This is a genomic window from Oerskovia turbata (assembly GCF_000718325.1).
Lineage (GTDB): Bacteria > Actinomycetota > Actinomycetes > Actinomycetales > Cellulomonadaceae > Oerskovia > Oerskovia turbata.
Window position 1 is genome coordinate 115,343 of sequence record NZ_JOFV01000013.1, and the last position, 57,671, is coordinate 173,013.

The window sequence follows — 57,671 nt, forward strand, 5'->3', positions numbered from 1 at the left end:
CTCGGGGCCGACGTGGGTGTCGACGTCGAGGTCATCGAGGACTTCTCGACCGGGTACCACGCACGCAACGGCGGCGGTGACGCGATCCGCACCGACGGTGACCTCCCGGTCGCGGACGTCCGGGGCGTCGCGGCGCCCGGGCCCCCTGCTGCGTCGGCGAGCCTCGCGGCCGGACCCGACGGCGCGGGCGGGGCCACGAAGCGCGCCGCGCAACGTCCGGCGGCCACCACGGTCGGTGCGCTGCTCGTCGTGCTGGGGGTCGTGGCCGACCTGATCTGGCTCGCGAACCTCGCCCTGCACTGGGAGCAGACGCTGCGCTCGCTCTTCCTGGGCGGCGACGTGACCCAGGCCGACATCGACCAGGCGTCCGGACCGCTCCTGGTGCTCGTCGTGGTGCTGCTCTCGCTCGTCGCCCTGTTCCAGCTCTTCCTGGCCTGGCGCGTCTACCTGGGCCGCAACTGGGCGCGGGACCTCGTCATGGTGCTCGCCGCGATCAGCACGACGTCGTCGTTCGTCGGGTGGGCCGTGTCCGGGAACCAGATCACGTTCCGCACGACGCTGCTCACCGTGGCGCTCGACATCCTGGTGCTGCTCACGCTCTCGAGCCGGGACGCGGCGGCGTACGCGAAGAGCCGTCGCGAGCTGCGACTCGAGAGACGGGCCGCGCGCCGAGGGTGACGCACCTGACCGCCGAGGGTGACGCACAGACGCGTCGAGGGCGACGCTGTGAGCAGGCCGAGGCCGCAGACGGCTCACGACCATGCATAGGAGTCCAGCGAGCGGCGCGCCGGAAGGTCACGGCACCGTGCCCTCGACGCCGCACGGAGGAAGGAAGAGGCCCAGATGGACGCCATCACGTCGATCGCGCAGCGGGTGGCTGACATCGAAGCGACGTTCCGCACCGCGGAAGCCGCCAGGACGCCGGTCGTCGCCGACTCCGGTGTGCGCTTCGACCAGGTCCTCAGCGGCGTGGTCGACGACTCGACCGCCGTCGGTTCTGCTCTCACGGTCGACGGCGTCCCCAGCGAGCTCGCGGTCTACGGCAACGGCAAGGTCCCGCGCGCTGCCCTGCAGGAGGTCGGGACGACCGGCCATCGGCTCTGGGCGCCGGCCGGGCAGGCGCTCGAGTCCCTCCTGGCCGCCGCGGCCCGCGACGGTGTCCAGATCGGTATCACGGACTCGTACCGGTCCTACGAGGCGCAGGTCGACGTCGCGCAGCGCAAGGGCCTGTACACCCAGGGAGGCCTTGCCGCCGAGCCGGGAACCAGCGCCCACGGGTGGGGCCTCGCGGTCGACCTGGACCTGGACGCCAAGGCGCAGGCCTGGATGCGGACGAACGGCGAGCGCTTCGGCTTCGTCGAGGACACGCCCCGCGAACCGTGGCACTGGGTGTACCGCGCCTGAGCGCACGAGTGCCTCGACGGCGGACACGCCACCTGCAGAAACGACGAAGCGGACCTGGTTTCCCTGGTCCGCTTCGCCGTTCGCTGTCTCAACGAGTGTCCGGAGGGGGACTTGAACCCCCACGCCCGATAAAGGGCACTAGCACCTCAAGCTAGCGCGTCTGCCATTCCGCCACCGAGTGTCCGGAGGGGGACTTGAACCCCCACGCCCGATAAAGGGCACTAGCACCTCAAGCTAGCGCGTCTGCCATTCCGCCACCACTGGGGAGCGTCCCCGGACCCGTCGCACCGGTCGGTGCAGGTCAGGGGTGGTTTCGCCGGCGGACCGACAGCGGATGAGGTGCTCGTGGCTGAGGACAAGGACGCAGGACCCGACGACGTCTCGGCGCCCGGCCCGGGGGGCGGGGCCGACCGTCCGGCAGCGTCCGTCAAGCATCTGGCCGGGCTGAGTCCCGCGGCCAAGAAGGTCGCGGGCGCACGCCGTAACCCGTCGGTCGTGGGGGTCGACGACTCCGTGCCGGCCTGGCTGCGCACGAGCGCGGGCTGGTCGTGGCGGATCCTGCTGCTGGTCGCGGCGGTCGGCCTGATCTTCTACGCGACCGCGCAGGTGCAGATCGTCTTCATCGCGGTCTTCCTGGCTCTCGTCATCACCTCGGTCCTCAACCCCGTGACCGACTGGTACGCCAAGATCATGCCGCGTGGTCTCGCGACGGGGCTCGCGCTCCTCTCTGCCTTCCTGGTGCTCGGCGGTCTGCTGACGTACGTCGTCACCTCGGTCGCGGGCCAGTGGGAGAGCCTCGCCGGGCAGTTCAACAGCGGTATCGAGAAGATCTTCGACTTCCTGGAGAACGGGCCGCTGCCCGTGACGATCACCTCTGAGGACATCGAGACCTGGATCGACAACGCCCGCACCTGGATCACCGAGCACGGGGGAGACATCGCGAGCCAGGCTGCCGCGAGCGCAGGCTCGGTCTTCGAGGCGTTCGCGGTCCTCGCGCTCGCGATCTTCTGCACGATCTTCTTCCTCGCGCGTGGCAAGGACATGTGGACGTGGTTCCTCAACCAGCTCCCGACCCGCTCGCGCGAGACCTGGACGCTGGCCGGGGGAGCCGGGTGGTACACGTTCTCCGGCTACGCCAGGGGCACGGTCATCATCGCCCTCGTCGACGGGATCCTCGCGGCGATCGTCCTGGTGGTCCTCGGGGTGCCGCTCGCGGCACCGCTCGCGGTCCTCGTGTTCATCGGTGCGTTCATCCCGCTGATCGGCGCCCCGGCGGCGATGGTCGTCGCGATGGTCGTCGCGCTGGCGGCGAACGGCATCGTCAACGCGGCGCTCGTCGGCATTTTCATCGCCCTCATCGGCCAGTTCGAGGGGCACATCCTGCAGCCCCTGGTCATGGGCAAGCAGGTCTCGTTGCACCCGGTCGTGGTCGCGCTCGCGGTGACGTCCGGGACGTTCATCGCGGGGATCCTCGGCGCGGTCGTGTCGGTGCCGCTCGTCGCGGTCGCGTGGGCGGTGTTCAGCAAGCTGCGTCGCAAGGACCCGCCCATGGAGAAGGAGATCCCCACGGCCAAGGAGATCGCGTTGTCGGGCCGTGAGCGCTCGTCGAGCAGCAAGGGGAACGACACCGAGGTGACGGCCGACGCCTGAGGCGAGCTACGTCGTCGGGCAGGACGACGGCCCGACGGCGCCGCGCACCCCTCGCACGTGGCCTCGCCTGCCGGGGGGCGCGAGCGACGCAAATCGCTCGCTGCCGCACCTCGCCGCCTGCCACAGTTCTCGCCATGACCACGAACATCCGGGCGACCCCGAACACCCGGGCGACCACGACGACCGCGGCGACCCGCCTGACCAAGACCCTCTGGAGCTGGGCCTCGATCCTCGACGACGGAGCGCGCGAGCAGGCCGAGCGCACGGCGACCATGCCGTTCGTCCACCCGCACCTGGCCCTCATGCCCGACGCGCACCTGGGCCTCGGCGCGACCGTGGGCTCCGTGATCCCGACGCTGCGCTCGATCATCCCCGCCGCGGTCGGTGTCGACATCGGCTGCGGCATGGTCGCCGTCCGCACCCGGTACACGGCGACCGACATCGCAGGGCCCGCGCTGCGCGACCTGCGGCTCGCGATCGAGCAGGCCGTGCCCACGAGCGCCGGCTCCTACAACCAGCGCCTGACCGACACGGCGACGGCCCGCGTCGCCGAGCTCGAGGCGCTCGCGGACACCGCCGGGTTCGACCCTGCGCGGTACGCCGGGAACTGGCGCCTGCAGCTCGGGTCGCTGGGGTCCGGGAACCACTTCATCGAGGTCAGCCTCGACGAGGAGGACCGGGTCTGGTTCTTCCTGCACTCGGGGTCCCGCGGGGTCGGGAACAAGATCGCGCAGCACCACATCGCGGTCGCGCGCGAGCTCATGACCCGGTACTGGATCGACCTGCCGGACAAGGACCTCGCGTACCTCGTCGAGGGCACCGACGAGTTCTGGGCGTACGTCCGCGAGCTGCGGTGGGCCCAGCACTTCGCCCTGCTCAACCGTGAGGAGATGATGGACCGCGTCGTGGCCGCGTTCGACGCCTGGTCGGGGCTCGCCCCCGTCGAGGAGGCCGAGCGCATCAACTGCCACCACAACTTCACCGAGCGCGAGCACCACTTCAGCAAGGAGGTGTGGGTCTCGCGCAAGGGCGCGATCCGTGCCCGCGAGGGGGATCCGGGGCTCATCCCGGGGTCCATGGGCACCGCGTCGTACGTCGTCGTGGGCAAGGGGAACCCGCTCGCGCTCGACTCCGCGCCGCACGGTGCGGGACGCGAGTACTCGCGGAGCAAGGCGCGCAGGACCTTCACGCACGAGCAGCTGCGCGAGGCCATGGCGGGCATCGAGTACCGCGACACCGACGCGTTCGTCGACGAGATCCCGGCCGCCTACAAGTCGATCGACCGGGTCATGCAGGACGCGGCGGACCTCGTCGAGGTCCGCCACACCCTGCGCCAGATCGTCAACGTCAAGGGCGACTGACCGGCCGGGTGCCGAGAACGGGGTTGAGGTCGTCTTCCGGTCGGAGGCGACCTCAACCCCGTTCTCGGCACCAGGACGGGGGCCGACGGCGGAGCGTACCCCTCGACGAGGGTGCGCTCCCGGGGCCCTCGGCGCGCGCGATCGGCGTGCACGCGACACGCTGGCGGCATGAGGATCGGGATTCCCACCGAGGTCAAGAACAACGAGTACCGCGTCGCGCTGACCCCGGCGGGTGCCCATCATCTGGTCGCGGCGGGGCACGAGGTCCTCGTCCAGGCCGGTGCGGGGACCGGATCGGCCATCTCCGACGAAGACTTCGCGTTCGCGGGCGCGCACGTCCTGGACACGGCCGAGGAGGTCTGGGGCCGGGCCGAGATCGTGTGCAAGGTCAAGGAGCCCGTGCCGAGCGAGTACCCGTTGCTGCGCGACGACCTGCTGCTGTTCGCCTACCTCCACCTGGCCGCCGACCCCCTCGGCACGGCCGCGCTGCTCGATGCCGGGACCACCGCGGTCGCCTACGAGACCGCCCAGGCCCCCGACGGCTCCCTGCCGCTCCTGGCCCCCATGAGCGAGGTCGCCGGGCGCATGGCGACCCAGGTGGGTGCCTACCACCTCATGCGGCCCGCGGGCGGCTCGGGCGTGCTGCTCGGCGGCGTCCCCGGCAGCAGGCCGGGCCGTGTCGTGATCCTCGGGGGCGGGACCGCCGGGCGGCACGCGGCCGAGATCGCGGTCGGCATGCGCGCCGAGGTCACGATCCTCGACCTCTCGTTGCCCGCGCTGCGTGCGCTCGACCAGGAGTTCGCCGGCCACGTGCGGACCGTCGCGTCGAGCGCGTACGCGATCGAGCAGGAGGTGCTGGCCGCCGACCTCGTGATCGGCGCGGTCCTCGTCGCGGGGGCCAGAGCCCCGCGTCTGGTGACGAACGACCTCGTGTCCCGCATGAAGCACGGCTCGGTGCTCGTGGACATCGCGGTCGATCAGGGCGGATGCTTCGAGGGCACCCGGCCCACCACGCACGACGACCCCACCTTCCGGGTGCACGGCTCCACGTTCTACTGCGTCGCGAACATGCCGGGCGCGGTCCCTGTGACCAGCACGCACGCCCTGACGAGCGCGACCCTGCCATACCTCGCGCTCCTCGCGGACGGCGGGACGGGCGCGCTGCGCAGCGTCCCGCTGCTGCGCAACGGGTTGACGACCGTGGCCGGGACGCTCGTCAACGAGCAGGTCGGTGCCGCGCTCGACCTGGCCTGGGCACGGGTCGGGGACGTGCTCGGGGAGTAGCGCCGGTCGCTCCCGAAAAGCGCTGTCGACGCCCACCATGCAGTGGCATGCTGTCCGGATGGAACCTTTCGTCCTCGCCAACGAACGTGTCCACCTCGCGATGCCCACCGCGGCGGACGTCGACCGCATCACCGCGCTCTGCCAGGGAGCGGAGATCGCCGCGTGGACCACGGTGCCCAGCCCCTACACGCGTGCGGACGCGGCGACCTTCATCGAGGACATCGTTCCGGAGGCGTGGCGCACGGGCCGCGGGCACACGTGGGCGATCCGCCGTCCGGACGCCCCGGACGGACCGGTCCTCGGCATGGTCGGGATCACGCTCGACTCCTCGCCCACGAGCGACACGTCGGCCGAGATCGGGTACTGGCTCGCGCCCGAGGCGCGCGGCGAGGGGCTCATGACGGAGGCCGCCCGCCTCGTGGTCGACTGGGCGTTGGACCCCGAGGGGCTGGGGCTGTCGCGCGTGGTCTGGACCGCGTTCACGGGCAACTGGGCCTCGCGCCGCGTCGCGTGGCGCCTCGGGTTCCGGCTCGAGGGCACCGTGCGGGGTCACGGCATCCAGCGAGGCGCACGCCGGGACGCGTGGATCGGCACGCTGCTCGCCGACGACCCGCGCGAACCGGTCGAGCCGTGGCCTTCCGCCGAGGCAGGGGACCACGCAGGGCAGACGTGGGCCCGCTGACGCGGCCGACAATGATGTCGTGAGCCGGGCGCGCGCCGGGTGAAGATAGGACGCATGACGAGCACCCTCGACCCGGCCAACCCGTTCGCCGCGGCGTCCACCCTCCCGTACCAGCTCCCCGACTTCACGACCATCCGCGAGGAGCACTACCTCCCCGCCCTCCGCGCCGGCATGGAGGCCGAGCGTGCGGAGGTCGAGCAGATCGTCACCAACCCCGAGGCGCCCACGGTCGCCAACACGCTCGAGGCCCTCGAGTCCGCAGGACAGCTCCTGACCCGTGCGGTCACCGTCTTCTACAACGTCGCGAGCGCCGACTCGACTCCGGGGCTCGAGGACATCGAGGAGACCGTCGCTCCCGAGCTCTCGGCGCACCACGACGCCATCTACATGGACGCGCGCCTGTACGCGCGCGTCCGTGCGCTCCAGGACCAGGTCGACGCCGGCGAGCTCACGCTCGATGCGGACACGGCCTGGCTCCTGCACACGCTGCTGGTCGACTTCCGCCGCTCGGGCATCGAGCTCGACGCCGCGGACCAGGAGCGCCTGCGCGACCTCAACGGGAAGCTGACCTCGCTCGAGGCCGCGTTCGGTCGCAAGCTCCTCGCGGGCGCCAACGCCGCGAGCGTCCTGGTCGACGACGCCGCCGAGCTCGAGGGCCTGCCCGAGGACGCGATCGCCGCAGCGGCGGCAGCCGCCGCGACGCGCGGGCACCAGGGCAAGTACCTCCTCGAGATGCAGCTCCCGACGCAGCAGGGCGTCATCGCGTCCCTCGCGCGCCGCGAGACCCGTGAGCGCGTCCAGCAGGCGTCCGTGACGCGCGGCGCGACGGGCGACGACAACGACACGCGCCAGATCGTGCTCGACCTCGCGCGCCTGCGCGCCGAGCACGCCCGGCTCCTCGGGTACGACCACCACGCGGCGTACATCGCCGAGGACGCGACGGCCAAGACGACCGACGCCGTCAACGCGATGCTCTCGCGCCTGGCCCCTGCGGCCGTCGCGAACGCGCGCCGTGAGGCCGGCGACCTCGAGGTCGCGCTCGCCCGCGAGGCGGGCGACGGTGCCGAGCTTCGCGCGTCCGACTGGGCGTACCTCGCCGAGCAGGTCCGCAAGGAGCGCTACTCGCTCGACGACGCCGCGCTGCGCCCCTACCTCGAGCTCGACCGCGTCGTGACCGACGGCGTGTTCAAGGCCGCGAACCTGCTCTACGGGATCTCGTTCGCCGAGCGCACCGACCTCGTGGGATACCACCCCGACGTCCGCGTGTTCGAGGTCTTCGACGGCCCGGTCGGTGAGCCCGACCACGGCCTCGGGCTGTTCCTCGCGGACTTCTACACGCGCGAGTCCAAGCGGGGTGGCGCGTGGATGAACAACCTGGTCGACCAGAACCACCTGCTCGGCCAGCCCCCCGTCGTCGTGAACAACCTGAACATCGTCAAGCCCCCGGCGGGTGAGCCGACGCTGCTCGTGTGGGACGAGGTCATCACGCTCTTCCACGAGTTCGGCCACGCGCTGCACGGCCTGTTCTCGGACGTGCGCTACCCGTCGCAGTCGGGCACCGAGGTGCCGCGCGACTTCGTGGAGTATCCCTCGCAGGTCAACGAGATGTGGGCCTGGGAGCCCGCGATCCTCACGTCCTACGCGGTCCACCACGTCACGGGCGAACCCATGCCGGCCGCGTGGGCCCGGACCATGCTGGCCTCGCGCCAGTTCAACGAGGGCTTCGGGACGACCGAGTACCTCGCGGCTGCTCTGCTCGACCAGGCCTGGCACCAGCTCGCCCCCGAGCAGGTCCCCACGGGCGTCGACGAGGTCCTGCCCTTCGAGGCCGCGGCCCTCGACGCGGCCGGGGTCGCCTTCGCGCCCGTGCCGCCGCGCTACCGCACGACGTACTTCAACCACGTGTTCGGCGGCGGCTACTCGGCCGGCTACTACTCCTACATCTGGTCCGAGGTCCTCGACGCGGACACCGTGACCTGGTTCGAGGAGAACGGTGGCCTGAACCGGGCCAACGGCGACGCGTTCCGCAAGAAGCTGCTCGCGCGCGGCGGATCGGTCGACCCCATGGTCGCGTTCGCGGACCTGCGTGGCCGCGACCCGGAGATCGCGCCGCTGCTGACGCGTCGCGGGCTCGACGCGTAGTCGTCCCGCCCGGTGCGCCGGGGTGGACCTCCCGGAGGTCCACCCCGGCGTCTGTCGTCTGCCGTCTGCCGTCTGGCGTCGGCGCTGACGCAGCGTCGTGACGTGATGCCGGTGCCCCGGAGCGTGCCACGACAGCGGGTACCGTGTGGCCATGACGAGCAACGCCCACCCCGCGAACCCGCCGCAGACCCAACCGACCGCCGAGCAGGAGGTCGCGCGCATCTGCCAGGACCTGCTGCGCATCGACTCCTCGAACTTCGGGGACGGGTCGGGGCCTGGGGAGCGTGCCGCGGCCGAGTACGTCATGGCCTCGCTCCACGAGGTCGGGCTGAGCCCCGAGCTGTTCGAGTCCGCGCCGGGGCGTGCGAGCGTCGTCGTACGCCTGCCGGGGCAGGACCCCACGCGGCCCGCGCTCGTCCTGCACGGTCACCTGGACGTCGTGCCCGCCCAGGCGGCCGACTGGTCGGTCGACCCGTTCGCGGGCGAGGAGAAGGACGGCCTCCTGTGGGGGCGCGGCGCGGTCGACATGAAGGACATGGACGCGATGATCCTCGCGGTCGTGCGTCAGATGGTCCGCGAGGGGCGCAAGCCCGCCCGTGACGTCGTCGTCGCGTTCTTCGCCGACGAGGAGGCCGGCGGCACGTACGGGGCGAGCTGGGCCGTCGAGCACCGCCCCGAGATCTTCGAGGGCGCGACCGAGGCCATCAGCGAGGTCGGCGGCTTCTCGGTCGACATCGACGGCAAGCGCGCCTACCTGCTCCAGACCGCCGAGAAGGGCATCGCCTGGCTCAAGCTCGTCGCCGACGGGCGCGCAGGGCACGGCTCGCAGGTCAACACGGACAACGCCGTGACGCACCTCGCGGCCGCGGTCGCGCGCATCGGGGCCTACCAGTGGCCCTACACGGTCACCCCGACCGTCGACGCGCTGCTGCGAGGGGTCGCCGACCTCACCGGTCTGCCCTACGACCCGCGCGACGAGGCGAGCATCGACGCGCTCGTCGCAGCCCTCGGCCCGGCCGCGAAGTTCGTCGGCGCGACCGTGCGCCACACGTCCAACCCGACCCAGCTCGGCGCGGGCTACAAGGCCAACGTGATTCCCGGCCGCGCCGAGGCAGCGGTCGACGTCCGCCTGTTGCCGGGGCACGAGGACGAGGGCCTCTCGGTCATCGAGGGCCTCGTGGGCGAGCACGTGCGCATCGAGCCCATCCACCGTGACATCTCGCTCGAGGTGCCCTTCGGGGGCGACCTGGTCGACGCCATGGTCGCGTCGCTGCACGCCGAGGACCCCGGCGCGACGGTCCTGCCGTACACGCTCTCGGGCGGTACCGACAACAAGTCGCTCGCTCGCCTGGGCATCACGGGCTACGGGTTCGCCCCGCTCCAGCTCCCCGCGGACCTGGACTTCTCCGGGATGTTCCACGGCGTCGACGAGCGCGTTCCGGTCGAGTCCCTGAAGTTCGGCGTGCGCGTCCTGGACCGGCTGCTGCGGACCTGCTGACCTGCGGGCGCTCGACGCCTCAGAGCGTCGAGCGCACCCGCATGATCTTGCGGCGCAACCACACGCGCCGCTCACCGCCCACGTACAGGCGGGTGCGTTCGAGCTCCCACCTCCCGTACTCGGCCTCGTCCGTCAGGAGACGGACGGCGTCGTGGCGGCTCACGGACCGGTCGATCGTGAGCACGCGGTACTCGTACTGGCTCCCGGTCTCGGCGCGGGCCACGCGCTGCGGGGGAGGAGTGCTCGCCATCTGTCACCGTCCTCGGGTCGGTCGTGAGCGGGGGAGCCGTGAGCCGTACCTCACTCTCCCGCGCCGGGATTCCGAGTGCCATTGTGCCTCTCGCAGGGCTACCGTCAGGGTATGACCGCTGACCCGCGCGCCGCCCTCGACCGATTCATCGCGGCCCTGGAGGCCCACTACAACGCCGTCGCCGCCCGTCGTGGCGAGGACGACCCCGCGGTCGACGACGCCTATTACGTGCTCGCGGACGCCTACGAGGTGTACGACGAGGCGCTCGCGCAGGTCCACGGCGAGGCCACGCCGTTCTACCTCGCGGAGGACGACGACGAGGACGAGGACTCTGACGAGGACGACGACGAGCGGGACGGCGACTCTGACGACGAGGACGACGACGAGCGGGACGGCGACTCGGACGACGACCGGCTCGACGAGGAGTTCGACGAGGTCGACCTCCACGACGGTGTCAGCCGCTGACCTCCCGCGCGGGTCGTACTACCAGCGTTCGGGGTAGCCGAGCGAGAGGGCGCTGACGTCGTCGAGCGCGTGGTGGACGGCGTCGGGCAGCTCGAGGTCGCTCGCCGCGAGCGAGGCGCGCAGCTGCGACGGGGTCCGGGCCCCGACGATCGCGCTCGACACCCCGGGGCGTTCGAGGAGCCACGCCAGCGCCACGTCGAGCGGTGCGCGCCCCAGGCCGTTCGCGGCCGTCACGACAGCCTCGACGATGCCCGACGACGGGCCGTCCAGGTAGGGCTGGACGAACCCCGCCAGGTGTGAGGAGGCTCCGCGCGAGTCCGCTGGCAGGGAGCTGCGGTACTTGCCTGTGAGCACGCCCCGACCCAGAGGTGACCACGCGAGGACCCCGAAGCCCATCTCGGTCGCGGCGGGCACCACGTCGCGCTCGATCCCGCGCTGCAGCAGCGAGTACTCGAGCTCGACCGCACTGAGCCCGACGTCGCCGCGCGCGTCGAGCGTCGCGGCGGCCCGCGCGGCGGCCCACCCGGGGTGGTTGGACAGCCCGACGTAGCGTGCGCGCCCGGTCGTCACGGCCAGGCGCAGGGCCGAGAGCGTCTCGTCGAAGGGGGTCCGGGGGTCCGGGGTGTGCACGAGGAAGAGGTCGACGTGGTCGGTCCCGAGGCGTGCGAGCGAGGCGTCGAGCGAGTCGAGGAGCGCGCCGCGGGACGCGTCGACGGTGTTGCCGTCCGCGGTCGTGCGGATCCCGGCCTTGGTGCACAGCAGCACGTCGTGGCGGTCGACCTTGCCCGCTGCGAGGAGCGAGCCGATCATCGACTCGCTCGCGCCGCCGCCGTAGGAGGCTGCGGTGTCCACCAGGTTGCCGCCGGCGTCGACGAAGTCCCGGAGCTGCTCCGCCGCGTCGATCTCGTCGGTGTCCCGACCCCACGCCATGGTCCCGAGACCCAGCGGTGAGACGCGAAGGCCGGTGCGGCCGAGCTGACGAAGTTCCATGCGCGGCAGGTTACCGGCGAAGCGGGCACGATGCCCGGAGACGTGGCACGGTCGGGAGGGTGAGGTCCGTCGCTCCGGCCGCGCGAGCGGGTCCCCAGGTGCCCGGCCGGTGCCCGGTGTGGCTGCGCGGTGGCCGCACGGTGTCCGCCGGGCGACGCCCAGGTGACGCTTTCCCCGGTCCGGCCTGTCCGGCCGGGCCCGGGCTCGCGGCGCCGGTATCGTGCCCTTCGTGAATGCGTGGGAAGCCGTCCTCCTCGGCCTCGTCCAGGGCCTGACCGAGTTCTTGCCCGTCTCCTCGAGCGCGCACCTGCGCATCGTGGGTGAGCTGATCGGCTCGTCGGACCCGGGGGCGGCCTTCACGGCGATCACCCAGATCGGCACCGAGACTGCGGTCCTGCTGTACTTCCGGCGGGACATCGCGACGATCTGTCGCGCCTGGTGGCGTGCGGTGCGCGGGGGGAACGGCACCGACTGGCGCGCCCGGCTGGGCAAGGGCGACCACCATGCCGCCATGGCCTGGTTCATCGTCCTGGGCTCGATCCCGATCGTGGTCCTCGGTCTGCTGTTCCAGGACGCGATCGAGGCCTCTCTGCGCAACCTGTACATCACGGCGTTCATGCTCGCCGCGTTCGCGCTGCTGCTCGGGATCGCGGACCGGGTCGGGGCCAAGACGAGGACGCTCGACGAGCTGACCCCGCGCCAGGCCGTCGGGTTCGGGCTGGCGCAGGCGCTCGCCCTGGTCCCCGGAGTCTCCCGGTCAGGGGGGACCATCACCGCGGGCCTGCTCATGGGCTTCACACGGGAGGCTGCCGCACGCTACTCGTTCCTGCTCGCGATCCCCGCGGTCCTCGGCTCGGGGTTCTACCAGCTCGCGAAGTCGGTCGCGGCGGACCCCGTGCCCGGCTCGCCGGGCTTCGGGGCGACGCTGATCGCGACGCTCGTGGCGTTCGTCGTCGGGTACCTCGTGATCATCGCGTTCCTGAAGATCGTCTCGACGTTCAGCTACACGCCGTTCGTGATCTACCGGCTCGTGCTCGCCGGTGTCGTGGTCCTGCTGCTCACGTTCGGTGTCCTGCAGCCGCTCGCCTGACCAGCGTCCCGCCCCGGTGGGCCGGGTCGGCTACATCCAGCCGACCTTCTTGAACGCCGCGTACAGCCCCAGGCAGCCGGCCACCATGATCACGAGTGCCATCGGGTAGCCGAGCGACCAGTGCAGCTCGGGGATGACGTCGAAGTTCATGCCGTAGATGCCGCCGACGATCGTGGGGAACACGAGGATCGCGGCCCAGGCGCTGATCGTGCGCATGTCCTCGTTCTGGCGCACCGAGACCTGCGACAGGTGCACCGAGAGCATGTCGGACAGCAGGTCGTCGTGCGCGTCGAGGTGGCGGTCGATGCGCTCGACCGTCGAGACCAGGCGGTCCATGAGCCGCTTGTCGAACGTGATGCGGGACCGGGCGCTGCCGGACGCGAGCTCGGGCAGCTCGGCCGTGATGGGCAGCAGCGCCCGCCGGGCCTCGGTGATCTCGCGCTTGAGACCGTAGATGGGCAGGACGGGGTCGGCGTGCCGTCGGGGCTCGAACACGATCTTCTCGACCTCGGCGACCGCGTCGCCCAGAGCCAGCTCGACGTCGGAGGCGGTCGCCACGAGAGCGAACAACGCTTCGCCCGCGAGGCGCTGGACGCCCTTGCCGCGCCCGTGCGACGGGCCCGTCAGGTGCTCGCGCATCCGGTCGTGGACGCCTCCGGCGCCCTTCTCGACCGTCACGACGACGTCCGGTCCGACGAGGATGCAGAAGCTGCCCGTGCTGACCTGCCGGTCCTCCTCGGAGAAGGCCAGGGTCGGGGTCACGACGAGCAGCCAGTCCATGCCGATGTGCTCGACGTGCGCCAGCGGGTGCTTGACGTGCTTCACGTGCACGGGCAGGTGCCCGCGCCCCCACTGCGTGCTCAGACCCACGCCGAGCGCCTCTGCGGCCTCCACGAAGTCGTCGAGCGTGCGGACCTCGTACCAGTGCGCCCCCTTCTCCTGGCCGGCCGTACCCGGAGCGCCGGAGTCCGCGCGGTCGGTCGGCCCCGTGCGGCCGTCGACCGGTCGCACGCGTCCGTCTGCACCCTCGACCCACAGCTCCTTGTAGCGCGTCGGCGCCGTGCGCGACGTCTCGGGGGTGTCCGGTGCGGAGGATCGGGGGTCCGGGGGACGTGTGGGTTCGGTCACCCCTGCATTCTTGCCCGACGTCGCAGGCGCGCCACCCAGGGCGGGCTCGCGGCGCCGTCGGGCGGGCTGGGGCGCCCACGCACGGCGACCGTCGAGGAGGCCGGGACCGTTCGCGGCTAAGGTTGTCGCGTGCACAGCTGGCCCATGCCTCAGATCCCGTCCCTGCCCGGTCGAGGACTCCCGATCCGGGTGCACGACAGCACCACCGGGGAGCTCGTCGTCGCCGCGCAGGGGGACACCGCGACCATGTACGTCTGCGGGATCACCCCGTACGACGCGACCCACATCGGGCACGCCGCGACCTACGTCGCGTTCGACCTCCTGAACCGCGCCTGGCGCGACGCCGGGCACGACGTCACGTACGCGTCCAACGTGACCGACGTCGACGACCCGCTGCTCGAGCGCGCGACCGCGACCGGCGTCGACTGGTGGGACCTCGCCGTCGAGCAGACCGCCCTGCTCGCCGAGGACATGACCGCGCTAGGCGTCGTGCCCCCCGACGTGTACCGGGGCGCGGTCGAGGCCATCCCGGAGGTCGTGCAGGCCGTCGAGGCCCTCATCGAGGACGGGTTCGCGTACCGCGTGCCCGTCGAACCCGGAGCAGGCGGCGACACCCCGGAGCTCGGCGACGTGTACGCCGACCTCAGCGCCGACGCGCGCTTCGGCGCCGTGTCGCGGCTCAGCCGCGAGGACATGCTGCGCCTGTTCGGCGAGCGCGGTGGAGACCCCGAGCGCGACGGCAAGAAGGACCCGCTCGACCCGCTGCTGTGGCGACGCGAGCGCACGGGCGAACCCACCTGGGACGGCGCGAGCCTCGGTACCGGGCGCCCCGGCTGGCACATCGAGTGCGCCGTCATCGCACGCGACGGCCTCGGACTGCCGTTCGACATCCAGGGCGGGGGAGCGGACCTGCTCTTCCCGCACCACGAGATGTCGACCTCGCACGACCGCCTGCTCGACCACGGGTTCGGTGCACGCAACCACGTCCACGCGGGCCTCGTCGCCTACCAGGGCGAGAAGATGAGCAAGTCGCGCGGGAACCTCGTGTTTGTCTCGCGGCTGCGCGCCACGGGCGTCGATCCCATGGCCATCCGCCTGGCCCTGCTCGCCCACCACTACCGCTCCGAGTGGGAGTGGACCGACACCGACCTCCCCACCGCTGTCGAGCGCCTCGAACGGTGGCGCTCGGCAGTGTCCGGCAACGGCGGTCCCGACGCCGACGCGACCCTCGCGGCGGTGCGTGCGGCGCTCGCGGACGACCTCGACGCGCCGACCGCGCTCGCCGCGGTCGACGCGTGGGCCGACGTCTCGCTCGCCGACGGGCGCGACACCTCGGCCGACACCGAGGGCGCGCCCGGCGTGATCTCGCGCGCGGTCAACGCGCTGCTCGGCGTGCGGCTCTAGTCACGGCCGGCGGCCCGCTGCTCAGGCCAGCGGGCCGCCCGTGCCGTCGTCCCGGCGCTTGAGGTAGCGCTCGAACTCGCGCGCGATGGCCTCGCCGCTCGCCTCGGGCAGCTCGGCCGTGTCCTTGGCCTCTTCGAGCTGGTGGACGTACTCCGCGATCTCCTCGTCCTCCGCCGCGAGCTCGTCGACGCCGGCCTGCCACGCCTCGGCCTCCTCCGGGAGGTCGCCCAAGGGGATCGGGTCGGACAGCAGCTCCTCGACCCGGGACAGGATCGCGATCGTGGCCTTGGGCGACGGCGGGTTCGCGACGTAGTGCGGCACCGCGGCCCACAACGACACGGACTGCATGCCCCGCTCTGCGGCGGCGTGCTGGAGGACGCCCACGATCCCCGTCGGCCCCTCGTACGAGTTGGGCTCGACGTCGAGGACCGCGCGCAGCCCCGCGCTCTCGGACGTCGCGGTCATGGGGATGGGGCGGGTGTGGGGCACGTCGGCGAGCAGCGCCCCCAACGTCACGACCGTGGTCACGCCCTCACGCTCCGCGAGGTCCAGCAGCTCGCGGCAGTACCGGCGCCAACGCATCGAGGGCTCGATGCCGTGGACCAGCAGGACGCGGCGCCCGCTGCCGGGGACGGTCGCGGACACGATCGTCGTCGCGGGCCACGTGATCTCGCGGCGGCCGTTCGCGTCCGTGCCGACGACCGGGCGGATGACCTGGAAGTCGTGGTACTCCTCGGGGTCCAGCTCCGCGAGGTCCTGGGCGTCCCAGAGGTCGTGCAGGTGCAGGAGCGCCGCGGTCGCGGCACTTCCGGCATCGTTCCATCCCTCGAAAGCGGCGAGCATGACCGTCTGGCGGTGCTCGGCCGGCTCGGCCGGGAGTGTCGGCTCGGGCAGGTCGGCCGGGTCGAGCGGTTCCCTGGTCTCTTTCATCGTCCCAGCCTAGGACGCGGAAGGTCCGGTGGCCGACGCGGCAACCCGGTGCGCGCGCCGCCGGCCGCAGCAGGGAGGCGTGGGGGAGCCGTGGGAGGACCGCCAGCTAGGGTGGCAGGACGGCCACGAGCCGTTCCCCGAAACATGGAGTACTCGTTGAACCCCCTGGAATCACCCGATCTCGCACGCCCCGACACCGCCTCCCGTGAGGCGCTGGTCCTGCCACAGGCCGTCCTGTGGGACATGGACGGCACGCTCGTCGACACCGAGCCCTACTGGATCGCCGCCGAGCACGAGCTCGTCGAGGCGCACGGCGGGACCTGGTCGCACGAGCAGGCGATGCAGATGGTCGGCAACCCTCTGACCGAGTCGGCCAGGATCCTCCAGGCCGAGGGCGTCGACCTGCCGTCCGAGCAGATCATCGACTTCCTCATCTCACGCGTGATCGCGCAGGTCGAGGTCGAGGTCCCGTGGCAGCCCGGTGCGCGTGAGCTCCTCGCCGAGCTGCGCGAGCGCGGGGTGCCGTGTGCGCTCGTGACCATGTCGTACCGGTCGCTCGCCGAGCCCGTCGTGGGGATGGTCCCGCCCGGGTCGTTCGCGACGCTCGTGTGCGGGGACGAGGTCACGCACGGCAAGCCCCATCCCGAGCCGTACCTCGTGGCCGCAGAGCGCCTGGGCGTCGACGTCACGCGTTGCGTCGCGATCGAGGACTCGCCCACGGGCATCGGGTCCGCCCGCGCGGCGGGGGCCGCGACGCTGGGCGTCGAGGCGGTCGTGCCCGTGCCGGTCCTGCCCGGGCTGAGCCGGACGCCGTCGCTCGCGCTCGTGGACGTCGACACGCTCGCGCGCATCCTTGCGGGCGACGTGATCGACCTGATCGAGGACTGAGGCCAGGTCGGCGTCGAGCCGGGCGCACACCGCACGGTCCGGACGTGTGGCACCAGTACGACGGGGGCCACTCCGGTCCGGATGTGTGTTCTGCGGAGCACCAACAATTGTTGGTGCTCCGCAGAACACAGACCCTGGGGTCCCGAGGCCCAGGGCTTCGTCCGCGCCGTGGCCGGGGTGCCAGTTCGGCCCGACCGCGCGACGCGCCTACGACGCCACGGCATCCGGCGCGATGCCGAGCGCGAGCTCGACCGCGCCGTCGGGGATCTCCGGAGGCGTCCCGCCGAACTGCGGGCACACGGCCTGATGCGCGCACCACCCGCACAGCGGGGTCCGGCGCGGCGCCCACTGGCCCGTGCGCGCCGCGGTCGCGATGGTCGACCAGAGCGTGCGCACCTGCTCCTCGACCGCGAGCAGGTCCGCCTCCTGCGGCTCGGCGCGCAGCACCTGGCCGTCACCCAGGTAGACGAGCTGGAGCATCTTGGGGATCTCGCCCCGCTCGCGCCACAGCACGAGGCCGTAGAAGCGCATCTGGAACAGGGCCGAGCCCTGGTACTGCGGGCGGGGCGACTTGCCCGTCTTGTAGTCGACGACCCGCATCGCCCCTGTCGGGGCGACGTCGAGCCGGTCCACGATGCCGCGCAGCAGCGGGCCGTCCTCGAGCTGGGTCTCGACGAACATCTCGCGCTCGGCGGGCTCGAGACGGTTGGGGTCCTCGAGCGTGAAGTACGTCCCCAGGAGGTTCCCCGCGCCGTCGAGCCAGGCCTCCACCCCGGCGTCGGCCGAGCCCGCAGACCCAGCAGCGCCTCCGGCGAACAGCTCCGCGTACCGCGGCTCGGCCTCCTGCAGCCGCTCCCACTCGCCCGGCAGCATGGCCTGGGCGGCCGCGAGGGTGCGCTCGCCCAGCGGGGCGTCGTACAGACGCTCGAGCACCGAGTGGACCAGGGTGCCGCGCGCGGCCGCAGCGCTGGGCGGCTCGGGGAGCCGGTCCACGACACGGAACCGGAACAGCAGCGGGCACTGCATGAAGTCGTTCGCGCGCGACGGCGACAGCGCCGGGCGCCGACGCTCACGGGGGGAGTCGCCGACGTGCTCGACCGTCACGTCGGGGGAGTCGGTGCCGGCGAGGTCGGGGGCGAGGGACGTCATGCGTCGAGCCTACGTGTCGACTCCCACACGCCTGCGACGCTCCACAGCCCGGGTCCGGCCCAGGTGCCCGACATAGGGTGTCGACGTGGAGACCACCCCGGCACCGGCACGTCGCGCCCCCCGAGACCCGCAGCTCACGAAGGGCTGGATCATCGGTCGGGTGTCGGGCGCCCCCGTCATCCTGACCCCGTCCTGGTTCCTGGCCGCAGCCGTGCTGACGTTCCTGTTCGTCCCCACGGTGCGCAGCTTCGCGCCGCACCTCGGCAGCAGCGCGGTCTACCTGGTCTCGTTCGTCTTCGTGCTGCTGCTGTTCGTCTCGGTGTTCCTGCACGAGGTCGCGCACGCCGTGGTCGCGAAGGCTCGGGGGCACCAGGTCACGGAGCTCGCCGTGACGCTGTGGGGCGGGCACACCGCGTACTCGGGTGCGTCGAGGCGTCCGCTCGACGGGATCCTGGTCTCGGTCGTCGGCCCGCTCACGAACCTTCTCCTCGCAGCGGTGTGCTGGCTCGTCTTCCAGGTGCAGCCGACCATGACGATCCCCGCCCTGCTGCTCTACGCGGCGGCGTTCTCGAACGCGTTCGTGGGCATCTTCAACCTCCTGCCCGGCCTGCCGCTCGACGGCGGTCAGATCCTCGAGTCCGCGGTCTGGGCCGCGACGGGTTCCCGCACCACGGGCACGATCGTCGCGGGCTGGGTCGGGCGCGTCGTGGCCGTCGGCGTCGTGCTCTGGGCGCTCGCGTGGCCGCCGCTCAACGGCTATCAGGTGTCCTTGTTCACGGTCGCGTGGGCCGCGCTGATCGGCGCCTTCCTGTGGTCCGGGGCGGGGGCCGCGATCAAGAACGGCCGCACGCGCGCAGCCGTCGCGGACCTGTCGGTCGCGGCGCTCGCGTACCCGGCCGTCGCGGTGCCCGTGACCAGCACGGTGGCCGACGCCGTCGCGTCGGCCCAGCGCGCCGGCGCAGGCCACGTCGTGCTTGTCGAGGCGGACGGTCACCCCGTGGCCTTCGCGGACCCCGCGGCCGTCGCCGCGGTGCCCCCGGCGCAGGCGCCGCTGACCCCGGTCGGGGCGGTCGCCGTCGGGCTGCCTCCCACCGCGTGGGTCGACGTGCACCTGCGCGGCCAGGCGATGCTCGACGCCGTGGCCGCGGTGACCCGCGACGCACCGGTGGTCGTCGTGACCGACAGCGGGCGTGTCGTCGGGCTCCTGGACGTCACCCGGGTCGTCGCGGCGCTCAAGGGGACCCGCGGGCGCTGACCCGTCACCGGGCCGCGTCCACGGCGAGGGCGGGGCACGCCGCCGCGCCCGACTAGGATGGTCGCCCGTGACCCACGACCCCGCGCACGACGCCTCCGCCCTGCCCGTCCCGGCCGACGACGCCGCCACGCAGGCACCCACGCCGACCGGCGCCGACGTGCGGCGCGGACCGCTGCGCCTGGGGGACAAGGTCCAGCTCACCGACCCGCGCGGACGCCTGCACACCATCACGCTCGCGACGGGCGCCACGTTCCACACGCACCGCGGCTACCTCGCGCACGAGGACCTCGTCGGCCTGCCCGAGGGGTCGGTCGTGCGCAACACCGCAGGCATCGAGTACCTCGCGCTGCGCCCGTTGCTCGCCGACTACGTGCTCTCGATGCCGCGCGGCGCGGCCGTGGTCTACCCCAAGGACGCGGGCCAGATCGTCGCGATGGCCGACATCTACCCCGGTGCGCGCGTCGTCGAGGCGGGCGTCGGCTCGGGCGCGCTGACCATGTCGCTGCTGCGCGCCGTCGGCGACCAGGGTTCGGTCCACTCGATCGAGCGCCGTGAGGACTTCGCGGCGATCGCGCGCGGGAACGTCGAGCTGTTCTTCGGCGGGGAGCACCCCGCGTGGGAGCTGTCCGTCGGCGACCTGTCCGACGTCCTGCCGCAGGTCGCCGAGAAGGGGGCGATCGACCGCGTCGTGCTCGACATGCTCGCGCCGTGGGAGAACCTCGACGCCGTGGCCGACGCGCTCGCGCCCGGCGGGGTCCTCATCTGCTACGTCGCGACCGCGACCCAGCTCTCGCGCCTCGCAGAGGACCTGCGCTCCGACGGTCGCTACGCCGAGCCCTCGGCGTGGGAGTCGCTCGTGCGCGGCTGGCACCTCGAGGGGCTCGCGGTCCGCCCGCAGCACCGCATGGTCGGGCACACGGGCTTCCTGCTCACGGCACGCCGCCTCGCGGACGGCACGGTCGCGCCCCTGCGCAAGCGTCGCCCTGCGAAGGGGTCCTACCCCGTGGCCGAGGAGTGGACGCCCGAGGACCTGGGCGAGCGGTCGGTCTCCGACAAGCGCGTACGCCGCGTGCGCCGCGACGTCGGCCAGGGCCCCCAGCTCGACCCCCGCACGGGCCAGCCGCTCGAGCCGGTCGACGCCGCGGACGGCGTCGACGAGCCCCTGGCGGACCCCGCGTCCTCGGCCGAGGACGCCCGGGACGTTTCGGGCGCCGTCGACAACGATTGAGGAACGGCCGTCTCAGCCCGGGTGTTCTGGCAGCGCTCGCGGGAGACTTGTGCGTAAGGTCGTGCCTCGATCACCGGGTTGCCGGAGGTCGGTGACGCACCGGTGACGGGGTCGACCGCACGACCTCCTGACGGTGCCTGCGAGAGGGAGAAGCCGGATGACCGACACACCTGGACTGACACCTGGACAGACCCCGAGCCGTGACGCGGAGCGCCAGCAGGCGATCCTGTCCGCGAAGAACGAGCGGCTCGCCGAGGCCCTGCGGGCCGCGCGGGACCAGATCATCGACCTCAAGCGGCAGATCGACGAGCTCGCCAAGCCGCCGGGCACGTACGCGCTGTTCCTCGGTGCGCACCCCGACGGCACGGTCGACGTGTCCGCCGCGGGCCGCAAGATGCACGTCGGGGCGAGCCCGGGCCTGGACGTGTCGCGGTTGGCGCCCGGCCAGGAGGTCAAGCTCAACGAGGCCATGACGGTCGTGGCGGCGGGCGGGTACGAGCAGGTCGGCGAGCTCGTGACGGTCAAGGAGCTCCTGGGCTCCGACCGTGCGCTGGTCGTCGGGCGCTCCGACGAGGAGCGCGTCGTGCGCCTCGCGGGCTCGCTCGCCGACTCGCCCCTGCGCGTCGGGGACTCCCTGACGATCGACACGCGCAGCGGCTTCGTGTTCGAGATCGTGCCCAAGTCCGAGGTCGAGGAGCTCGTCCTCGAAGAGGTCCCCGACATCGACTACTCCGACATCGGAGGCCTGGGGCCGCAGATCGAGCAGATCCGCGACGCGGTCGAGCTGCCGTTCAGCCACCCGGACCTGTTCCGCGAGCACGGGCTGCGCCCGCCCAAGGGCGTGCTGCTGTACGGCCCCCCCGGGTGCGGCAAGACGCTCATCGCCAAGGCCGTCGCGAACTCGCTCGCGCACACCGTCGCCACGGCGCGCGCCGCGGCGGGCGAGCTCGCGGGGGAGACGGTCGTCTCGGACCCCCAGGGCGCCAAGAGCTACTTCCTCAACGTCAAGGGGCCCGAGCTCCTCAACAAGTACGTCGGGGAGACCGAGCGCCACATCCGGCTCATCTTCGCGCGCGCCCGCGAGAAGGCCTCGCAGGGCACCCCGGTCGTGGTGTTCTTCGACGAGATGGAGTCGCTGTTCCGCACGCGCGGCACGGGACTGTCCTCTGACGTCGAGACGACGATCGTGCCCCAGCTCCTGAGCGAGATCGACGGCGTCGAGCGCCTCGACAACGTGATCGTGATCGGCGCTTCCAACCGCGAGGACATGATCGACCCCGCGATCCTGCGCCCCGGGCGGCTCGACGTGAAGATCAAGATCGAGCGCCCCGACGCCGAGGGCGCCAAGGAGATCTTCGCGAAGTACCTCACCACGGACCTGCCGATCCACGCCGAGGACCTGGCCGAGCACGGAGGGAGCCCGCAGGAGGCCCTCGACGCGATGATCACGAGCGTCGTCGAGCGCATGTACTCCGAGGAGGACGAGAACCAGTTCCTCGAGGTCACGTACGCGAGCGGCGACAAGGAGGTCCTGTACTTCAAGGACTTCAACTCGGGCGCCATGATCCAGAACGTCGTGGACCGCGCCAAGAAGTCCGCGATCAAGGACCTCCTGGCGACCGGTCAGCGCGGCATCCGGGTCGAGCACCTGCTCGCGGCGTGCGTCGACGAGTTCAAGGAGAACGAGGACCTGCCGAACACGACCAACCCCGACGACTGGGCGCGGATCTCCGGCAAGAAGGGCGAGCGCATCGTCTTCATCCGCACCATCGTCCAGAAGAAGGGCGACGGCGCGGGAGCGACGGCTCGCACGATCGACACCGTCACCAACACGGGGCAGTACCTGTAGGAGTACCTGTAGGCACCTGCAGGCACGGGTGTCGGCGCGCAGCGCCGCACGACCGGGCCCGACGGCGCACCCCGCCGCCGGGCCCGGCTCGCGTCCGGAGGAATGCGTCGTGACGATCCTCTCCATGGACATCGCGACCCGCCGCGGCGGCCCCGGCATAGGGTGGTGCTCGTGACCGTGCGACGCGTGATGGGGATCGAGACCGAGTACGGCGTGCTGCAGCCCGGGCGGCCGCTCGCGAACCCGATGCTCATGTCGAGCCAGGTCGTGACGACCTACCGGGCGCTCGCGGCCCGTGCCGACGGCGCCCGCGGCAAGGCCCGCTGGGACTACGACGACGAGGACCCGTTGCAGGACGCCCGGGGGTTCCACCTCCAGCGCGCCTCGGCCCACCCCTCGCTGCTGACGGACGACCCGACCCGGCCTGCGCCGTCGGGCCCCGTGGCGCAGCGCCCCGGCGTGGCGACGTCCCTGCAGGAGGTCGCGCGCCCCACGCACCAGGAGTACGACGACCCGAGCGCGGCGAACGTCATCCTGACGAACGGTGCGCGGCTGTACGTCGACCACGCACACCCGGAGTACTCGTCGCCCGAGGTCACGAACCCGGCCGACGCGGTGTGCTGGGACGTCGCGGGCGAGCGCATCATGCTCGCGGCCTCGCGCGAGCTGAGCGCCGTGCCGGGCTCGGAGGTCGTGCTCTACAAGAACAACGTCGACGGCAAGGGCGCCTCGTACGGCACGCACGAGAACTACCTCGTCGAGCGCGACGTCCCGTTCGGGACCATCGTCGAGCTGCTCACCCCGTTCCTCGTCACGCGTCAGGTCTTCACCGGCTCGGGGCGCGTTGGCCTCGGCGCCGTGGGGCAGGAGCCGGGATTCCAGCTCTCGCAGCGCGCGGACTACATGGAGGCCGAGGTCGGCCTCGAGACGACGCTGCGCCGTCCCATCGTCAACACGCGCGACGAGCCGCACGCCGACCGTCAGCGCTGGCGCCGACTGCACCTGATCATCGGTGACGCGAACCTGTTCGAGGTCGCGACCTACCTCAAGCTCGGCACCACCTCGCTCGTCCTCTTCGTGATCGAGCAGCTCGACGCGCTCGCGTCGGTCGAGGCGGCGACCGGGGCCTCGCTGCGCGCCGAGCTCGCGGCCCTGCGCCTGCACGACCCCGTGACGGACGTCCAGAAGGTCAGCCGCGACCTCGACCTGACCGCTCCGCTCCTGCTCGCCGACGGGCGCCGGCTCACGGCCCTGGAGATCCAGCGCGTGTACGCCGACGTGGCACGCCGCGCGGCCGAGCACCTGGGCACGCTCGACGACGAGACCCGGTCCGTCCTGGACCGCTGGGACTCGGTCCTCGAACGCCTCGGGACGGACCCGTCCTCGTGCGCCAAGGAGGTCGAGTGGGTCGCGAAGCTGCGCCTCCTGGACCGGCTGCGGCAGCGCGACCACCTCGACTGGGACCACCCACGCCTGGCCGCGATGGACCTCCAGTGGTCGGACGTGCGCCCCGAGCGCAGCATCTACCACCGGCTGCTCGCCGCGGGCGCCGCCGAGCGCGTCGTCGACGAGCGCGCGGTCTCCCAGGCCGTGCACCACGCGCCCGAGGACACGCGCGCCTACTTCCGGGGCGAGGTCATGGCCCGGTTCGGCGACCAGGTCTCGGCCGCGAGCTGGGACTCGGTGATCTTCGACGTCGTGGGTGCCCCGTCGCTCCAGCGCGTGCCCATGCTCGACCCCCTGCGCGGCACCCGGGCCCACATCGGCGCGCTGCTCGACGCGAGCACGGACGCGGGGGCCCTCCTCGCAGGCCTCTCGGGCAGCCGATGACGGACCCCGCCGTGCGCTCGCGGCTCGTCGCACCTCGCGATCGGCACGCAAGAGCCTAGGCTTCAGGAAGACGCGGACCTCGCGCAGGGCCGCCCACGGACCAGCAGGACAGCACGCACACCCAGGAGGCGAAGATGGCCCAGGAACGCACCAGCGCATCGCACGAGGACCGGCGTCCCGACGACGACGCGGCCACCCCCGCGCCCGTCGCACCGCAGGCCCAGAACCGGGACGCCGAGGTCGACTCGCTCCTGGAGGAGATCGACGAGGTGCTCGAGTCCAACGCCGAGTCGTTCGTCCGAGGGTTCGTCCAGAAGGGCGGCGAGTAGCCGGACCGGCCAGGAGCTGATGACCATGGACTTCTCCGGGCGTCTGCCGCACGCCTTCACCACGCCGGGCTCGTCCTCTTTCGTGGAGTTCCTCGCGAGCCACGCCCCTGACCTCCTGCCCTCTGCGAAGGCCGTCGCGGGGCCCTCCGCCGCGGGTGGCCACGGGGCTGCCGGCGCGCAGCTCGCCCCGCACGCCACGACGATCGTCGCGCTGACCTTCGGGGACCCCGGGGCCCCGGGTGCCGGGGTCGTCATGGCGGGGGACCGCCGCGCGACGATGGGGTCGATGATCGCCAACCGTGAGATCGAGAAGGTCTTCCCGGCCGACGAGTTCTCCGCGGTGGGCATCGCGGGGACCGCGGGCATCGCGGTCGAGCTCGTGCGCCTCTTCCAGCTCGAGCTCGAGCACTACGAGAAGATCGAGGGCGCGCTGCTGTCGCTCGACGGCAAGGCCAACCGGCTCTCGACGATGATCCGGGCGAACCTCGGCCTGGCCATGCAGGGCCTGGCGGTCGTCCCGCTGTTCGCGGGGTACGACCTGGACCGCGGGCTGGGACGCATCTTCTCCTACGACGTCACGGGCGGACGCTACGAGGAGCGCGACCACCACAGCGTGGGATCGGGCTCGGTCTTCGCGCGTGGGTCGCTCAAGAAGCGCTGGCACCCGGGTCTCGCGTCCGCCGACGCGGTCCACGTGGCCGTCGAGGCCCTGTACGACGCGGCCGACGACGACTCGGCCACGGGCGGCCCGGACGCGGTCCGTCAGATCTGGCCCGTCGTGGTCACCGTGACCGCCGAGGGGTACCGCCGGGTCACCGACGACGAGCTCGCGGCGGTCGCGGCGCGGATCGTCGCGGAGCGCACCGAGCAGGCCGACGGCAACCGTGCGGCCCGCGTGCGCATCGCGCGCCCGACGGCGGGGCTCGCCCCGGAGCCACCGGGGCTCCCGGCCGACCCGCCGCACCCGGACCCGGCCGACCCGCCGCACGAGGGAGGGGACGCACGATGAGCATGCCGTTCTACGTCTCGCCCGAGCAGCTCATGAAGGACCGGGCCGACTTCGCGCGCAAGGGCATCGGCCGTGGCCGTTCGGTCGTCGTGCTCGCCTACGACGAGGGCATCGCGTTCGCGACGCACAACCCGTCCCGGTCGCTGCACAAGATCTCCGAGATCTACGACCGCATCGCGTTCGCGGCGGTCGGCAAGTACAACGAGTTCGAGAACCTGCGCGTCGCGGGCGTGCGGTACGCGGACCTGCGCGGCTACTCGTACGACCGGTCCGACGTGAACGCGCGCGGGCTGGCGAACGCGTACGCGCAGACGCTCGGCACGGTCTTCACGACCGAGTCCAAGCCGCTCGAGGTCGAGCTCGTCGTGGCCGAGGTGGGGCCGAGCCCGTCCCAGGACCAGATCTACCGCCTGTCCTACGACGGGTCGGTCGCGGACGAGTCGGGCTTCGTCGTCATGGGCGGGCAGGCCGAGCAGCTCGGCCGGGACCTGGGCGAGGCCTGGCACCCCGGCATGACGCTGCCCGAGGTGCTGCGCCTCGCGGTCGCGACGCTCGGCGGCGCGGGGGCTCACGACGCACGAGACGCGCTCGAGGGGGCAGAGGCGATCCCCGCCAACCAGCTCGAGGTCGCGGTCCTGGACCGCGCCCGCCCCCGGCGCGCGTTCCGCCGTCTGACCGGCGCGGTGCTGGCCGGGTTGCTCGAGGACACCCCCGAGGAGGCTCCGGATGGACCGTAGGATCTTCGGTCTCGAGACCGAGTACGGCGTGACCTGCGCCTCGGACGACGGCCGTGGCCTGTCCGCGGACGAGGTCGCGCGCTACCTGTTCCGCAAGGTCGTGGCGTGGGGCAGGTCGTCGAACGTGTTCCTGCGCAACGGCTCGCGCCTCTACCTCGACGTCGGCTCGCACCCCGAGTACGCGACGGCCGAGTGCGACGACGTGCGCCAGCTCGTGGCGTACGACCGCGGCGGCGAGCGCATCCTGGAGGGCCTCGTGGCCGACGCCCAGGAGCGGCTCGAGCACGAGGGGCTGCCAGGACGCATCCACCTGTTCAAGAACAACACCGACTCGGCGGGCAACTCCTACGGGTGCCACGAGAACTACCTCGTGCGTCGTCAGGGCGACTTCGCGCGCCTGTCTGACGTGCTGGTGCCGTTCCTCATCACCCGTCAGGTGCTCACGGGGGCCGGGAAGATCCTCGCGACGCCGCGCGGTGCGATCTACGCCCTGTCGCAGCGAGCGGACCACATCTGGGAGGCCGTCTCGAGCGCGACCACGCGCTCGCGCCCCATCATCAACACGCGCGACGAGCCGCACGCCGACGCCGAGTCCTACCGGCGCCTGCACGTCATCGTCGGCGACTCGTCGATGGCGGAGACCACGACGATGCTCAAGGTCGGGACGACCGACCTGATCCTGCGCATGATCGAGGCGGGCGTCCCGATGCGGGACATGGCCCTCGAGAACCCGATCCGGGCCATCCGCGAGATCAGCCACGACATGACCGGCAAGCACCCCGTGCAGATGGCGAACGGGCGCACCGTGACAGCCGTGGACCTGCAGGGCGAGTACCTGCAGCGGGTCAAGGAGTTCGTCGACGCGAACGAGACCCCCACGCCGGTCGTGAAGCAGGTCCTGGACCTGTGGGAGCGCGGACTGCGCGCCCTGGAGAGCGACGACCTGTCGCTCGTCGACCGTGAGCTCGACTGGGTCATCAAGCTCAAGATCCTGCGCCGCTACCAGGAGAAGCACGGGCTCGAGCTCGACGACCCGCGCATCGCCCGCCTGGACCTGGCGTACCACGACATCTCACGGACCGACGGGCTCTACAACATGCTCGCGGCGCGCGGCATGGTCGAGCGCATCACCACGGATCTCGAGGTCTTCGAGTCGACGGCGATCCCGCCGCAGACGACCCGGGCCAAGCTGCGCGGGGACTTCGTGCGCAAGGCGCAGGAGGCCCGGCGCGACTACACGGTCGACTGGGTGCACCTCAAGCTGAACGACCAGGCCCAGCGGACCGTGCTGTGCAAGGACCCGTTCCAGAACGTCGACGAGAGGGTCGAGCGGCTCATCGAGTCCATGTGACGTCCGCTGTGACGTCGGCCGTGACGTCGGCCCGAGGGTCGGACACGCGCAGGGGCGGGGTGGCGCCACCGTTAGGGTGGTGGCACCCCGTCCCTGCGCGTCCCGAGGAGCTCCGTGCGCCGCCAGCACCACTGGTCGTCCGTCGTCGCCGTGGCGCTCGTGCTGACCGTCACGGCCTGCTCGGAGCTGCCCGAGCGTGAGGACGCGTCGGCGAACACCGAGGTCACGGTCTCGGGGAAGATCGGGGACCCGCCCGTCGTCGAGTTCCAGCAGCCCCTGAGCGTCCCGGACGAGCGCGGCGAGGTCCTCGTCCCCGGCACGGGCGCGGAGCTGGTCGAGGGGCAGGACGTGCTCGTCAACATGTACGCGCTCGACGGGCGGGACGGCACGGTGCTGCAGAACACCTACACCGACGCCCCCACGTCGCTCGCCCTGTCCGACGCCGAGGCGGGGTCGGACATCGTCGACCTCCTGGCCGGGCAACGGGTCGGGGCACGCGTGATGTACCTCGAGGAGGCGAACGACGTCCCGCTCGTCCTGGTCATCGACGTGCTGCCCACGCGCGCGACGGGGGACACGATCCCACCGGTCGAGGGGCTGCCCGCGGTGGCGCTCGACGACGACGGGGCTCCCACGGTGACGATCCCCGCCGACACGGCTCCCCCGGGCGACCTGGTCGTCCAGCCGCTCGTCCGCGGCACCGGGGTCCAGGTCGAGGCCGGGCAGGTCATCACGGTCCGTTTCACGGGGGTCGCGTGGTCGTCGGGCGAGGTCGTGGACTCGAACTGGCCCGAGGGCAGCAAGCCGGCGTCGACCATGATCGGGATCGGGCAGATCATCGAGGGGTGGGAGCGGGGACTCCTGGAGCAGAGCGTCGGCAGCCAGGTGCTGCTCGTCGTCCCTCCGACGCTGGCGTACGCGGGCACGGGCCTGCCGTACGCGGACGAGACGCTCGTGTACGTGGTGGACATCCTGGACGCGCACTTCCCGGTGGTCGACGAGACGCCGGGCCAAGAAGGTCAGACGGAAGGTCAGTAGCTCATGTCGGTCACGGTCCGTGTCATCCCCTGCCTGGACGTCGACGCAGGGCGCGTCGTCAAGGGCGTCAACTTCGAGAACCTGCGCGACGCGGGCGACCCCGTCGAGCTCGCGGCGCGCTACGACGCCGAGGGCGCCGACGAGATCACGTTCCTCGACGTCTCGGCCTCGTCGGGCAACCGCGAGACCACGTACGACGTGGTGCGCCGGACGGCCGAGCAGGTCTTCGTCCCGCTCACGGTCGGCGGCGGTGTGCGCACGACCGACGACGTCGACAAGCTGTTGCGTGCGGGCGCGGACAAGGTCGGGGTCAACACGGCGGCGATCGCGCGCCCCGAGCTCGTCGCGGAGATCGCCGACCGGTTCGGCAGCCAGGTCCTGGTCCTCTCGGTCGACGCCCGGCGCGTGAGCGGCGAGGTGCGGACGCCGTCGGGCTTCGAGGTGACGACGCACGGCGGTCGCCGGGGGACCGGGATCGACGCGGTCGAGTGGGCCGTGCGCGCCGCGGAGCTGGGTGCGGGCGAGATCCTGCTGAACTCGATGGACGCCGACGGCACGACGGGCGGTTTCGACCTGGAGATGTTCGCGGCCGTGCGCTCCGAGGTCACGGTCCCGCTCATCGCGAGCGGGGGAGCGGGCACCCCCGAGCACTTCGCCCAGGCCGCGCAGGCGGGCGCGGACGCGGTGCTGGCCGCGAGCGTCTTCCACTTCCGGACGCTGACGATCGGCGACGTCAAGAAGCACATGCGCGAGGCGGGCCTGCTCGTCCGCTGAGGCCGTGCCAGACGACGGCGCGCGCCTCAGCGTGGTCCGGGCACCACGGCGTCGAGCGCCTCGACGTCGGCCGCGTCGCCCTGGACCGTGACCCCGGCGTGGCGCCCGCGACCGAACGCGTGGAGCACGAGCTCGCCGACCTGGCCCGTGACGACGACCGTGCCGGGGAGGCGTCCGTCCTCGGCCGGACGCCGCGGCGGTGCCTTGACCGCCAGCCGCTGCCCACCGGGGACGACGAGCACGACCCCCACGGGGGACCGGCGGAAGAACAGCGGTGCGGCGCGGCGGAGCTGGCCCCAGAGCGCGTCCCGCAGGCCGGGCGGCAGGTCGCGGGCACGCGCGTCGGAGGGGTGCGCGGCCTCGGCGCCGCCGCCTGTCCCCGCAGCGCCAGGACCTGCTTCCCACGTGCCCCGTCGCGCGTCCTCGGTGTGCACGAAGTACTCGGCGAGGTTGACGAGGTCACCGGCCCAGGACCACGGGCTCCACTCGGCGGGCGGCTGCTCGACGCGGGCCAGGAGCGCGGCGTAGCCGCCGGGCTCGAGCGCGGTCGTCGCGAGCTCCTGGAGGTGGCCCTCGGACCAGCCGTGCAGCGGCCCCCCGTTGGCGCCGGCCTGCGTCCAGGGCCGGTGCTCGCGCAGGACCACGTGCGCCGCGAGGTGCCGGGTGCGCCACCCCTCGCACAGGGTCGGGGCGTCGGGGCCGGCCTGGGTGAGGGCGTGGACGAGGGCGGCGCGCTCGTGGGCGTGCCAGGCGGTGGGCTGCATCCGGCCATGCTCGCACGAGCACGCCATGTCCCGTGTGAGAAGATCGTGACAACCCCCACGAAAGACGAGGATCGTCCGTGTCCGCGCGACGGAGCACCCCCACGAACACCACGCCCCGGACCCAGGACGCGCGCACCGGCGCTGCGCCCGGCCGGTCGGAGTCCACCCACCCGCACGCCGACGCACCCGCAGGGTCCACCGGGCGGACGGCGCCGCCCGGACCGTCGTCGAAGACAGCGGCGGCGGGCAGCACGCGGCGCCATGCCCTGACAGGCTCCCGCACGCGACGCTCGCTCCAGCTCATGGGGCGCGGCATCCGGTCCGAGTGGCGCATCTACATCCTCGCGATCGGCGCCTCCGCGCTGTTCGGCGCGACGACCGTGGGGATCAGCCTCGCGGTCGGTCGCGTCACGGACGAGGTCGTCGTCCCGGCGCTCGCGGGGGACGCCGACGCCCGGGGCGATCTGTGGCTCGCGGGACTCGTGCTCGTGGGCATCGCGGTCACGCTCGCGCTGACCGTCGCGGGCCGTCGCATCTTCGCGGGGTACGGCTACGCGAACATCCAGGCCCGGCACCGCACGGCCGTCACGCACCAGTACCTGCGCCTGCCCATGTCGTGGCACCGTGCCCACCCGGCGGGCCAGCTCCTGTCCAACGCCAACTCCGACGTCGAGGCCGCGACGGGCGTCTTCAACCCGCTGCCCTTCGCGCTGGGCGTGGTCGTGATGATCGGCGTGTCCGCGGTCATGCTGTTCCGCATCGACGTGTGGCTCGCGTGCGCCGCGCTGATCGTCATCCCGCTCGCGGTCGCGGTCAACGTCGTCTTCCAGAAGTACATGTCGCCCGCGATCACGCACGCTCAGCAGCTGCGCGCCGAGGTCTCGGACGTCGCGCACGAGAGCTTCGAGGCCGCGCTCCTGGTCAAGTCGCTCGGCACCGAGGCGCGTGAGGAGCGCCGTTTCGCGGCCCGCACCGACGAGCTGCGCGCGGCCAACGTGCGCGTCGGGATCGTCCGCGCGTACTTCGACCCGGTCATCGAGCTGCTGCCCTCGCTGGGCACGCTCCTGGTCCTCGGGGTCGGGGCCGCCCGGGTCTCGGCGGGGGCGGTCGACACGGGCGAGATCGTGACGGCGGCGTACCTCCTGACGATCATGGCGGTCCCGGTCCGCGCGTTCGGGTGGGTCCTGGGCGAGCTGCCGCGTGCGCTCGTGGGGTACGAGCGCATCGCGAGCGTGCTCGACGCCCCGGGCATCCCGGTCGCGGGCGAGCAGCGGCTGCCCGTGACGTCGAGGGGCGCGCACGTGCGCTTCGAGGACGTGGGCGTCGACGTCCGTGCGGGCGGTCGCGACGTGACCCTGCTCGACGGCATCGGGCTCGACCTGGCCCCCGGGCGGACGGTCGCGGTCGTCGGCCCCACGGGTGCGGGCAAGACCACGCTCGTGTCCCTGCTCTCGCGCCTGTCGGACCCGACGCGGGGCCGTGTCCTGATCGACGGCGTCGACGTGCGCGACGCGCTCGCGTCCGACCTCACGGGTCAGGTCGCGCTCGTCGGGCAGTCCACGTTCATCTTCGAGGACACGGTCCGTTCCAACGTGACCCTCGCGGACGACGGGGTCGGCCCGACCGACGAGCAGGTGTGGGACGCGCTGCGCCTGGCCAAGGTCGACGACGTCGTCTCCCGCCTGCCCGGTGGTCTCGACTCGCCCCTGGGCGAGCGCGGCTCGAACCTGTCGGGCGGGCAGCGGCAGCGGCTCGCGATCGCGCGCGCCCTGGTGCGCTCCCCGCGCCTGCTGGTCCTGGACGACGCGACCTCCGCCGTCGACCCGCGCGTGGAGCAGCAGATCCTGGCGGGGCTGCGCGGCGAGGGCCCCACTGCCGTCGCAGGCGCACGCCCGACGGCGGAGCACCCGACGGTCGTCATGGTCGCCTACCGCATGTCGAGCGTCGCGCTCGCGGACCAGGTGGTCCACGTCGAGTCCGGGCGGGTGGTCGACGTCGGGACGCACGAGGAGCTGCTCGCCCGTGACCCCGGCTACCGCGAGCTCGCGACCGCCTACCAGCGCGAGGCCGAGCGCCGCGCGGAGGCCGACGAGCTCGACGGCGACCTGCCGGCCGGGCACGAGGAGCACGACCGGGACGACGAGCGGCGCGAGGAGATCGAGCGCTGCGAGCAGGAGGAGACCGACGAGATCGTGCGTCATGCCGAGGAAGGGACGGTGACCGAGTGAGCACCACGACCGCCACCCCGCCCCGCGAGCGTCGACGCCGGGGCCGCGCCGCGAAGCCCGAGGTCGTGGTCGAGGACGCGACCGGCGCACGCATCGCCTCGGCGAGCGCGCTGGGGGTCTTCGCGACCCTGCGCAAGGGCGTCCAGATGTCGCCGGAGATCCTCCAGGGCGTGTGGATCACGTTGCTCCTGGCCGTCGCGGCAGCCCTGGGGCGCATCGTCGTGCCGATCGCGGTGCAGCAGACCGTCGACACCGGCATCATGGCGCCGGGAGGTCCCGACACGAGCCGCGTGACGCTGCTCGTGGGTGCCGCGGCCCTCGTCCTGGTCGTCGCGGGCCTGTGCTCGGCGCTCGTCAACGTGCGCCTCTTCCGCTCGACCGAGGCAGGGCTCGCGAGCCTGCGCGTGCGCGCGTTCCGGCACGTGCACGACCTGTCGGTCCTCACGCAGAGCACCGAGCGGCGCGGCGCACTGGTCTCGCGCGTCACGAGCGACGTCGACACCATCTCCCTGTTCGTCCAGTGGGGCGGCATCATGCTGCTCGTCTCGGTGCTGCAGATCGGTGCCGCGACGATCCTCATGGCGTTCTACTCGTGGCAGCTCACGCTGCTCGTGTGGGCGTGCTTCGTGCCGCTCTTCCTGATCCTGCGCCCCGCGCAGAAGCACGTGAACGGGGCGTACACCGCGCTGCGCGAGCGGGTCGGTGCGATGCTCGGGGCGATCTCGGAGTCCGTCGTGGGCGCCGAGACGATCCGTGCGTACGGCGTGGGGGAGCGCACGGGACGCCGGATCGACGCGGCCGTCGAGAGCACGCGCACGGGCATGGTCCGGGCGCAGAAGCTCGTCTCGGCGGTCTTCTCGAGCGGCGTGCTCGTCGCGAACCTGGTCCTCGCGGCGGTCGTGGTCGTGGGCACGCTGCTCGGCATCGACGGGACGATCACGGCCGGCAAGCTGCTCGCGTTCCTGTTCCTCGTCCAGCTCTTCACGGGGCCTGTGCAGATGGCGACCGAGATCCTCAACGAGCTGCAGAACGCCGTCGCGGGCTGGCGTCGCGTCCTCGCGGTCGTCGAGACCCCGATCCAGGTCGTCGACAAGGGCGAGGGAGGCGTGCGCTCGCCGCGCGGCCCCGCCCACGTGACGCTCGAGGACGTCCGCTTCGCCTACCCGGACGGCCCCGAGGTGCTCCACGGCGTGGACCTCGACTTCCCGGCCCGCACCTCGGTCGCGGTCGTGGGCGCCACGGGCTCGGGCAAGACGACGATCGCCAAGCTCGTCACACGCCTCATGGATCCGACGTCGGGCGCGGTCCGGCTCGACGGCGTGGACCTGCGGGACCTGTCGGCCGCGAGCCTGCGCGAACGCGTGGTCCTCGTGCCGCAGGAGGGCTTCCTGTTCGACGGGACGCTCGCCGAGAACATCGCGTACGGCGTGCGGGACGCCTCCGGGCAGGGAGGCCGCCCGACGGGGGAGACCGCCGCGCAGGCCGCAGCCCGGCACGCCGGGCGCATCGACGCGGCGGTCGCCGAGCTCGGCCTGAGCGACTGGGTCGCGGACCTGCCGCACGGGCTGGGCTCCGCCGTCGGGCAGCGTGGTGAGGCGCTGTCCGCGGGGGAGCGGCAGCTCGTCGCGATCGCGAGGGCCTACCTCGCGGGCGCCGACCTCCTGGTGCTCGACGAGGCGACGTCCGCCGTCGACCCCGCGACCGAGGTGCGGATCGCGCGCGCCCTGGACTCGCTCACGGCCGGCCGCAGCACCATCACGATCGCGCACCGTCTCTCGACCGCCGAGGCCGCGGACCTCGTGGTCGTGGTCGACGCGGGCCACGTGGTCGAGGTCGGACCACACGCCGAGCTCGCGGCCGCGGGTGGCGTCTACGCCTCGATGCACGCGTCGTGGGTGGCGCAGACGCGATGAGCGGCGTCGAGGTCGACGGGCCCGGACGGGCCGAGGCGCGGACCACGGACGAGGGCAGCCCGGGGATCTGGCAGGATTCTCGGGTGCCCCAGAACGCAGCCCCGTCCGCCGACCAGCCCGTCCCTGCGGACAAGACCTCCGACGCGACGCCGGACGCCGCTCCCGCCGCGCTGCCCGCGACCCTCGCCGCTCGCCTCAAGCGCGACGCCGACGGCCTCGTCGCCGCGATCGTCCAGCAGCACGACACCGGTGAGGTGCTCATGCTCGGCTGGATGGACGACGAGGCGCTGCGACGCACGCTGACGTCCGGCCGGGTCACCTTCTGGTCGCGATCGCGGCAGGAGTACTGGCGCAAGGGCGACACGTCGGGTCACGCGCAGTGGGTCAGGTCCGTGGCGATCGACTGCGACGGCGACGCCCTGCTCGTGCGCGCCGACCAGGTGGGCGCGGCCTGCCACACCGGTGCCCGCACCTGCTTCGAGGCGGGCGGGGACCTGGGCGCCGTCGTCGGGACCCGCCCCGAGACCGAGACCTCCGAGGAGAAGACGCAGTGACCGGACCGTCCCCCGTGACCAGCTCGCCCGTCCCCGTGGTGCCCGCCGCGGGCCTCCCGTGGGGCGAGACCTGGCCCGCGGTCGAGGGCTTCCGTGCGCTCGCGTCGTCGCGCCGCGTGGTCCCGGTGGTCCGCCGCCTCCTGGCCGACGACGTCACGCCCGTGGGCCTGTACCGAACCCTCGCGCAGGGACGCCCGGGCACGTTCGTGCTGGAGTCCGCCGAGGTCGACGGGTCGTGGGCCCGCTACTCGTTCGTGGGCGTCGCGTCGCGCGCGACGCTCACCGCGCGCGACGGCCAGGCCGTGTGGACGGGTGACGTCCCCGCGGGCGTCCCCACGTCCGGGGACGTCGTCGACGTGCTCGAACGGACCCTCGACGCGCTGCGCACCCCCGCGATCGACGGTCTGCCGCCGCTCACGGGAGGTCTCGCAGGGGCCCTGGGCTGGGACGTCGTACGCCACTGGGAGCCCACGCTGCCCGCGAACGCGCCCGACGAGCTGGGCGTCCCCGAGGTCACGCTGTGCCTCGCGACCGACCTCGCGGTCGTGGACCACCGCGAGGGCAGCGTGTGGCTCGTGGCCAACGCGATCAACTTCGACGACACCGACGAGCGGGTCGACGAGGCCTACGTCGACGCCGTCGCACGCCTCGACCGGATGCAGGGCGAGCTCGTGGCGGGGACCGCCCGTGGATCCTCGACCGCTGCCGTCGTCGCCGACGTCCCCGAGCCCGGGCTCGAGTTCCGCTCGACGCGCGAGGAGTTCGAGGACGCGGTGCTCGCGGGCAAGGAAGCGATCCGCGACGGCGAGGTCTTCCAGATCGTCATCTCCCAGCGGCTCGACCTCGACTGCCCGGCACCGCCGCTCGACGTCTACCGGGCCCTGCGGACCATCAACCCGAGCCCGTACATGTACTACTTCCAGCTCACCGACGCCGACGGCGCGGACTTCGCCGTGGTCGGGTCGAGCCCCGAGACGCTCGTCAAGGTCGACGACGGGCACGTGATCACGTTCCCCATCGCCGGGTCGCGTCCGCGCGGAGCGACCCCCGAGCAGGACGTCGCGCTCGGCGAGGAGCTGCTGGCCGACCCCAAGGAGCGCGCCGAGCACATCATGCTCGTCGACCTCTCGCGCAACGACCTCGTCAAGGTGTGCGAGCCCGCGTCGGTCGAGGTCGTCGAGTTCATGGCGACCAAGCGGTTCAGCCACATCATGCACCTGTGCTCGACCGTCGTCGGGACGCTGCGGGAGGGCGCCCGGGCGCTCGACGTGCTGCGTGCGACGTTCCCCGCGGGCACGTTGTCGGGGGCGCCCAAGCCGCGGGCGATCGCCCTGATCGACGAGCTCGAGCCCGCCTCCCGTGGCATCTACGGCGGGACCGTGGGGTACTTCGACTTCGACGGCAACATGGACATGGCCATCGCGATCCGCACCGCGCTCATCCGCGGCGGACGAGCGAGCGTCCAGGCGGGCGGGGGCATCGTGGCCGACTCCGTGCCCGCCCTCGAGTACGAGGAGTCGCGCAACAAGGCGGCGGCCGCGGTGCGCGCCGTCCAGCTCGCGGCGCGCCTGCGGAGCCTGGCATGACCGTGGCGTCGTCCGGCGCGGCCGGGGCCGCACGAGGTGCCGGGCCCGCCGGGAACGCGGCGGCCGCTCGTACGCCGCGGTCGTGGCGCCTGGCGCGCCGCAGCGCGATCCTGCTGCTGCTCGTGCTCGGTGGCGGCGCCCTCGCGGCTGCCGCGCCCACGTGGCTGCGCACCACGGGGGCCACGCCGCTCGACCCCGACGTCCTGGTCCAGGTCACGGGCACGTCGGCCGCGCCGGGGGTCGGCGCGGGCGCTCTGGTCGTCGTCGCGAGCGCCCTGGCTCTCGGGCTGGTCGGGCGGATCGGTCGCTGGCCCGTGCTCCTGGTGTCGGTCGCGAGCGGGGTCGTCGTCGCCGCCTCGGCCGCCGCGATCCTGCGCGACCCCACCCAGGCTGCGCGGACGGCGGTCGCCGAGGCGACCGGGGTGACGGACATGACGAGCGGCATCGTCGTCACACCCTGGCCCTACGCCGCCTGCGCGGTGGGCGTGCTCGTGATCCTCGTGGCACTCTGGGCGGCGGCGTCCTCCCCGTCCTGGGGGCGGGGCTCCACACGCCACGAGATCGTCCGCACCGAGGCCGCACCGTCGGCGGGCACCGGTCGCGCTGACGGGCCCCGCTCCGGCGCCGCCGGGCCGACGGGGCGCGCCGATACGTCGACCACCGGGGCCACCGCGGCGGGCGACGCCGCGCACGCCCCGGAAGGCACCGAGCCCGACGAGCAGGAGACGTGGGACTCGCTGACCCGCGGCGAGGACCCGACCGACCGCTGAACATCACGTCCTGCCAGCAGGAACAGACCGACCTGCGTCCGATAGGCTGGGCGCACATCTTGACGAAAGGCACACCCCCATGGCCGAGAAGCCGCAGACCACCGAGATCTCCTACCTGCCGCCGTCGGCGCCTCCCACGAACCACGGCCACACCGTCGCGGCCTGGTTCACCATGATCGGCATCATCGTGGGCGCGGTCGTCGCGGGTATCGCCGTCGCACTCGCGCAGGTCTGGCTCTTCTGGGTCGGGATGGGGGTCGTCGGCCTGGCCCTCGTGGGCGGCGGCGTGCTGCGCAACATGGGGTACGGGCAGCCGAAGCCCGGGGTCACGCCCCGGACGACGACGCAGCACTGACCCCTCCCGGGCGAGAGCCCGGACGTGCCTCCACGCGCCGCGCACCCTCCGGTGCGTGGCGCGTGCCGTACCACCGGCAGCAGGACCGGCATCGCCCGGGCCGCGCAGCCGTCTCGTAGAGAGCAGGTCGCACCATGAGCTACCCACCCACCCCTCCGAACGACCCCTACCGCCCCGAGGGCGAGCAGCCCGGCGGCGAGCCCGTGGAGCCGCAGGCCCCCGGCCAGGCGCCGCCGCCCGCACCGGGGTACCCGACCTACCCCGGAGCGCCTGCGCAGCCCGGGTCGCCGTACGCGGCACCCACGGGGCAGCCGGTCCCGGGTTCCGTGCCCGGCGGCGAGCAGGGCGGGCACTCCCCGTACCCGCCGCCCGCGCAGCCGCCCTACGGTGCGCCCCAGCAGGCTCCGTACGGTGCCTCCCCGTACCCGCCCCCCGGCGCTCCCGGAGGCTACGGCTACTACCCCCGCAACGACCTCGGCATCTGGGCGCTCGTGCTGGGCATCGCGTCCTTCGTGCTGTCGTGCGGGTTCCTCACGGGCATCCCGGCCATCATCGTCGGCACGAAGGCCAAGCGTGCGGTCGAGGCCGGCGAGGCGAACAACGGCGGGCTCGCGCAGGCGGGGATCATCCTCGGCTGGGTCGCGTCGGCGCTCATGCTGCTCGGGATCGTGGTCTTCGTGATCCTGCTGGCCTTCGGGCTCGCGAACGCCGAGTTCGACTCGACGTACTACTGACGAGCGGCGCAGGACGAGCGGGGAGCACGCAGATGACGAGGCCACCGGTGACGTCGCGACCGGGGGAGCGGTCGTCGGCTCCGGCCACGGCCGCCGAGCCGAGCCCGCGTGCCCTGCGCACGCCGCTCGCGGTCGGGGCGGGCGTCGCGGGGGCCACCGTGCTCCTCGCGCTCGTGGACCCGCACGAGGGCGGCTACCCCTTGTGCCCGCTGCTCGCCGTCACCGGGTGGGCGTGCCCGGCGTGCGGCGGCCTGCGCGCGACGCACGACCTCGCGACGGGCGACCTCGCGGGGGCGTGGGCCATGAACCCGCTGTGGGTCCTCGTCGTGCCGTTCCTCGTCGTCGCCTGGGCCCTGTGGGTCCGGCGGGCCTGGCGCGGCACGACCGCGAGGGCCGTCCCCCCGTGGATCGGGGTCCTCGGCCTCGCGGTCCTGATCGGCTTCGGGATCGCGCGCAACGTCCCCGCGCTGGTGCCCTTCCTGGGGCCGGCCTGAGGTCCCGGCAGGCACGCGGAGCACGTCTCGCGAGGTGACACGTGTTCCTGGTCACTCTCGGGCGGCCCTACGATGGCAGGTATCTCCTTGTCAACGGTTCGCGGAGAGGTGCTGCGGGTGACCCGTCACGGTCCCGGCGGACGGACGCGAGCCTCTGGTGGCACGGAGTCGACGACGAGCACGGGGAGATATCACATGACGGTTCTGGAGGACATCGTCGCGGGAGTCCGCGAGGACCTTGCGGAGCGCCAGGCGAGGACGACCCTGGACGAGCTGAAGGAGCGCGCCTCGCGCGTCCACGGAGCGCTCGACTGCATCAGCCGGCTCAAGGCCGAGGACGCCGTCGCCGTGATCGCCGAGGTCAAGCGCTCGAGCCCCAGCAAGGGCAACCTGGCGGCCATCGCCGACCCCGCGTCGCTCGCCTCGGAGTACGAGAAGGGCGGCGCAGCCGTCATCTCGGTGCTCACCGAGCAGCGACGGTTCAACGGGAGCCTGGCCGACCTCGACGCCGTGCGCGGCAAGGTCGACATCCCGGTCCTGCGCAAGGACTTCGTCGTCACGCCGTACCAGGTCTGGGAGGCCCGCGCCCACGGTGCGGACCTCGTCCTGCTCATCGTCGCGGCGCTCGAGCAGACGGTCCTGACCTCGCTCGTCGAGCGTGTCCACTCGCTCGGCATGACGGCCCTCGTCGAGGTGCACACGGTCGACGAGGTCTCGCGCGCGATCGACGCCGGTGCCCGCGTCATCGGGGTCAACGCCCGCGACCTCAAGACCCTCGAGGTCGACCGCACGACGTTCGCACGGCTCGCCCCGGCCATCCCCGACGAGTACGTCCGCATCGCGGAGTCCGGGGTGCGCGGCCCCCACGACGTCATGGACTACGCCCGTTCCGGGGCGCACGCCGTCCTCGTGGGCGAGGCCCTCGTCACGGACGCCGCACCGCGTGCGTCGGTCGCCGACCTCGTCGCGGCCGGGTCGCACCCGTCGCTGTGGTCCGTCCGCCACTGAGCAAGCCCCCGACACCCCAGATCCCGTACCGAGGAGGTCAGGCCGCGTGCCCGACGCAACACCTTCCCTGCAGAACCAGCAGGGCCCCTACTTCGGGGACTTCGGCGGACGTTTCGTCCCGGAGGCCCTGATCGCCGCTCTCGACGAGCTCGAGGCCGAGTACCGCAAGGCCGTCGTCGACCCGACGTTCCAGGAAGAGCTCGCCCGGCTGCACCGTGAGTACACCGGGCGACCCAACCCCCTCACGGAGGTGCCCCGCTTCGCGGAGCACGCCGGGGGAGCGCGGGTCTTCCTCAAGCGCGAGGACCTCAACCACACGGGCTCGCACAAGATCAACAACGTGCTCGGCCAGGCGCTGCTCGTCAAGCGCATGGGCAAGAAGCGCGTCATCGCGGAGACGGGTGCCGGGCAGCACGGGGTGGCCACGGCCACCGCGGCGGCCCTCATGGACCTCGAGTGCGTCGTCTACATGGGCGAGGAGGACACCGAGCGCCAGGCCCTGAACGTGGCGCGCATGCGCCTGCTCGGTGCGACGGTCGTCCCGGTCACGATCGGCTCGCGCACCCTCAAGGACGCGATCAACGAGGCGTTGCGCGACTGGGTCGCGAACGTCGACACGACGCACTACCTGCTGGGCACGGTCACGGGGCCGCACCCCTTCCCCGAGATGGTCCGTGACTTCCACCGCATCATCGGCGAGGAGGCGCGCGCACAGATCCTCGACCGGATCGGCCGTCTGCCCGACGCCCTCGCGGCGTGCGTGGGCGGCGGGTCGAACGCGCTGGGGCTGTTCAACGCGTTCCTCGACGACAAGGACGTCGCCCTCCACGGGTTCGAGGCCGGGGGAGAGGGCGTCCCGACCGGCAGGCACGCCGCCCGGTTCAGCGGTGGCGCGCCGGGTGTGCTGCACGGCGCGCGGTCCTACCTCATGCAGGACGAGGACGGCCAGACGCTGCCCAGCCACTCGATCTCCGCGGGCCTCGACTACCCGAGCGTCGGTCCCGCCCACTCGTGGCTCCACGACCTGGGCAGGGCGACGTACGAGCCCGTGACCGACGTCGAGGCCATGGAGGCGTTCCGCCTCCTGTGCCGCACCGAGGGCATCATCCCGGCGATCGAGTCGGCGCACGCGCTGGCCGGCGCGCTGCGGATCGGTCGCGAGGCGCAGGCCGCGGGCAAGGAGGACACCGTGATCCTGGTGAACCTCTCGGGCCGCGGGGACAAGGACGTCGCGACCGCGGCGCGGTGGTTCGACCTGATCGACGCGGACACCGTGGTCGACGGCGAAGGGAGCAGCCTGTGAGCGGGACCGTCGGGGGCGTCCGTGCCCCCCACGCGACGTCGGCACGGATCGACGAGCTGGCGGCCGAGGGGCGCGCCGCGCTCATCGGCTACCTGCCCGTCGGCTACCCCAGCGTCGAGGGCACCGTCCAGGCCGCCACGGCGCTGGTCGAGTCCGGGGTCGACATCATCGAGCTCGGGCTGCCCTACACGGACCCCGTCATGGACGGGCCCGTGATCCAGCGCGCCGTCGAGCACGCCCTCGCGGGCGGCACGCGCGTCCGCGACGTGTTCACCGCGGTCGAGGCCGTGGCGGCGCTCGGGGTCCCCGTGCTCGTCATGACCTACTGGAACCCCGTGCTGCGCTACGGCGTCGAGGCCTTCGCCCGCGACCTGGCCGCCGCCGGGGGAGCCGGGCTCATCACGGCCGACCTCGTCCCGGACGAGGCGGGCGAGTGGATCGCCGCCGCGGACGCGCACGGCCTCGACAAGGTGTTCCTCGTCGCGCCGAGCTCGACCCCCGAGCGCCTGCGCCTGACGGCTGCCGCGTCGCGCGGCTTCGTCTACGCCGCCTCGACCATGGGCGTGACCGGAGTCCGCGCCGAGGTCGGCAGCAGGGCCGAGGAGCTGGTCGCCGCGACCCGCGCCGCGGGTGGCGAGCACGTGTGCGTGGGGCTCGGCGTCTCGACGGCCGCGCAGGCCGCGCAGGTCGGCCGCTACGCCGACGGTGTGATCGTCGGCTCGGCCTTCGTCCGCCCGCTGCTCGGCGACGAGCCCTGGGAGGAGCGCCTCGAGAACCTGCGCACGGTCACGCGCGACCTGGCGGAAGGTGTCCGCACGGCTCGCGCGGTCGACGGGACCACCGGGCAGGTGACCGCATGAACGGGCTGATCTCCGCCGTCGGGCCCGTGGTCGCCTCGATCCCCAGCCCTTCCGAGCACACGTGGTACCTCGGCCCCTTCCCGCTGCGCGCCTACGCGCTCGCGATCCTCGCGGGCATCGCGGTCGCGGTGTGGCTCACGCGCAAGCGGTGGGTCGAGCGTGGCGGCGACGCCGACGACGTCCTCGAGATCGCGTTCTGGGCCGTGCCCTTCGGCATCGTCGGCGGGCGCATCTACCACGTGATCTCGTCACCGGACGCCTACTGGGGGCCGGGCGGTGACCCGCTCAAGGCCCTGCGCATCTGGGACGGTGGGCTCGGGATCTGGGGCGCGATCGCCCTGGGCGCCGTGGGTGCCTACATCGGCTGCCGACGCCAGAAGGTGAGCTTCCCGGCGTTCGCCGACGCGCTCGCCCCGGGACTGCTGCTCGCCCAGGCCCTCGGCCGGCTCGGCAACTGGTTCAACCAGGAGCTGTTCGGCAGCCCCACCACCCTGCCGTGGGGCCTCGAGGTCGACCCGAGCGTCGCGGACTACGTCTGCAGCAACGCGGGACTCACCTGCGAAGCCGGGACGCTGTTCCACCCGACGTTCCTCTACGAGATGCTGTGGAACGTCGCAGCGGCCTTCCTCCTGATCTACCTCGACCGTCGCTTCAGGTTGGGTCACGGTCGGGTATTCTGGCTGTACGTTCTCTTCTACACGCTTGGCCGCGTGTGGATCGAGATGCTGCGCATCGACGACGCCGAGCTGGTGCTCGGTCTCCGACTGAACGTCTGGACCTCCATCCTGGTCGGAGTCGGTGCGTTGATCGCGTTTATCGTCGTCGGGCGCCGAAACCCAGGGCGCGAAGAGACAGTATCGCTCGATGCTGCGGAGCCCGAGCAGGCAGATGCTGCCAGACCCGACCCAGGTCGCTGAAGCATCCGTCTTTTCATAGGCGAACCCGCTGGACAACCATCCAGCAGGTTCAGTCATGTCCGTTGGGCCGATGAAGTCCCACAATCCCCCAAGTTGGATCAAAGCCCGGCCCATGGCCGGGCGCCTGTGAGGACGGTGTTGATGACCACGCCGCTGCACCGGGCTGCTGCGCCTTCGGCACAGGGCCTGTACGACCCTGTGGCCGAGCACGACGCGTGCGGCGTCGCCTTCGTGGCGACGCTCCGCGGCACGCCCGGACGCGACATCGTTGACGCGGGGCTCACGGCCCTGCTCAACCTGGACCACCGCGGCGCCGTCGGCGCCGAGGAGAACAGCGGTGACGGGGCAGGCATCCTGACCCAGATCCCCGACGCCTTCGTGCGGGACGTCGTCGACGTCGAGCTGCCGCCCGCGGGCCACTACGCGATCGGCATGGCCTTCCTGCCGCAGGACCCCGTGGCCGCGGCCGAGGCGGTCCGACAGGTCGAGGCCATCGCGGCCGAGGAGAAGCTCGTCGTCCTCGCCTGGCGCGACGTCCCCGTGACGGCGGACCTGGTCGGACCGAGCGCGCGCGCCTCGATGCCGACGTTCCGTCAGCTCGTGGTCGCCGACCTGACCCGCGAGCTGTCCGGCCTCGAGCTGGACCGCCGGACGTACCGACTGCGCAAGCGCGCCGAGCACGAGCTCGGGCTGTTCTTCGCGTCGCTGTCCTCGCGCACGCTCACCTACAAGGGCATGCTGACCGTCGCGCAGCTCGAGCCGTTCTTCCCGGACCTCTCGGACCCGCGCTACGCGAGCGAGCTGGTGCTGGTGCACTCGCGCTTCTCGACCAACACGTTCCCGTCGTGGCCGCTCGCCCAGCCGTTCCGCATGATCGCGCACAACGGTGAGATCAACACTGTGCGCGGCAACCGCAACTGGATGGCCGCACGTCAGGGCATGCTCGCGAGCGACAAGCTCGGCGACCTCGAGCCGCTGCTGCCGGTCTGCTCGGAGGGTTCGAGCGACTCGGCCAGCTTCGACGAGGTGCTCGAGCTCCTGCACCTGTCGGGCCGCTCCCTGCCGCACGCCGTCCTGATGATGGCGCCCGAGGCGTGGGAGAACCACACGGAGATGGACCCGGACCGTCGGGCCTTCTACGAGTACCACTCCACCCTCATGGAGCCGTGGGACGGCCCCGCGTGCCTGAACTTCACCGACGGCACCCTCATCGGCGCCGTCCTGGACCGCAACGGACTGCGTCCGGGGCGGTACTGGGTGACCGAGGACGGCCTCGTCGTCCTGGCGTCCGAGGCCGGGGTCCTGGACCTCGACCCCGCCACGATCGTGCGCAAGGGTCGGCTCGAGCCGGGCCGCATGTTCCTGGTCGACACCGGTCAGGGCCGCATCATCGAGGACGAGGAGATCAAGGGGCAGCTCGCCGCGCAGCGTCCGTACGCGCAGTGGGTCGCCGAGAACTCGGTCTACCTCGACCGCATGCCCGAGCGTGAGCACGTCGCGCACAGCCCCGCCTCGGTCCAGCGTCGCCAGCGTGCGTTCGGCTACACCGAGGAGGAGCTGCGCATCCTGCTCACCCCCATGGCAGCCACCGGCGCCGAGCCGCTCGGTGCCATGGGCACGGACACGCCGATCGCGGTGCTCTCCAGCAGGCCGCGGCTGCTGTTCGACTACTTCACGCAGATGTTCGCCCAGGTGACGAACCCGCCGCTCGACGCGATCCGCGAGGAGCTGGTCACGTCGATCGGCGGGGCGATCGGCCCCGAGCCGAACCTCCTGGACGACAGCCCGCTGCACGCGCGCAAGCTGATCCTGCCGTTCCCGGTGCTCGACAACGACGAGCTCGCGAAGATCCTGCGCGTCGACCGGGACCCGGCCCTCGAGGGCATCTTCCGGGCCGTGACCGTCAAGGGGCTCTACCCCGTCGGTGGAGGCGGCCAGGCGCTCCAGGAGCGCCTCGAGGAGATCTTCGCCGAGGTCGACCAGCACGTGGCCGAGGGCGCGAGCTTCATCGTGCTCTCCGACCGCGACTCGAACCAGGAGCTCGCGCCGATCCCGTCGCTGCTCCTGTCGAGCGCGGTGCACCACCACCTGCTGCGCCGCCACACACGCACCCAGGTCTCGCTCGTCGTGGAGGCCGGGGACATCCGCGAGGTGCACCACGTGGCGCTCCTGATCGGCTACGGCGCGGCCGCGGTCAACCCGTACCTCGCGATGGAGACCGTCGAGGACCTCGCCAAGTCGGGCTTCGTCCCGGTCAGCCCCGAGCAGGCCGTGAAGAACCTCATCAAGGCGCTCGGCAAGGGCGTCCTGAAGGTCATGAGCAAGATGGGCATCTCGACCATCTCCTCGTACCGCGGTGCCCAGGTCTTCGAGGCGCTCGGCCTCTCGCACGAGCTCGTCGCCGACTACTTCGCCGGGACGACGAGCCGCCTGGGCGGCATCGGTCTCGACGTCCTGGCGGCCGAGGTCGCCGCACGGCACGCCGAGGCCTACCCGGCCTCGGGCAACCACCAGGCGCACGTCCGCCTCACCACGGGCGGCGAGTACCAGTGGCGCCGTGACGGCGAGGAGCACCTCTTCGACCCGGAGACGGTCTTCCGCCTGCAGCACTCGACGCGAGAGCGCCGGTACGACGTCTTCCGCCAGTACACCCAGCGGGTCGACGACCAGTCGACGCGTCTGATGACGCTGCGCGGGCTCCTGGAGTTCCAGGAGGGGCAGCGCCCGGCGCTGTCGATCGACGAGGTCGAGCCGGTCAGCGAGATCGTCAAGCGCTTCAACACGGGCGCGATGTCCTACGGTTCCATCTCGGCCGAGACGCACGAGACCCTCGCGATCGCGATGAACCGGCTCGGTGGGCGGTCGAACACGGGTGAGGGCGGCGAGGACCCGGAGCGCCTGTACGACCCGGAGCGTCGCTCGAAGGTCAAGCAGATCGCGTCGGGTCGCTTCGGCGTCACGTCCGAGTACCTGACCAACGCGGACGACATCCAGATCAAGCTCGCACAGGGCGCCAAGCCCGGTGAGGGCGGTCAGCTGCCGGGCCACAAGGTCTACCCGTGGGTCGCCAAGACGCGTCACTCGACGCCGGGCGTCGGGCTCATCTCCCCGCCGCCGCACCACGACATCTACTCGATCGAGGACCTGGCGCAGCTCATCCACGACGCCAAGAACGCGAACCCGTCGGCTCGCGTGCACGTCAAGCTCGTGAGCGAGTTCGGCGTGGGCACCGTGGCGACGGGTGTGTCCAAGGCGCACGCGGACGTCGTCCTCATCTCGGGGCACGACGGTGGTACGGGCGCGAGCCCGCTGACCTCGCTCAAGCACGCGGGCACCCCGTGGGAGCTCGGCCTGGCCGAGACCCAGCAGACGCTCGTGCTGAACAACCTGCGCGACCGCATCGTGGTCCAGGTCGACGGCCAGATGAAGACGGGGCGCGACGTCGTGATCGGTGCGCTGCTGGGGGCCGAGGAGTTCGGCTTCGCGACGGCCCCCATGGTCGTCTCCGGCTGTGTCATGATGCGCGTGTGCCACCTGGACACGTGCCCGGTCGGCGTCGCGACGCAGAACCCCGAGCTGCGCGCTCGTTTCACGGGCAAGCCGGAGTTCGTCGTGAACTTCTTCGAGTTCATCGCGGAGGAGGTGCGCGAGCACCTGGCCCGGCTCGGCTTCCGTTCGATCGAGGAGGCCGTCGGGCACGTCGAGGCGCTCGACACCCGCAAGGCGGTCGAGCACTGGAAGGCTCAGGGGCTCGACCTCGGGCCCGTGCTCGAGAAGCCGCAACCGGTCGAGGGGTCGTCGCTGCGCAACACGACGACGCAGGACCACGGGCTCGACCGCGCGCTCGACAACCAGCTCATCGCGCTGGCGACCGACGCGCTCGAGAACCGTGAGCCCGTGCGCATCGACCTGCCGATCCGCAACGTCAACCGCACCGTGGGGACCATGCTCGGTCACGAGGTGACCAAGCGGTACCGCGGCGAGGGCCTGGCCGACGACACGATCGACGTCTCCCTCACGGGGTCGGCCGGTCAGTCGATGGGCGCGTTCCTCCCGCGAGGCATCACGCTGCGCCTGTTCGGCGACGCCAACGACTACGTGGGCAAGGGCCTGTCGGGCGGACGCATCATCGTCCGCCCGGACCGTGCCGCTGTCCTCACGGGGTCGAGCAACGTCGTGGCGGGCAACGTCATCGGCTACGGGGCCACGTCCGGGCAGATCTTCCTGCGCGGCCTGGTGGGCGAGCGCTTCGCGGTCCGCAACTCGGGCGCCACGCTCGTCGTGGAGGGCGTGGGCGACCACGGCCTGGAGTACATGACCGGCGGTTCCGTCGTGATCCTCGGTCCGACGGGACGCAACCTCGGTGCGGGAATGTCGGGAGGCACGGCCTACGTGCTCGACCTGCGACCGCAGGCGATGAACACGACCGGCGTGTCCTCGGGGGAGCTGCTGCTCGACCCGCTCGACGACGCGGACGCGGCGCTCGTCGAGGGCCTGGTCCGGACGCATCTCGAGGAGACGGGCTCGACCATCGCGGCCGAGCTGCTCGAGGACTTCGACGCGGCGCGTGCCCGCTTCACGCGCATCCTGCCGGCCGAGTTCGCTCGCGTGCGCAAGGCGCTCGCGCAGGCCGAGCTCGACGGGCTCGATCCTGCCGCCCCCGGCGTGTGGGACCAGATCTTGGAGGTGGCCCGTGGCTGATCCCCGCGGATTCCTGAAGGTGCGGGAGCGTGAGCTCCCACCCAACCGCCCTGTCGAGGTCCGCCTGCGTGACTGGCGCGACGTCCACGAGCACCGCGTCGAGGGGCAGCCGTTCCTCAAGGAGCAGGCGGGCCGCTGCATGGACTGCGGCATCCCGTTCTGCCACCAGGGCTGCCCGCTCGGGAACCTCATCCCCGAGTGGAACGACCTGGTCTGGCGCGACCAGTGGGCCGAGGCCAGCGAGCGGCTGCACGAGACGAACAACTTCCCGGAGTTCACGGGGCGCGTGTGCCCGGCTCCGTGCGAGTCGAGCTGCGTGCTGGGCATCAACCAGCCGGCCGTGACGATCAAGAACGTCGAGGTCTCGATCATCGACGAGGCGTTCGCGCGGGGCCTCGTGACGCCGCACGTGCCGCAGCGCCTCACGGGCTCGACGGTCGCGGTCGTCGGGTCGGGGCCCGCAGGGCTCGCTGCGGCGCAGCAGCTCACGCGGGCCGGCCACACGGTCGTCGTGTACGAGCGGGACGCCGCGATCGGTGGGCTCCTGCGGTTCGGCATCCCGGACTTCAAGCTCGAGAAGACGCACATCGAGCGTCGCCTCGCGCAGATGGAGGCCGAGGGCACGCGCTTCCGCACGGGCGTGGAGATCGGTGTCGACATCACCTGGGACGAGCTGCGGCGCCGGTTCGACGCCGTCGTGCTCGCGACGGGCGCGACGATCCCGCGTGCGCTCCAGGTGCCCGGCAGCGACCTCGACGGCGTGCACTTCGCCATGGAGTTCCTGCACCAGGCGAACACCGTGGTCGCGGGGGGCACCGTCGAGGACCAGATCGTCGCGACGGGCAAGAACGTGATCATCATCGGCGGCGGCGACACGGGTTCGGACTGCCTGGGCACCTCGCTCCGGCAGGGGGCGGCGAGCGTCACGACGCTCGCGATCGGCAAGCAGCCGCCGCGTGAGCGGGCCGCCGGCCAGCCCTGGCCGACCGACCCGATCCTGTTCGAGGTCTCGACCTCGCACGAGGAGGGCGGTGAGCGCGCCTACCTGGCCTCGACCGTCGAGTTCCTCGCGGGCGAGGACGGTCGGGTGCGGGCGCTGCTCGTCGCCGAGACCGAGTACCTCCCGGACGGGCGACGCGTCCCGAAGGCCGGCACCGAGAAGGAGATCCCTGCCGATCTCGTGCTCGTGGCCATGGGCTTCACGGGACCGGAGACGGACACGCTCTCGACGCAGTCCGACGTCGGGCTGACGGCGCGCGGGCTCGTGGCGCGCGGTGACGACTTCGCGGCCACGGTGCCCGGTGTCTTCGTCGCGGGCGACGCGGGCCGGGGCCAGTCGCTCATCGTGTGGGCGATCGCCGAGGGTCGTGCCGCGGCGGCCTCGGTCGACGCGTACCTGCAGGGCAGCAGCGAGCTGCCCGCCCCGGTGCGCGCATCGACCGTGTCGCTGAGAGCATGACAGGGGTGTGAGACGCGCCCCGGCGTCCGTCCGGACGTCGGGGTGGAGACGGGGCCCAGGCAGGGGCCCGAAGCGGTCCGGTTCCGCCGGACACGAAGGAACAACGAGGCTGGAGAAATGCGCAGAGCAAAGATCGTTTGCACCATCGGACCCGCGACCGAGTCGAGGGAGCAGCTCCGGGCGCTCGTCGACGCCGGTATGGACGTGGCGCGGATCAACCGCAGCCACGGCAGCGCCGAGGAGCACGCAGCCGTCTACCACGGCGTGCGCGAGGCCGCTGCGGCGTCGGGCCGTTCGGTCGCGGTGCTCGTCGACCTGCAGGGCCCCAAGATCCGCCTGGGCCGCTTCGGCGGCGACGAGAAGCACTGGCTCAACGAGGGTGACGTCTTCACCATCACGACCGAGGACGTCGTCGGTACCAAGGAGCTCGTCTCCACGACGCACAAGGGCCTGCCGGGCGACGCTCGTGTCGGCGACCCGATCCTCATCGACGACGGCAAGGTGCTCGTCCGCGTCACCGCCGTCGAGGGCCCGCGCGTCGTGACGCGCGTCGAGGTCGCAGGCCCCGTGTCGAACAACAAGGGTCTGAACCTCCCGGGTGTCGCGGTCTCCGTGCCGGCGCTGTCCGACAAGGACCGCGACGACCTGCGCTGGGCGCTGCGCATCGGCGCGGACATCATCGCGCTGTCGTTCGTGCGTTCCGCCGCGGACTTCGACGACGTCAAGGCGATCATGGACGAGGAGGGCCGCACGGTCCCCGTCGTCGCGAAGATCGAGAAGCCGCAGGCGGTCGAGAACCTCGCGGAGATCGTCGACGCGTTCGACGGCGTCATGGTCGCGCGTGGTGACCTCGCGGTCGAGCTCCCGCTCGAGCAGGTCCCGCTCGTGCAGAAGCGCATCGTGGAGATGGCTCGCCGCAACGCGAAGCCGGTCATCGTCGCGACGCAGGTGCTCGAGTCCATGACGAACTCGCCGCGCCCCACGCGCGCCGAGGCGTCGGACTGCGCGAACGCCGTCCTGGACGGGGCGGACGCCGTCATGCTCTCGGGTGAGACGAGCGTCGGCGAGTTCCCGATCCTCACGGTCGAGACGATGGCCCGCATCATCGAGGCGACGGAGCAGGCCGGTCGCGAGCGCATGGCTCCGCTCGGCTCGACGCCGCACACCCGCGGTGGCGCGATCACGCGTGCCGCGGCGGAGATCGGTGAGATCCTCGGTGCGAAGTACCTCGCGACGTTCACCCAGTCGGGTGACTCGGCGCGCCGCATGTCGCGTCTGCGTTCGTCGATCCCGCTGCTCGCCTTCACGCCGCGTGAGCACGTGCGCAACGTGCTGTCGCTCTCGTGGGGCACGCAGACCTACCAGGTGCCGGAGGTCCAGAACACCGACGCCATGGTCGGCCAGGTCGACACGACCCTGCAGGCCAACGGTCTCGCCGAGGTGGGCGACCTCGTGGTCGTCGTCTCGGGTGCCCCCGTGGGCCAGCCGGGCACGACGAACTCGATCCTGGTGCACCGGATCGGTGACAGCACGGACGTCTGATCCGCGCTGACCCCTGTTCGACGACGGCCCCGGTGGCCGGCCGCGCTCCTCGCGCGACCGGCCGCCGGGGCCTCGTCGTCCCTGGACCTGTCAGGCCCCGATCGCCAGGTGCACCGCGAGGCCGAGGATGACGAGCCCGCCGACGGCCGCGGTGACCCGCTGGCCCGTGTCGTCGGTCAGGGCTCGCCCGAGCACCGCGCCGCCGCCCGCGACGACGAGCTGCCAGCTCGCGGAGGCCAGGAACGCCGCGGCGACGAACACGGCGCGCTCGGGCCCGGTCGCGTCGGGGCTGAGGGCCCCGCCCGCGACGAGCACCGCGAAGTAGACGACGGTCGCGGGGTTGACCAGGGTCAGCCCGAGGAGCGTCGCGTAGGCGCGCACGGGAGTGGTGTCGCTCGTCGCCGGGCGGGGCGTGGCGCCGTCGGGCACGACGCGCTGGAAGGCCGGACGGAGCGTGCGCCACGCGAGGAACGTCAGGACCGCGACCGACGCCCACGTGAGCGGTGTGCGGATCGACGCGACGAACGGCGCGACGACCGCACCGGCGACCACGGCGACCGTCGCGTAGACGCCGTCGGCTGTCGCGGTGCCCAGGCCTGCCGCGGCGCCCACGGCGAACCGCGTGCGCGCGGTGAGCGTCACCAGGTAGACCGCGATGGCGCCGACCGGGATGGCGATCGCGTACCCCGCGACGAGGCCCGCGACGAGCGCGGCCGTCATCGGTCCGGGTGAGGTCGCCGGGTCGGGAGGCCCTGCTGTCGGCCGGCTGGTCGCGCGGTGGCGGCGAGCGGGCGGTGAGCGGGCGTCGTCGGCATGGATCGAGGATCACCCCTGGCGGCCGGGCCGTCAAGCGTTCTTCGGTGCGTCACGTCCTGCCCGACGGCGTCGCTCGCCCGGGCGAGGACGCGGCGGTCGTCAGCCGACGAGCAGGGCTGCCGCTCCCGCGCCCACGACCGCGCCGAGCACGAGGCCCGTGACGACCTCCGTGCGGGTGTGCTCGAACACGGCGAGCCGTGCCAGGCCCACGACCACGGCGACGACCGCCAGACCGGTGGCGAGCCACCACGACAGCGAGGTCGCGACGCCGGCCGCGACCGAGAAGACACCCGTGTGCACCGATGCCCTGACGACAGGCGTCACGAGCGCGAGGGCGACGACCCCCGCGAGATAGGCCGTGAGGAGCTGGGACAGCAGCGGCGCTGCTCCCGTGAGGTGCAGGACGATGATCGCCGCGACCTCGATGAGGACGAGCCCCGCGAACACGACCATGCGCTGCGCGCGGGGACGCACGTGGCGGGACTCGAGCACACGTGCACGGGCCAGCCCGTGCACGAACAGGTAGGGCAGCCCGCCGCACAGGAGCACGGCGAGTGCGACGTGGCCGAGGCCCGACACGCCCGGGGAGGCGTACAGCGCGGTCGCGAGCACGAGCGCAGCCACCGCGTGGCCGGGCGCGAGCACGTCGGTCACGAGGACGGCCCACCGCGGGTGGGGCGCCACGGTGGCAGTGGGCGCGTCGGCGAGCGGTGCGGTGGGGGCGGGGTGGGCCATGGTTCTCCGAGTGGCGGGGTGTGGTCGCGGTCAGCGGTGGTCGTCGCGCTCGCTGCTCCGCGGGACGGGCGAGGTCTCGTGTCCGTCGTACCCGAGGACCGACACCAGGACGCTCGCGCGCCGCTCGCCCGTCTGCTCGCGGAACGCCCGCCCGAGGTCGCGCAGCGCCTGGTCGTCACTGACCCAGTCGCCCCAGTCGGCCGGGACCGGTGGGCGTTCGTCCATCCCTCTCCGCGTCGCGGCGAGGTCGATCTGCAGGGCACGCAGCACCGGTTCGGGGACGTCGCCGACGAGCGCGCGCACCCGGGCCGCGTCCTGCGGCTCGGAGTAGCGGGCGAGGGTCGCGAGGGCGTCCATGATCTCGATCGTGCGGTGGTACTCCGCGACCTCGGGCCGGACGGCCGGCAGCCGGGACTCGGCGACGGCGTCCACGAGGTGGGAGTGCAGCGCGCCGAGCTCGGCCCGTCGCCGCCGTCGCGTACGGGCTGCGGAGAGAAGGTGCCCCATGATCCCGACCGTGAGCAGGACGCTCGAGGTCGCGATGAGGTAGCGCGTGCGGATGCCGAGGAAGCGGAGCTGCTCGAGGCTCTCCGGTTCCTGCAGGATGATGTTGACGGCACTGAGCAGCGCCCACAGGACGCCGACGAACGCCCCGGCCGCCGCCAGGTCCATGCCCCACCTGCCGCCGCGCGGCCGCTCGCTGCGGGACCGCAGCGTCGAGATGCCGAACGTCGCCGTGGCCCACAGGAAGGCCCCGTAGTAGGCGGCCCAGTAGAGGGCCATCCAGGGTCTGCCGGCGGTCTGGACGTCGAAGTCCCGTCGTTCCCAGGGCCCGTGGAGGACGAAGACCACGACGAGCACGCTCACGACACCGACCACGCCCACGACGACGTGCCGGGGACGAGGACGGCGTCCCTGGGTCCCCTGCACCCAGGCCGCGATGCACAGGCAGCCCGCGACGAGCAGGGAGTGCTTCGCGAGCTCGTGGAACCCGGCCGGTGCGGAGGTCAGCAGGAAGGACTCGACGGCGTGGATCCGCAGTGCGGAGGCCGCGGCCACGAGTCCCAGAGCCCAGGTGAGCGCGCGGTCTCCGTCGAGGTGCGAGCGGTGCCGCAGCGCGGTCCACCCCGCGGCCCCGGCGAAGAGCAGGAAGGCGAGGTAGGTCACCGGTAGCGCTCCATGCCGGCGAGCCGGTGGGCGACACCGCCCGTCGCCTCGATCGACATCATGAGCTCGCTCGCGAGAGACTCCGCGCGGTGCTCGACGGGGTCCTCGTAGCGGTTGCGTCGTTGCGGGCCCGGAGGAGGGGCCGTGGGGTCGTCGCACGCGTCGAGGATGTGGACGAGCTCGTGGGCGATGATGTGCTGCCGGTGGCGCGGGGAGAGCGCGGCCTCGGAGCTGACGATGACCTTCTCGCCGTCCGGCATGCTGAGCCACATCCCCGAGACCCCCTCGCCGAGGGGGCCGTCGACGACGTCGACGGGGCGCCCGCGTCGGGTCGCGACGATCCCGCGCGCCTCGTCGATGCTGCGCGCGCGGTCGAGGCCCGCGGAGGTCAGCCAGGCGCGATGGTCGCTCACGGTTCGTCGTCGGTCGCGACAGCAGGCAGGGACTGCATGCGCCGCATCTGGTCGAGGAGCTGGGTCACCGCACGGACGTTCTCGGCCGAGAGACCTTCGGCGCGCATCGCGAAGGCCTCGACGCCGTGGTCCGACAGGGCGAGTCGCAGCTCCTTCTTGGGGTCCTCGCCCGTGTCGAGCAGGTTCTTGGGCTCGACGCCGAAGTACGCCGCGAGGCCTTCGATGATGCGCAGTGACGGAGAGGTGCGGTGGCCGCCGCGCAGCGCGCTCAGGTAGGCCTCCTTCACGGCGTAGCCGTGCTCGGTCATCCAGGTCGCGACCTCGCGGTTGGTCGCGCCGCGTCCGGCGCGCTGCCTGGTCGCGAACAGCTCGTTCAGCCGGTGCTGGAACGCGCGGCTGAGCCGCTCGCCCGGGGGGTTCTCCTGTGTCGTCACCTCTCGATTGTCCCAGGATCGAGGGGGTGCTGGTAGCACCGGTCCGCCCGGCCCGCGGGCGGCCACCGGGGTGGGCCGGTCGCCGTCGTCCGGGTGGCGTCCTCGGCGCGGGAGCACGTCGGTCGACGGGACGTGGTGGGCCGGTCTGATGTGGTGGCGATGTGAGGTCGACGCGCACGTGTGGTGCAGTTCACATGAGAGCTCTCTCATCTATTGGAACATCGTCGCCCCGCCGGCGATGCCCTCAGTAGAGTACGAACGTCGCGGTGAGTGACGGTCGAGGCCTTGGGGGTCGTGCGTCCCGTCACGCCGTGACCGCCCGGCGCCTCCGGGGGAGCAGGGGGTCCCCGGACGGCGCCGGCGCTGTCTCGCTGCGGCCTTCCAGCAGCTTCCTGCGCTGACGGTCAGGATTCCTCTAGGCCTGTGCGCCCGTCCGGCGCCTCGCGTGCGCGAGGTCGAGCGCCAGGTCCAGCTCCTCCAGGACGCGCCGGGCCTCCTCGACGTCCCACGTCGTTCCCTGCAGCTCGAACTCGAAGAGCACGGGGCGCCCCGACGCCCGGGCGATCTGCCGGCACGCGGCCTGGTAGTGCTCGCCGAAGTTCCGGTTGCCCGACCCCATGACCCCCACGAGGCGGCGCCGCGCGACGGGGTGCACGAGGAAACGGCGCACCGGCTCGGGGATGGTGTCGTTGTCGACGTTCCCCGTCGTGTACGACGGCGTGAGCAGCACCCACGGGCCCTCCGGCACGGAGCGGCGCACCGCGCGGTCTCCCAGGTCGAACACTTCTCGGCCCAGCCGGAGCGCGAACGAACGCACCATGCCCGAAGCCGACGAGTAGTAGTAGACGACCGTCCGCACCGGGACCACCCGCCCAGGAGCGCCCGGGGCGTCGGGAGAGCGTTCGGCGACGGGAGAGCGATCGGGACGGGCGGCGTCGGGCACGGCTTGGCAGTCCTCAGGTCGGGGGCCCTCCAGTCCACACGCAGCCTGCGCGCCTCGCCAGGGCACAAGGTCCCGCCCCGCCCGGCGTGCGCGCGCGACGGTTGCCGGCGCGACGACCCCAGGGGTGAACGGACCCGGACCCTGACCGGTGCGACCCCGCGGTCGCACTCGGCGAGGACGTCCGCCCGGCGACAGGTTGTGCGTCAGAACCGACAGGTTATGCAAACCGACCACCCCCCTCACCAGGGGTGCGCTGTGATGAGTTCGTTATCAGCCGACCAGCGACACCACCGTCTCTGGGCGCCGGGGCGTCGCAGCCCTCAGCGGACGTGGGACTCGACTCCGACGTCACCCCAGTCCGCCCGGTCGACGGTGCGGAGGACGCCTCGCCCTGCGCCCGCTCTTGGACAGTCGAAGGAGACACACACGTGGACCCACGCACGCATCACGCACCTGAGGCCGCCGTCGTGCGCTGCAACCACGTCGTGGCTGCCCCGAGGGAGGCCTCGTCCCATGCACCGACGCAGTCCCGAGGAAGTCAGGGGGGCTCCCGTGCGCACGTTCTGGGCTGATCTCTCCGAGCGACGCCCCACGGTCGCGCAGTTCATCATGTTCTCGCTCCTGAGCACGGGCATGACGGTGCTCCAGCTGGCGCTCATGCCGTTGTTCAAGGGGGTCTTCACCCGGACCTCGCTCGTGGACCAGACGTTCCAGGCGTTCGCCGTGAACGTGAACGCGGACGGTTCCCCGTTCTACCTCTTCGACTACGCGGCGGGTGCCCTGCCCGCCGGAGGTGGTGGCCTGGCGTACTTCCTGGCGGTGCAGCTCACCCTCCTCGTCGCCCAGGTCATCAACTTCTTCCTCCAGCGCAACGTCACCTTCAAGTCGGACACGAACATCTGGCGTGCTGCGGCCTGGTACTTCGTCGCCTACGTGCTGATCACCTTCGCGGCCGCGGCGCTGCAGGGCTTCTACAAGGCGCCGATCTACCAGTGGATGGTCGAGCGCTGGGGCAGCACCGGGGAGGTCGGGGCGGACCTCGTCACGATGATCATCAACGCGTTGATCTCGGTGCTCGTGTACTTCCCGATCCTCAAGATCATCTTCAGGCAGGCACCCGGGACCGACGGCGTCCCGGGCCCGGGCCCGACCGTCGCCGTGCCGGTCACCGAGGTGGCCCGCTAGTCGCGACGCCCGCCCCAGAGCAACGCAGCCCGTCGGACCGGTCGGGCGTGCAGAACCACACCAGTGCACCCACGAGGCAAGACCTCCGTGGGGGAACGGAAGCAGAACCATGACGGAAGAACTGACCACGCTCGAGAAGGCCGCACTCCTCAGCGGGGAGAGCGTCTGGGAGACGCGGGCGGTACCTCGGCACGGGATCCGGACGTTGTGGCTGTCCGACGGACCGCACGGCATCCGCAAGCAGACGGGCTCGGCCGACCACCTCGGCCTGGGCGCGTCGCAGCCCGCGACCTGCTTCCCGACGGCGGCCACGGTCGCGAACAGCTGGGACCCCGAGCTCGCGTTGTCGGTCGGGGAGGCGCTCGGCGCCGAGGCGGCGGACCAGGGCGTGGACGTGCTGCTCGGTCCCGGGCTCAACGTCAAGCGCAGCCCGCTGTGCGGGCGCAACTTCGAGTACTTCTCCGAGGACCCTCTGCTCTCCGGGCGCCTCGCCGCCGGGTACGTGCGAGGGATCCAGTTGCGAGGCGTCGCGGCGTGCCCCAAGCACTTCGCCGCCAACAGCCAGGAGCTGCGGCGCATGACGAGCGACTCCGTGGTGGACGAGCGGACGTTGCGCGAGATCTACCTGACGGGCTTCGAGGTGGTCGTCCGCGAGTCCTCGCCGTTCTCGATCATGTCGAGCTACAACCTGATCAACGGCACGTACGCCAACGAGAACCCCTTCCTGCTCCAGCAGGTGCTGCGGGACGAGTGGGGCTTCGACGGTGCGGTCGTGACGGACTGGGGCGGCGGCAACGACGCGGTCGAGGCGGTCCGTCGTGGCGGGACGCTCGAGATGCCCTCGCCGGGCCTCGACTCGGCCGCCCAGATCGTGGCGGCCGTGGAGCGCGGAGACCTGGACAGCGCGGACCTGGACGCGCGCGTCGAGGAGATGAAGGTCCTCGGGAGCCGGATCGGTGGGGCAGGGCGCGAGGTCGACCTCGACGTGCACCACGAGCTGGCACGCACGGTCGCCGAGCAGAGCGCGGTGCTGCTGCGCAACGAGGACCGCCTCCTGCCGCTGGCGTCGAGGACC

Annotated in this window: 51 protein-coding genes (2 of these 51 running past the window's edge); 39 read left to right on the forward strand and 12 right to left on the reverse strand. The window is 72.4% G+C overall.

Going from position 1 to position 57,671, the window contains the following annotated elements; all coding sequences use genetic code 11:
* From IE95_RS0114300 to IE95_RS0114345, 8 genes are all read left to right on the forward strand, one after another.
* A protein-coding gene (locus IE95_RS0114300; RefSeq protein WP_240666333.1) for an LssY C-terminal domain-containing protein crosses the window boundary here: on the forward strand, window positions 1-678 show its 3' portion. Its footprint begins 807 nt before the window's first position; the window shows 678 of its 1,485 coding nt (coding positions 808-1,485); the start codon falls outside the window, past its left edge; the stop codon is at window positions 676-678.
* A 165-nt stretch (window positions 679-843) separates the two neighbouring features.
* Entirely contained in the window at window positions 844-1,404 is a 561-nt protein-coding gene (locus IE95_RS0114305) for a M15 family metallopeptidase (protein WP_030152298.1), read from the forward strand.
* Window positions 1,405-1,848: 444 nt separating this feature from the next.
* On the forward strand, window positions 1,849-3,054 hold the full coding sequence (locus tag IE95_RS0114320; protein WP_420819392.1) for an AI-2E family transporter: 1,206 nt from the start codon (window positions 1,849-1,851) through the stop codon (window positions 3,052-3,054).
* A 134-nt stretch (window positions 3,055-3,188) separates the two neighbouring features.
* Window positions 3,189-4,415, forward strand: a complete 1,227-nt coding sequence (locus IE95_RS0114325; protein ID WP_051703139.1) for an RtcB family protein — start codon at window positions 3,189-3,191, stop codon at window positions 4,413-4,415.
* A gap of 168 nt (window positions 4,416-4,583) precedes the next feature.
* Window positions 4,584-5,699 carry an alanine dehydrogenase gene (gene ald / locus IE95_RS0114330; RefSeq protein WP_030152301.1) on the forward strand — a complete coding sequence of 372 codons (1,116 nt, stop codon included), beginning with the start codon at window positions 4,584-4,586 and terminating at the stop codon, window positions 5,697-5,699.
* A 58-nt stretch (window positions 5,700-5,757) separates the two neighbouring features.
* On the forward strand, window positions 5,758-6,381 hold the full coding sequence (locus IE95_RS0114335; RefSeq protein WP_030152302.1) for a GNAT family N-acetyltransferase: 624 nt from the start codon (window positions 5,758-5,760) through the stop codon (window positions 6,379-6,381).
* 54 nt (window positions 6,382-6,435) lie between these two features.
* Window positions 6,436-8,523: a M3 family metallopeptidase gene (locus tag IE95_RS0114340; protein WP_030152303.1), complete on the forward strand. Its 2,088-nt coding sequence runs from the start codon at window positions 6,436-6,438 to the stop codon at window positions 8,521-8,523.
* A gap of 151 nt (window positions 8,524-8,674) precedes the next feature.
* A complete protein-coding gene (locus IE95_RS0114345) occupies window positions 8,675-10,021 on the forward strand; it encodes a M20/M25/M40 family metallo-hydrolase (RefSeq protein WP_030152304.1) in 1,347 nt (448 codons plus the stop codon).
* Window positions 10,022-10,040: 19 nt separating this feature from the next.
* On the opposite strand, the gene IE95_RS0114350 is transcribed toward IE95_RS0114345, so the two are convergent.
* Window positions 10,041-10,271: a DUF5703 family protein gene (locus IE95_RS0114350; RefSeq protein WP_051703140.1), complete on the reverse strand. Its 231-nt coding sequence runs from the start codon at window positions 10,269-10,271 to the stop codon at window positions 10,041-10,043.
* Between the two features lie 111 nt (window positions 10,272-10,382).
* Between IE95_RS0114350 and IE95_RS0114355 the strand changes: the two genes are divergently transcribed.
* Entirely contained in the window at window positions 10,383-10,736 is a 354-nt protein-coding gene (locus IE95_RS0114355) for a hypothetical protein (RefSeq protein ID WP_051703141.1), read from the forward strand.
* 18 nt (window positions 10,737-10,754) lie between these two features.
* On the opposite strand, the gene IE95_RS0114360 is transcribed toward IE95_RS0114355, so the two are convergent.
* Window positions 10,755-11,726, reverse strand: coding sequence for an aldo/keto reductase (locus IE95_RS0114360; RefSeq protein ID WP_030152307.1), 972 nt, complete (start codon window positions 11,724-11,726; stop codon window positions 10,755-10,757).
* 229 nt (window positions 11,727-11,955) lie between these two features.
* Here IE95_RS0114360 and IE95_RS0114365 point away from each other — a divergent pair, with 229 nt between their 5' ends.
* Window positions 11,956-12,816: an undecaprenyl-diphosphate phosphatase gene (locus tag IE95_RS0114365; protein ID WP_030152308.1), complete on the forward strand. Its 861-nt coding sequence runs from the start codon at window positions 11,956-11,958 to the stop codon at window positions 12,814-12,816.
* Window positions 12,817-12,846: 30 nt separating this feature from the next.
* Here the strand turns inward: IE95_RS0114365 and IE95_RS19725 are convergent, their stop codons facing one another.
* Window positions 12,847-13,944, reverse strand: coding sequence for a CorA family divalent cation transporter (locus IE95_RS19725; RefSeq protein WP_051703142.1), 1,098 nt, complete (start codon window positions 13,942-13,944; stop codon window positions 12,847-12,849).
* Between the two features lie 129 nt (window positions 13,945-14,073).
* Here IE95_RS19725 and mshC point away from each other — a divergent pair, with 129 nt between their 5' ends.
* Window positions 14,074-15,348, forward strand: a complete 1,275-nt coding sequence (gene mshC / locus IE95_RS0114375; protein ID WP_030152310.1) for a cysteine--1-D-myo-inosityl 2-amino-2-deoxy-alpha-D-glucopyranoside ligase — start codon at window positions 14,074-14,076, stop codon at window positions 15,346-15,348.
* Window positions 15,349-15,369: 21 nt separating this feature from the next.
* Here the strand turns inward: mshC and IE95_RS0114380 are convergent, their stop codons facing one another.
* Complete coding sequence (locus IE95_RS0114380) at window positions 15,370-16,278, reverse strand: PAC2 family protein (protein WP_084690292.1); 909 nt, start codon at window positions 16,276-16,278, stop codon at window positions 15,370-15,372.
* A 144-nt stretch (window positions 16,279-16,422) separates the two neighbouring features.
* Between IE95_RS0114380 and IE95_RS0114385 the strand changes: the two genes are divergently transcribed.
* Entirely contained in the window at window positions 16,423-17,166 is a 744-nt protein-coding gene (locus IE95_RS0114385) for an HAD family hydrolase (RefSeq protein ID WP_084690293.1), read from the forward strand.
* 207 nt (window positions 17,167-17,373) lie between these two features.
* On the opposite strand, the gene IE95_RS0114390 is transcribed toward IE95_RS0114385, so the two are convergent.
* A complete protein-coding gene (locus IE95_RS0114390; protein ID WP_036572124.1) occupies window positions 17,374-18,315 on the reverse strand; it encodes a RecB family exonuclease in 942 nt (313 codons plus the stop codon).
* An 85-nt stretch (window positions 18,316-18,400) separates the two neighbouring features.
* On the opposite strand from IE95_RS0114390, the gene IE95_RS0114395 reads away from it, so the two are divergent.
* The 10 genes from IE95_RS0114395 to hisF all read left to right on the forward strand — a co-directional run bounded on the left by IE95_RS0114395 (window position 18,401) and on the right by hisF (window position 29,715).
* On the forward strand, window positions 18,401-19,570 hold the full coding sequence (locus IE95_RS0114395; protein ID WP_030152314.1) for a site-2 protease family protein: 1,170 nt from the start codon (window positions 18,401-18,403) through the stop codon (window positions 19,568-19,570).
* Between the two features lie 67 nt (window positions 19,571-19,637).
* Window positions 19,638-20,798 carry a tRNA (adenine-N1)-methyltransferase gene (locus IE95_RS0114400; RefSeq protein ID WP_084690294.1) on the forward strand — a complete coding sequence of 387 codons (1,161 nt, stop codon included), beginning with the start codon at window positions 19,638-19,640 and terminating at the stop codon, window positions 20,796-20,798.
* A 157-nt stretch (window positions 20,799-20,955) separates the two neighbouring features.
* Window positions 20,956-22,647: a proteasome ATPase gene (gene arc, locus IE95_RS0114405; RefSeq protein ID WP_030152316.1), complete on the forward strand. Its 1,692-nt coding sequence runs from the start codon at window positions 20,956-20,958 to the stop codon at window positions 22,645-22,647.
* A gap of 189 nt (window positions 22,648-22,836) precedes the next feature.
* A complete protein-coding gene (gene dop, locus IE95_RS0114410) occupies window positions 22,837-24,477 on the forward strand; it encodes a depupylase/deamidase Dop (RefSeq protein ID WP_036572170.1) in 1,641 nt (546 codons plus the stop codon).
* 134 nt (window positions 24,478-24,611) lie between these two features.
* The gene (locus IE95_RS0114415; RefSeq protein WP_030152318.1) at window positions 24,612-24,806 is read left to right on the forward strand and encodes a ubiquitin-like protein Pup; all 195 of its coding nucleotides are present in this window, start codon (window positions 24,612-24,614) and stop codon (window positions 24,804-24,806) included.
* 19 nt (window positions 24,807-24,825) lie between these two features.
* On the forward strand, window positions 24,826-25,815 hold the full coding sequence (prcB, locus tag IE95_RS0114420) for a proteasome subunit beta (RefSeq protein WP_084690295.1): 990 nt from the start codon (window positions 24,826-24,828) through the stop codon (window positions 25,813-25,815).
* Window positions 25,812-26,552, forward strand: a complete 741-nt coding sequence (gene prcA / locus IE95_RS0114425) for a proteasome subunit alpha (protein ID WP_030152320.1) — start codon at window positions 25,812-25,814, stop codon at window positions 26,550-26,552. The genes prcB and prcA overlap by 4 nt, the downstream gene beginning before the upstream one ends.
* Window positions 26,542-27,903, forward strand: a complete 1,362-nt coding sequence (gene pafA, locus IE95_RS0114430) for a Pup--protein ligase (RefSeq protein WP_030152321.1) — start codon at window positions 26,542-26,544, stop codon at window positions 27,901-27,903. The genes prcA and pafA overlap by 11 nt, the downstream gene beginning before the upstream one ends.
* Window positions 27,904-28,017: 114 nt before the next feature.
* Window positions 28,018-28,941, forward strand: a complete 924-nt coding sequence (locus IE95_RS0114435) for an FKBP-type peptidyl-prolyl cis-trans isomerase (protein ID WP_051703143.1) — start codon at window positions 28,018-28,020, stop codon at window positions 28,939-28,941.
* A gap of 3 nt (window positions 28,942-28,944) precedes the next feature.
* Window positions 28,945-29,715 (forward strand): imidazole glycerol phosphate synthase subunit HisF, encoded by a 771-nt coding sequence (gene hisF / locus IE95_RS0114440; RefSeq protein ID WP_030152323.1) that lies wholly within the window; start codon window positions 28,945-28,947, stop codon window positions 29,713-29,715.
* A gap of 26 nt (window positions 29,716-29,741) precedes the next feature.
* On the opposite strand, the gene IE95_RS0114445 is transcribed toward hisF, so the two are convergent.
* Window positions 29,742-30,479 carry a TIGR03085 family metal-binding protein gene (locus IE95_RS0114445; protein ID WP_030152324.1) on the reverse strand — a complete coding sequence of 246 codons (738 nt, stop codon included), beginning with the start codon at window positions 30,477-30,479 and terminating at the stop codon, window positions 29,742-29,744.
* A gap of 302 nt (window positions 30,480-30,781) precedes the next feature.
* On the opposite strand from IE95_RS0114445, the gene IE95_RS0114450 reads away from it, so the two are divergent.
* The 15 genes from IE95_RS0114450 to pyk all read left to right on the forward strand — a co-directional run bounded on the left by IE95_RS0114450 (window position 30,782) and on the right by pyk (window position 50,903).
* Window positions 30,782-32,707, forward strand: a complete 1,926-nt coding sequence (locus IE95_RS0114450; RefSeq protein WP_084690306.1) for an ABC transporter ATP-binding protein — start codon at window positions 30,782-30,784, stop codon at window positions 32,705-32,707.
* A 65-nt stretch (window positions 32,708-32,772) separates the two neighbouring features.
* Complete coding sequence (locus IE95_RS0114455) at window positions 32,773-34,620, forward strand: ABC transporter ATP-binding protein (protein ID WP_030152326.1); 1,848 nt, start codon at window positions 32,773-32,775, stop codon at window positions 34,618-34,620.
* A gap of 170 nt (window positions 34,621-34,790) precedes the next feature.
* On the forward strand, window positions 34,791-35,174 hold the full coding sequence (gene hisI / locus IE95_RS0114460; RefSeq protein ID WP_030152327.1) for a phosphoribosyl-AMP cyclohydrolase: 384 nt from the start codon (window positions 34,791-34,793) through the stop codon (window positions 35,172-35,174).
* Entirely contained in the window at window positions 35,171-36,760 is a 1,590-nt protein-coding gene (locus tag IE95_RS0114465) for an anthranilate synthase component I (protein WP_420819390.1), read from the forward strand. The genes hisI and IE95_RS0114465 overlap by 4 nt, the downstream gene beginning before the upstream one ends.
* Window positions 36,757-37,530 (forward strand): Trp biosynthesis-associated membrane protein, encoded by a 774-nt coding sequence (locus IE95_RS0114470; RefSeq protein ID WP_051703144.1) that lies wholly within the window; start codon window positions 36,757-36,759, stop codon window positions 37,528-37,530. Before IE95_RS0114465 ends, IE95_RS0114470 begins: the two co-directional genes overlap by 4 nt.
* A gap of 79 nt (window positions 37,531-37,609) precedes the next feature.
* The gene (locus IE95_RS0114475; protein ID WP_030152330.1) at window positions 37,610-37,885 is read left to right on the forward strand and encodes an HGxxPAAW family protein; all 276 of its coding nucleotides are present in this window, start codon (window positions 37,610-37,612) and stop codon (window positions 37,883-37,885) included.
* Between the two features lie 134 nt (window positions 37,886-38,019).
* Window positions 38,020-38,619 carry a DUF4190 domain-containing protein gene (locus IE95_RS0114480; RefSeq protein WP_051703145.1) on the forward strand — a complete coding sequence of 200 codons (600 nt, stop codon included), beginning with the start codon at window positions 38,020-38,022 and terminating at the stop codon, window positions 38,617-38,619.
* A 47-nt stretch (window positions 38,620-38,666) separates the two neighbouring features.
* On the forward strand, window positions 38,667-39,113 hold the full coding sequence (locus IE95_RS0114485) for a DUF2752 domain-containing protein (protein WP_240666332.1): 447 nt from the start codon (window positions 38,667-38,669) through the stop codon (window positions 39,111-39,113).
* 195 nt (window positions 39,114-39,308) lie between these two features.
* Window positions 39,309-40,121 (forward strand): indole-3-glycerol phosphate synthase TrpC, encoded by an 813-nt coding sequence (gene trpC, locus IE95_RS0114490; RefSeq protein ID WP_030152333.1) that lies wholly within the window; start codon window positions 39,309-39,311, stop codon window positions 40,119-40,121.
* 46 nt (window positions 40,122-40,167) lie between these two features.
* Complete coding sequence (gene trpB, locus IE95_RS0114495; protein WP_030152334.1) at window positions 40,168-41,424, forward strand: tryptophan synthase subunit beta; 1,257 nt, start codon at window positions 40,168-40,170, stop codon at window positions 41,422-41,424.
* Entirely contained in the window at window positions 41,421-42,284 is an 864-nt protein-coding gene (gene trpA, locus IE95_RS0114500) for a tryptophan synthase subunit alpha (protein WP_036572127.1), read from the forward strand. Before trpB ends, trpA begins: the two co-directional genes overlap by 4 nt.
* The gene (lgt, locus tag IE95_RS0114505; protein ID WP_051703146.1) at window positions 42,281-43,201 is read left to right on the forward strand and encodes a prolipoprotein diacylglyceryl transferase; all 921 of its coding nucleotides are present in this window, start codon (window positions 42,281-42,283) and stop codon (window positions 43,199-43,201) included. Before trpA ends, lgt begins: the two co-directional genes overlap by 4 nt.
* A 141-nt stretch (window positions 43,202-43,342) precedes the next feature.
* Entirely contained in the window at window positions 43,343-47,902 is a 4,560-nt protein-coding gene (gene gltB, locus IE95_RS0114510; protein WP_030152337.1) for a glutamate synthase large subunit, read from the forward strand.
* A complete protein-coding gene (locus IE95_RS0114515; RefSeq protein WP_030152338.1) occupies window positions 47,895-49,361 on the forward strand; it encodes a glutamate synthase subunit beta in 1,467 nt (488 codons plus the stop codon). Before gltB ends, IE95_RS0114515 begins: the two co-directional genes overlap by 8 nt.
* Before the next feature lie 117 nt (window positions 49,362-49,478).
* Window positions 49,479-50,903 (forward strand): pyruvate kinase, encoded by a 1,425-nt coding sequence (pyk, locus tag IE95_RS0114520; RefSeq protein WP_030152339.1) that lies wholly within the window; start codon window positions 49,479-49,481, stop codon window positions 50,901-50,903.
* A 90-nt stretch (window positions 50,904-50,993) separates the two neighbouring features.
* On the opposite strand, the gene IE95_RS0114525 is transcribed toward pyk, so the two are convergent.
* The 6 genes from IE95_RS0114525 to nrdI all read right to left on the reverse strand — a co-directional run bounded on the left by IE95_RS0114525 (window position 50,994) and on the right by nrdI (window position 55,411).
* The gene (locus IE95_RS0114525) at window positions 50,994-51,623 is read right to left on the reverse strand and encodes a LysE family transporter (RefSeq protein ID WP_030152340.1); all 630 of its coding nucleotides are present in this window, start codon (window positions 51,621-51,623) and stop codon (window positions 50,994-50,996) included.
* A 195-nt stretch (window positions 51,624-51,818) separates the two neighbouring features.
* Window positions 51,819-52,454, reverse strand: coding sequence for a hypothetical protein (locus tag IE95_RS0114530; protein WP_030152341.1), 636 nt, complete (start codon window positions 52,452-52,454; stop codon window positions 51,819-51,821).
* 30 nt (window positions 52,455-52,484) lie between these two features.
* Entirely contained in the window at window positions 52,485-53,621 is a 1,137-nt protein-coding gene (locus IE95_RS0114535; protein ID WP_030152342.1) for a DUF6545 domain-containing protein, read from the reverse strand.
* Window positions 53,618-54,034 (reverse strand): ImmA/IrrE family metallo-endopeptidase, encoded by a 417-nt coding sequence (locus IE95_RS0114540; RefSeq protein WP_030152343.1) that lies wholly within the window; start codon window positions 54,032-54,034, stop codon window positions 53,618-53,620. The genes IE95_RS0114535 and IE95_RS0114540 overlap by 4 nt, the downstream gene beginning before the upstream one ends.
* Complete coding sequence (locus tag IE95_RS0114545) at window positions 54,031-54,468, reverse strand: hypothetical protein (RefSeq protein ID WP_051703147.1); 438 nt, start codon at window positions 54,466-54,468, stop codon at window positions 54,031-54,033. Before IE95_RS0114545 ends, IE95_RS0114540 begins: the two co-directional genes overlap by 4 nt.
* 415 nt (window positions 54,469-54,883) lie before the next feature.
* Entirely contained in the window at window positions 54,884-55,411 is a 528-nt protein-coding gene (gene nrdI, locus IE95_RS0114550; RefSeq protein ID WP_420819391.1) for a class Ib ribonucleoside-diphosphate reductase assembly flavoprotein NrdI, read from the reverse strand.
* Window positions 55,412-55,963: 552 nt separating this feature from the next.
* Between nrdI and IE95_RS0114555 the strand changes: the two genes are divergently transcribed.
* The gene (locus IE95_RS0114555) at window positions 55,964-56,596 is read left to right on the forward strand and encodes a hypothetical protein (protein WP_240666331.1); all 633 of its coding nucleotides are present in this window, start codon (window positions 55,964-55,966) and stop codon (window positions 56,594-56,596) included.
* Between the two features lie 109 nt (window positions 56,597-56,705).
* Window positions 56,706-57,671, forward strand: partial view of a glycoside hydrolase family 3 C-terminal domain-containing protein gene (locus IE95_RS0114560; protein WP_030152347.1) — the beginning only. Its footprint extends 1,428 nt past the window's final position; the window shows 966 of its 2,394 coding nt (coding positions 1-966); its start codon is at window positions 56,706-56,708; its stop codon lies off the right edge, out of view.

Coding starts and splice junctions, on each gene's coding strand:
- IE95_RS0114305 (WP_030152298.1), top strand. CDS start 844: ATGGACGCCATCACGTCGATCGCGCAGCGGGTGGCTGACATCGAAGCG.
- IE95_RS0114325 (WP_051703139.1), top strand. CDS start 3,189: ATGACCACGAACATCCGGGCGACCCCGAACACCCGGGCGACCACGACG.
- ald (WP_030152301.1), top strand. CDS start 4,584: ATGAGGATCGGGATTCCCACCGAGGTCAAGAACAACGAGTACCGCGTC.
- IE95_RS0114335 (WP_030152302.1), top strand. CDS start 5,758: ATGGAACCTTTCGTCCTCGCCAACGAACGTGTCCACCTCGCGATGCCC.
- IE95_RS0114340 (WP_030152303.1), top strand. CDS start 6,436: ATGACGAGCACCCTCGACCCGGCCAACCCGTTCGCCGCGGCGTCCACC.
- IE95_RS0114345 (WP_030152304.1), top strand. CDS start 8,675: ATGACGAGCAACGCCCACCCCGCGAACCCGCCGCAGACCCAACCGACC.
- IE95_RS0114350 (WP_051703140.1), bottom strand. CDS start 10,271: ATGGCGAGCACTCCTCCCCCGCAGCGCGTGGCCCGCGCCGAGACCGGG.
- IE95_RS0114355 (WP_051703141.1), top strand. CDS start 10,383: ATGACCGCTGACCCGCGCGCCGCCCTCGACCGATTCATCGCGGCCCTG.
- IE95_RS0114360 (WP_030152307.1), bottom strand. CDS start 11,726: ATGGAACTTCGTCAGCTCGGCCGCACCGGCCTTCGCGTCTCACCGCTG.
- IE95_RS0114380 (WP_084690292.1), bottom strand. CDS start 16,278: ATGAAAGAGACCAGGGAACCGCTCGACCCGGCCGACCTGCCCGAGCCG.
- IE95_RS0114385 (WP_084690293.1), top strand. CDS start 16,423: ATGGAGTACTCGTTGAACCCCCTGGAATCACCCGATCTCGCACGCCCC.
- IE95_RS0114390 (WP_036572124.1), bottom strand. CDS start 18,315: ATGACGTCCCTCGCCCCCGACCTCGCCGGCACCGACTCCCCCGACGTG.
- arc (WP_030152316.1), top strand. CDS start 20,956: ATGACCGACACACCTGGACTGACACCTGGACAGACCCCGAGCCGTGAC.
- dop (WP_036572170.1), top strand. CDS start 22,837: ATGGGGATCGAGACCGAGTACGGCGTGCTGCAGCCCGGGCGGCCGCTC.
- IE95_RS0114415 (WP_030152318.1), top strand. CDS start 24,612: ATGGCCCAGGAACGCACCAGCGCATCGCACGAGGACCGGCGTCCCGAC.
- prcB (WP_084690295.1), top strand. CDS start 24,826: ATGACCATGGACTTCTCCGGGCGTCTGCCGCACGCCTTCACCACGCCG.
- prcA (WP_030152320.1), top strand. CDS start 25,812: ATGAGCATGCCGTTCTACGTCTCGCCCGAGCAGCTCATGAAGGACCGG.
- pafA (WP_030152321.1), top strand. CDS start 26,542: ATGGACCGTAGGATCTTCGGTCTCGAGACCGAGTACGGCGTGACCTGC.
- hisF (WP_030152323.1), top strand. CDS start 28,945: ATGTCGGTCACGGTCCGTGTCATCCCCTGCCTGGACGTCGACGCAGGG.
- IE95_RS0114445 (WP_030152324.1), bottom strand. CDS start 30,479: ATGCAGCCCACCGCCTGGCACGCCCACGAGCGCGCCGCCCTCGTCCAC.
- IE95_RS0114450 (WP_084690306.1), top strand. CDS start 30,782: ATGGGGCGCGGCATCCGGTCCGAGTGGCGCATCTACATCCTCGCGATC.
- IE95_RS0114470 (WP_051703144.1), top strand. CDS start 36,757: ATGACCGTGGCGTCGTCCGGCGCGGCCGGGGCCGCACGAGGTGCCGGG.
- IE95_RS0114475 (WP_030152330.1), top strand. CDS start 37,610: ATGGCCGAGAAGCCGCAGACCACCGAGATCTCCTACCTGCCGCCGTCG.
- IE95_RS0114480 (WP_051703145.1), top strand. CDS start 38,020: ATGAGCTACCCACCCACCCCTCCGAACGACCCCTACCGCCCCGAGGGC.
- trpC (WP_030152333.1), top strand. CDS start 39,309: ATGACGGTTCTGGAGGACATCGTCGCGGGAGTCCGCGAGGACCTTGCG.
- lgt (WP_051703146.1), top strand. CDS start 42,281: ATGAACGGGCTGATCTCCGCCGTCGGGCCCGTGGTCGCCTCGATCCCC.
- gltB (WP_030152337.1), top strand. CDS start 43,343: ATGACCACGCCGCTGCACCGGGCTGCTGCGCCTTCGGCACAGGGCCTG.
- pyk (WP_030152339.1), top strand. CDS start 49,479: ATGCGCAGAGCAAAGATCGTTTGCACCATCGGACCCGCGACCGAGTCG.
- IE95_RS0114525 (WP_030152340.1), bottom strand. CDS start 51,623: ATGACGGCCGCGCTCGTCGCGGGCCTCGTCGCGGGGTACGCGATCGCC.
- IE95_RS0114530 (WP_030152341.1), bottom strand. CDS start 52,454: ATGGCCCACCCCGCCCCCACCGCACCGCTCGCCGACGCGCCCACTGCC.